45 protein-coding genes and 11 pseudogenes (1 of these 56 running past the window's edge) are annotated in these 57671 nt (G+C 56.8%); 23 read left to right on the forward strand and 33 right to left on the reverse strand.

Going from position 1 to position 57671, the window contains the following annotated elements; translation table 11 throughout:
* A partial coding sequence (locus ACP7BS_RS25105; protein WP_426240273.1) for a BID domain-containing protein occupies window positions 1-1110 on the forward strand: 1110 nt, incomplete at its 5' end.
* A gap of 263 nt (window positions 1111-1373) precedes the next feature.
* Here ACP7BS_RS25105 and ACP7BS_RS25110 read toward each other — a convergent pair.
* Window positions 1374-2288, reverse strand: a complete 915-nt coding sequence (locus ACP7BS_RS25110) for a LysR family transcriptional regulator (protein WP_426240274.1) — start codon at window positions 2286-2288, stop codon at window positions 1374-1376.
* Window positions 2289-2484: 196 nt separating this feature from the next.
* Between ACP7BS_RS25110 and ACP7BS_RS25115 the strand changes: the two genes are divergently transcribed.
* Window positions 2485-2703, forward strand: a complete 219-nt coding sequence (locus ACP7BS_RS25115) for a helix-turn-helix domain-containing protein (RefSeq protein ID WP_426233607.1) — start codon at window positions 2485-2487, stop codon at window positions 2701-2703.
* A gap of 279 nt (window positions 2704-2982) precedes the next feature.
* Here ACP7BS_RS25115 and ACP7BS_RS25120 read toward each other — a convergent pair whose 3' ends face one another.
* Entirely contained in the window at window positions 2983-4302 is a 1320-nt protein-coding gene (locus tag ACP7BS_RS25120) for an alpha/beta hydrolase (RefSeq protein ID WP_426240275.1), read from the reverse strand.
* 343 nt (window positions 4303-4645) lie between these two features.
* Between ACP7BS_RS25120 and ACP7BS_RS25125 the strand changes: the two genes are divergently transcribed.
* The 8 genes and pseudogenes from ACP7BS_RS25125 to ACP7BS_RS25160 form a co-directional block, all read left to right on the forward strand.
* Window positions 4646-5029, forward strand: coding sequence for a hypothetical protein (locus ACP7BS_RS25125; protein ID WP_426240276.1), 384 nt, complete (start codon window positions 4646-4648; stop codon window positions 5027-5029).
* Window positions 5030-5059: 30 nt separating this feature from the next.
* On the forward strand, window positions 5060-5452 hold the full coding sequence (locus ACP7BS_RS25130; RefSeq protein WP_426240277.1) for a hypothetical protein: 393 nt from the start codon (window positions 5060-5062) through the stop codon (window positions 5450-5452).
* Between the two features lie 119 nt (window positions 5453-5571).
* Window positions 5572-7542: a DUF3604 domain-containing protein gene (locus tag ACP7BS_RS25135; RefSeq protein WP_426233576.1), complete on the forward strand. Its 1971-nt coding sequence runs from the start codon at window positions 5572-5574 to the stop codon at window positions 7540-7542.
* 50 nt (window positions 7543-7592) lie between these two features.
* Entirely contained in the window at window positions 7593-8480 is an 888-nt protein-coding gene (locus ACP7BS_RS25140; protein WP_426240278.1) for a peptidyl-prolyl cis-trans isomerase, read from the forward strand.
* On the forward strand, window positions 8477-9457 hold the full coding sequence (locus ACP7BS_RS25145) for a HupE/UreJ family protein (RefSeq protein ID WP_426240280.1): 981 nt from the start codon (window positions 8477-8479) through the stop codon (window positions 9455-9457). The genes ACP7BS_RS25140 and ACP7BS_RS25145 overlap by 4 nt, the downstream gene beginning before the upstream one ends.
* Before the next feature lie 21 nt (window positions 9458-9478).
* Complete coding sequence (locus tag ACP7BS_RS25150; protein WP_426240281.1) at window positions 9479-9964, forward strand: hypothetical protein; 486 nt, start codon at window positions 9479-9481, stop codon at window positions 9962-9964.
* Window positions 9965-10220: 256 nt separating this feature from the next.
* A pseudogene (locus tag ACP7BS_RS25155) lies at window positions 10221-10345 on the forward strand (LysR family transcriptional regulator); the annotation flags it as partial.
* 103 nt (window positions 10346-10448) lie between these two features.
* A pseudogene (locus tag ACP7BS_RS25160) lies at window positions 10449-10955 on the forward strand (sugar phosphate isomerase/epimerase family protein); the annotation flags it as partial.
* 166 nt (window positions 10956-11121) lie between these two features.
* On the opposite strand, the gene ACP7BS_RS25165 reads toward ACP7BS_RS25160, so the two are convergent.
* The 3 genes and pseudogenes from ACP7BS_RS25165 to ACP7BS_RS25175 form a co-directional block, all read right to left on the reverse strand.
* Window positions 11122-12036, reverse strand: a complete 915-nt coding sequence (locus ACP7BS_RS25165; RefSeq protein WP_426240282.1) for a sugar ABC transporter substrate-binding protein — start codon at window positions 12034-12036, stop codon at window positions 11122-11124.
* Between the two features lie 73 nt (window positions 12037-12109).
* A complete protein-coding gene (locus ACP7BS_RS25170) occupies window positions 12110-12862 on the reverse strand; it encodes an ATP-binding cassette domain-containing protein (protein ID WP_426233585.1) in 753 nt (250 codons plus the stop codon).
* A pseudogene (locus ACP7BS_RS25175) lies at window positions 12859-13254 on the reverse strand (ABC transporter permease); the annotation flags it as partial. The pseudogene ACP7BS_RS25175 and the gene ACP7BS_RS25170, both read right to left, overlap by 4 nt.
* A gap of 16 nt (window positions 13255-13270) precedes the next feature.
* On the opposite strand from ACP7BS_RS25175, the gene ACP7BS_RS25180 reads away from it, so the two are divergent.
* Together ACP7BS_RS25180 and ACP7BS_RS25185 are read left to right on the forward strand one after the other, a co-directional pair.
* A complete protein-coding gene (locus ACP7BS_RS25180; protein ID WP_426240283.1) occupies window positions 13271-14107 on the forward strand; it encodes a transporter substrate-binding domain-containing protein in 837 nt (278 codons plus the stop codon).
* Window positions 14108-14149: 42 nt separating this feature from the next.
* Window positions 14150-15217 (forward strand): ornithine cyclodeaminase, encoded by a 1068-nt coding sequence (locus ACP7BS_RS25185; RefSeq protein ID WP_426240284.1) that lies wholly within the window; start codon window positions 14150-14152, stop codon window positions 15215-15217.
* On the opposite strand, the gene ACP7BS_RS25190 is transcribed toward ACP7BS_RS25185, so the two are convergent.
* Window positions 15207-15578, reverse strand: coding sequence for a hypothetical protein (locus ACP7BS_RS25190; RefSeq protein WP_426240286.1), 372 nt, complete (start codon window positions 15576-15578; stop codon window positions 15207-15209). The genes ACP7BS_RS25185 and ACP7BS_RS25190 overlap by 11 nt on opposite strands.
* Window positions 15579-15837: 259 nt before the next feature.
* On the opposite strand from ACP7BS_RS25190, the gene ACP7BS_RS25195 reads away from it, so the two are divergent.
* Both ACP7BS_RS25195 and ACP7BS_RS25200 read left to right on the forward strand, forming a co-directional pair.
* On the forward strand, window positions 15838-16071 hold the full coding sequence (locus tag ACP7BS_RS25195) for a DUF6894 family protein (RefSeq protein ID WP_426240287.1): 234 nt from the start codon (window positions 15838-15840) through the stop codon (window positions 16069-16071).
* A gap of 82 nt (window positions 16072-16153) precedes the next feature.
* Window positions 16154-16387 (forward strand): DUF6894 family protein, encoded by a 234-nt coding sequence (locus tag ACP7BS_RS25200; RefSeq protein WP_426240288.1) that lies wholly within the window; start codon window positions 16154-16156, stop codon window positions 16385-16387.
* Here ACP7BS_RS25200 and ACP7BS_RS25205 read toward each other — a convergent pair.
* The 5 genes from ACP7BS_RS25205 to ACP7BS_RS25225 form a co-directional block, all read right to left on the reverse strand.
* Window positions 16364-16768 carry a response regulator gene (locus ACP7BS_RS25205; RefSeq protein ID WP_426240289.1) on the reverse strand — a complete coding sequence of 135 codons (405 nt, stop codon included), beginning with the start codon at window positions 16766-16768 and terminating at the stop codon, window positions 16364-16366. The genes ACP7BS_RS25200 and ACP7BS_RS25205 overlap by 24 nt on opposite strands.
* A 586-nt stretch (window positions 16769-17354) precedes the next feature.
* On the reverse strand, window positions 17355-17720 hold the full coding sequence (locus ACP7BS_RS25210) for a response regulator (RefSeq protein WP_426240290.1): 366 nt from the start codon (window positions 17718-17720) through the stop codon (window positions 17355-17357).
* A 29-nt stretch (window positions 17721-17749) separates the two neighbouring features.
* Window positions 17750-18733: a chemotaxis protein CheB gene (locus ACP7BS_RS25215; RefSeq protein WP_426240291.1), complete on the reverse strand. Its 984-nt coding sequence runs from the start codon at window positions 18731-18733 to the stop codon at window positions 17750-17752.
* Between the two features lie 29 nt (window positions 18734-18762).
* Window positions 18763-19146, reverse strand: a complete 384-nt coding sequence (locus ACP7BS_RS25220; protein ID WP_426233653.1) for a response regulator — start codon at window positions 19144-19146, stop codon at window positions 18763-18765.
* Window positions 19143-22658, reverse strand: coding sequence for a chemotaxis protein CheB (locus tag ACP7BS_RS25225; protein WP_426240292.1), 3516 nt, complete (start codon window positions 22656-22658; stop codon window positions 19143-19145). Before ACP7BS_RS25225 ends, ACP7BS_RS25220 begins: the two co-directional genes overlap by 4 nt.
* Window positions 22659-23121: 463 nt before the next feature.
* Between ACP7BS_RS25225 and ACP7BS_RS25230 the strand changes: the two are divergent.
* Window positions 23122-23372: pseudogene (locus ACP7BS_RS25230) on the forward strand (ferritin-like domain-containing protein); the annotation flags it as partial.
* Here the strand turns inward: ACP7BS_RS25230 and ACP7BS_RS25235 are convergent.
* Window positions 23373-24259 (reverse strand): annotated as a pseudogene (locus ACP7BS_RS25235) (IS110 family transposase); the annotation flags it as partial. It abuts the pseudogene before it with no gap.
* Window positions 24260-24322: 63 nt separating this feature from the next.
* Here ACP7BS_RS25235 and ACP7BS_RS25240 point away from each other — a divergent pair.
* Window positions 24323-24586: a hypothetical protein gene (locus tag ACP7BS_RS25240; protein WP_426240356.1), complete on the forward strand. Its 264-nt coding sequence runs from the start codon at window positions 24323-24325 to the stop codon at window positions 24584-24586.
* 148 nt (window positions 24587-24734) lie between these two features.
* Here the strand turns inward: ACP7BS_RS25240 and ACP7BS_RS25245 are convergent, their stop codons facing one another.
* Window positions 24735-25664, reverse strand: coding sequence for an NAD(P)/FAD-dependent oxidoreductase (locus tag ACP7BS_RS25245; RefSeq protein WP_426232137.1), 930 nt, complete (start codon window positions 25662-25664; stop codon window positions 24735-24737).
* A 733-nt stretch (window positions 25665-26397) separates the two neighbouring features.
* On the opposite strand from ACP7BS_RS25245, the pseudogene ACP7BS_RS25250 reads away from it, so the two are divergent.
* Together ACP7BS_RS25250 and ACP7BS_RS25255 are read left to right on the forward strand one after the other, a co-directional pair.
* A pseudogene (locus ACP7BS_RS25250) lies at window positions 26398-27281 on the forward strand (MBL fold metallo-hydrolase).
* A gap of 175 nt (window positions 27282-27456) precedes the next feature.
* Window positions 27457-27691, forward strand: a pseudogene (locus tag ACP7BS_RS25255) (IS21 family transposase); the annotation flags it as partial.
* A gap of 1153 nt (window positions 27692-28844) precedes the next feature.
* Here ACP7BS_RS25255 and ACP7BS_RS25260 read toward each other — a convergent pair.
* A pseudogene (locus tag ACP7BS_RS25260) lies at window positions 28845-29323 on the reverse strand (DNA ligase D); the annotation flags it as partial.
* Window positions 29324-29333: 10 nt separating this feature from the next.
* Between ACP7BS_RS25260 and ACP7BS_RS25265 the strand changes: the two are divergent.
* Together ACP7BS_RS25265 and ACP7BS_RS25270 are read left to right on the forward strand one after the other, a co-directional pair.
* A pseudogene (locus ACP7BS_RS25265) lies at window positions 29334-29584 on the forward strand (Ku protein); the annotation flags it as partial.
* A gap of 547 nt (window positions 29585-30131) precedes the next feature.
* Window positions 30132-30311 (forward strand): hypothetical protein, encoded by a 180-nt coding sequence (locus tag ACP7BS_RS25270; RefSeq protein WP_426240293.1) that lies wholly within the window; start codon window positions 30132-30134, stop codon window positions 30309-30311.
* 11 nt (window positions 30312-30322) lie between these two features.
* Here ACP7BS_RS25270 and ACP7BS_RS25275 read toward each other — a convergent pair whose 3' ends face one another.
* From ACP7BS_RS25275 to ACP7BS_RS25345, 15 genes and pseudogenes are all read right to left on the reverse strand, one after another.
* A complete protein-coding gene (locus tag ACP7BS_RS25275) occupies window positions 30323-31651 on the reverse strand; it encodes an NAD(P)/FAD-dependent oxidoreductase (RefSeq protein WP_426240294.1) in 1329 nt (442 codons plus the stop codon).
* 203 nt (window positions 31652-31854) lie between these two features.
* Window positions 31855-32337: a DUF2243 domain-containing protein gene (locus ACP7BS_RS25280; protein WP_426232142.1), complete on the reverse strand. Its 483-nt coding sequence runs from the start codon at window positions 32335-32337 to the stop codon at window positions 31855-31857.
* Window positions 32334-32594 carry a DUF982 domain-containing protein gene (locus ACP7BS_RS25285; protein WP_426232143.1) on the reverse strand — a complete coding sequence of 87 codons (261 nt, stop codon included), beginning with the start codon at window positions 32592-32594 and terminating at the stop codon, window positions 32334-32336. The genes ACP7BS_RS25280 and ACP7BS_RS25285 overlap by 4 nt, the downstream gene beginning before the upstream one ends.
* Window positions 32595-34428: 1834 nt before the next feature.
* Complete coding sequence (locus ACP7BS_RS25290) at window positions 34429-36471, reverse strand: S9 family peptidase (protein ID WP_426240295.1); 2043 nt, start codon at window positions 36469-36471, stop codon at window positions 34429-34431.
* Window positions 36472-36490: 19 nt separating this feature from the next.
* Window positions 36491-36667: a hypothetical protein gene (locus tag ACP7BS_RS25295; protein WP_426240296.1), complete on the reverse strand. Its 177-nt coding sequence runs from the start codon at window positions 36665-36667 to the stop codon at window positions 36491-36493.
* 872 nt (window positions 36668-37539) lie between these two features.
* Window positions 37540-37737 (reverse strand): hypothetical protein, encoded by a 198-nt coding sequence (locus ACP7BS_RS25300; protein WP_426232256.1) that lies wholly within the window; start codon window positions 37735-37737, stop codon window positions 37540-37542.
* Entirely contained in the window at window positions 37647-37988 is a 342-nt protein-coding gene (locus ACP7BS_RS25305) for a chemotaxis protein CheB (protein ID WP_426240350.1), read from the reverse strand. Before ACP7BS_RS25305 ends, ACP7BS_RS25300 begins: the two co-directional genes overlap by 91 nt.
* Window positions 37989-38030: 42 nt before the next feature.
* Entirely contained in the window at window positions 38031-38606 is a 576-nt protein-coding gene (locus tag ACP7BS_RS25310; RefSeq protein WP_426240297.1) for a cysteine hydrolase family protein, read from the reverse strand.
* Window positions 38607-38758: 152 nt separating this feature from the next.
* Window positions 38759-39487: pseudogene (gene nadE, locus ACP7BS_RS25315) on the reverse strand (ammonia-dependent NAD(+) synthetase); the annotation flags it as partial.
* A gap of 245 nt (window positions 39488-39732) precedes the next feature.
* A complete protein-coding gene (locus ACP7BS_RS25320; RefSeq protein WP_426232147.1) occupies window positions 39733-40248 on the reverse strand; it encodes a ferritin-like domain-containing protein in 516 nt (171 codons plus the stop codon).
* Window positions 40249-40793: 545 nt separating this feature from the next.
* Window positions 40794-41756: a manganese catalase family protein gene (locus ACP7BS_RS25325; RefSeq protein ID WP_426232148.1), complete on the reverse strand. Its 963-nt coding sequence runs from the start codon at window positions 41754-41756 to the stop codon at window positions 40794-40796.
* Between the two features lie 1775 nt (window positions 41757-43531).
* Complete coding sequence (locus tag ACP7BS_RS25330) at window positions 43532-43825, reverse strand: DUF3175 domain-containing protein (RefSeq protein ID WP_426232258.1); 294 nt, start codon at window positions 43823-43825, stop codon at window positions 43532-43534.
* Between the two features lie 815 nt (window positions 43826-44640).
* Window positions 44641-44820 (reverse strand): annotated as a pseudogene (locus ACP7BS_RS25335) (IS66 family transposase); the annotation flags it as partial.
* Window positions 44821-44882: 62 nt separating this feature from the next.
* Complete coding sequence (gene tnpB / locus ACP7BS_RS25340) at window positions 44883-45131, reverse strand: IS66 family insertion sequence element accessory protein TnpB (protein ID WP_426240351.1); 249 nt, start codon at window positions 45129-45131, stop codon at window positions 44883-44885.
* A 208-nt stretch (window positions 45132-45339) separates the two neighbouring features.
* A complete protein-coding gene (locus ACP7BS_RS25345) occupies window positions 45340-45603 on the reverse strand; it encodes a hypothetical protein (protein WP_426232149.1) in 264 nt (87 codons plus the stop codon).
* Window positions 45604-46101: 498 nt separating this feature from the next.
* Between ACP7BS_RS25345 and ACP7BS_RS25350 the strand changes: the two genes are divergently transcribed.
* The gene (locus ACP7BS_RS25350) at window positions 46102-46404 is read left to right on the forward strand and encodes a DUF2934 domain-containing protein (protein WP_426240298.1); all 303 of its coding nucleotides are present in this window, start codon (window positions 46102-46104) and stop codon (window positions 46402-46404) included.
* Window positions 46405-46575: 171 nt separating this feature from the next.
* Here ACP7BS_RS25350 and ACP7BS_RS25355 read toward each other — a convergent pair whose 3' ends face one another.
* Together ACP7BS_RS25355 and ACP7BS_RS25360 are read right to left on the reverse strand one after the other, a co-directional pair.
* Complete coding sequence (locus tag ACP7BS_RS25355) at window positions 46576-47175, reverse strand: hypothetical protein (RefSeq protein WP_426240299.1); 600 nt, start codon at window positions 47173-47175, stop codon at window positions 46576-46578.
* Window positions 47176-47546: 371 nt separating this feature from the next.
* Complete coding sequence (locus ACP7BS_RS25360; RefSeq protein ID WP_426240352.1) at window positions 47547-51548, reverse strand: chemotaxis protein CheB; 4002 nt, start codon at window positions 51546-51548, stop codon at window positions 47547-47549.
* A gap of 1033 nt (window positions 51549-52581) precedes the next feature.
* On the opposite strand from ACP7BS_RS25360, the gene ACP7BS_RS25365 reads away from it, so the two are divergent.
* Complete coding sequence (locus ACP7BS_RS25365) at window positions 52582-53664, forward strand: helix-turn-helix domain-containing protein (RefSeq protein WP_426240300.1); 1083 nt, start codon at window positions 52582-52584, stop codon at window positions 53662-53664.
* A gap of 485 nt (window positions 53665-54149) precedes the next feature.
* Here ACP7BS_RS25365 and ACP7BS_RS25370 read toward each other — a convergent pair whose 3' ends face one another.
* Window positions 54150-56816 (reverse strand): PAS domain S-box protein, encoded by a 2667-nt coding sequence (locus tag ACP7BS_RS25370; protein WP_426240301.1) that lies wholly within the window; start codon window positions 56814-56816, stop codon window positions 54150-54152.
* A gap of 20 nt (window positions 56817-56836) precedes the next feature.
* Window positions 56837-57238, reverse strand: coding sequence for a response regulator (locus ACP7BS_RS25375; RefSeq protein ID WP_426240302.1), 402 nt, complete (start codon window positions 57236-57238; stop codon window positions 56837-56839).
* A 203-nt stretch (window positions 57239-57441) separates the two neighbouring features.
* On the opposite strand from ACP7BS_RS25375, the gene ACP7BS_RS25380 reads away from it, so the two are divergent.
* A protein-coding gene (locus ACP7BS_RS25380; RefSeq protein WP_426240303.1) for a hypothetical protein crosses the window boundary here: on the forward strand, window positions 57442-57671 show its 5' portion. 118 nt of this gene lie beyond the right edge of the window; 230 of the gene's 348 nt are visible here — the first part of the coding sequence; the start codon lies at window positions 57442-57444; the stop codon falls past the right edge of the window.

The following is a 57671-nucleotide window of genomic DNA, read 5'->3' on the forward strand; positions in this document are numbered from 1 at the left end:
CGGCTGCCGGGTGGTCAAACAGCCGAGCGTCATTCATGGCTGGTCAGAATGGGTGACGAGCTTGCCGTTCAACGTCTTGGCCAACGCCTTAGCCGGGACGGCACGAAAGAAACGACGCTTGACTACACCAGCGACTTTGCCGCCCGGCGCGGTATTGCCGCCCGGGTTGCCGTCGCGAGTGAGATCGCTCTCGGGCGTAACGTAAACCAAAGGCAGGATTATCGTCTCGCTGCTGGGGATCCAGCAGGCGACATTCAGGGCGAGGTATGGGGCGAGCACGGCGGTGCTGGTGCCCTGATTGGCTCTGATCGCGCCGGCGAAGATGGCCGAGATGGTCAGCGGTCGGCCCTCGAGAAGCCCGCACCGCTCGTGCCTGCTGTCAGGGATTATGCTTGCAGCATCGAGGACGTTTCCCGCGCCAACGCCATGCCGGCGTTCGACAGGCATTGGCAGTCGGTACAGTCCGTTGCCGAGCTCGTTTTTACCAATCCTGGCGGGGTCACAGACCGGCTGCGCATCGCGATCATCGAACAGAACGGCGACGGCAGGGCACTCGGCAAAGCGCTTGTCGAGCGACCCCAGCAGTTTGGAGATCTGCGCGGCAAGACCGGACTGTTCGGTGACAACAAAGACCGCAAGCAGGCGCACCGGTTTGCGCAATCGGTGGCTGCACATGTCGCGGCATCGGCAGGCACATGGCATCGGCGCCTGGAGGAAGAACGCAGCGCCGAGACGTGGGTCAGAGAAAAGCGCGATACGGTCGAGGTGCCGGGTCTGACACGCAAAAGCGCCCAGCTTCTTTCCCAGATCGATACTGTCGCGTTCACGCAGCGCAATCGCTGGATCGATCACCTGCGATCAACAGCGGATGGCAAGCAGGCACTGGATGAGGCAAAGATCGTCAATGATGCCTTGCGCCAGCGGTTCGGACATTCCGATCCACGCAACTTTGCACCAGAGCTCAGCCGCAATGCCGAGCTGATGAAACAGGCCGACAAAATCATCAATGTTGCGCGCATCGTCGAGCGCGCCCGGATGGCCGAACTCTCTCGAGACCATACCCTCAAACAGGAGCTGTCACGCTCGAAAGGGTTGGGATTGAGCAGATGACAAACTGGCTCATTCATTGAACGCAAAGCCACGCGCTGAATAGCCACTGCCTGTATCTACCGTTTCTCAGATCACATATGTATGGGTCGGACGATGGCTGGCAACCTGCTGTACAATCCCGGCGCCGGCGGTCAAAAGGTCCGGCAGGGAGCCAAGAGAAAACCTAAGTGGAGCGGCTAGGTTCGGAGCCCGCGGACATCATCGTCCCCCCGCCTGAAGCGTCGGTGATCGTCGAAGGTTACCCGGCGCTTTACATCAACGTATCAATATGAAAGTTCCGCTGCGAGGCGTCTCTGCGGCCTTACCAGCGAGCGGGCAATGTCGATGATATCGTCGCGCGAGGACGTCGGATCCTCCATGTTCCAGGCAACCCCCATCCCAATCCTGAAATCCACTCCCCTCACCTTTCGGAGCTCGAAATTACGGTTGGGGAAATCTCTCGTCCATTGCGGCGCAAAGCCAATGCCGAGACCGGCCGATACCAGCGAAATTAACGCAAATGTGTCGTCGCAACTATACGCGATGTTGCGGGCTAGATCATGCTCGGCAAACATCTCCGCGAAATAGCGTTCGGTATACGAAAGGTTCTGCCGCGAAAATGAGATGATCTTTTGATCCCGCAGGTCCTCGATGCCGATCTCGGCCATTGCGGCAAGCCGGCTGTCCTTGGCGACCGCAAGCAGATATTCGTCATTGGCCATCGAGAAGAACCGCAAGCTACCAATATTCTCCACCGGCCGGATGAAGCCGAGGTTGATCTGGCCAGATTCCAGACCACGGATGATGTCGCTGGTTGAGCCGCTCTGGATCTGCAGCTGGATGTCGGGATATTTTTTAGCGATCTTCGACAGGAAGGCCGGCAGCACGCCGATGGTGGCCGGATAGATGGTGCCGATTTTAATCTTGCGCACGGTCTTGCCGGCAGCCGAGCGCGTCGCCTGCGCGCTCATGTCGATATCGCTCAAGATCCGCACGGACCGGTCATAGAAGGTCTGACCTGCTACCGTCAGCTCGACACGCCGTGTGGAACGGATAAAGAGCTGCACGCCCAACTCCCGCTCCAGCGCCTGGATCTGGGTGGACAACGCCGGCTGGGCAATATGCACCCGAGCCGCTGCCCTGCCGAAATGCAGCTCCTCAGCGACCGCAACGAAGTATGTGAGTTGGCGTAGTTCCATGATGCCAACTTCCTAGAAGTTAGTGTGGGTGGAAGTATGATACGCGCAGCGGCTCGCACTCCCGGGTGGGAGCGATTATGATCATGACGAATCGTTTCAGCACAATTGCAGGCTGAACCGAACCTACAGCGCATTAATCGCCCTGTAAAGGCGAAAACGACATTTGGTGGCGATTTTGGTTTCAGCTCAATGCAGAATGGCACGTGTCGCGCTGGGATGGACGGTCAAGCAACTTGCTGAAACAGCAAACGTGTCTACGAACACTGTGGTCCGGCTCGAACGCGGCGAGGAGCTCAAGACACGCACGATCACAGACATTCGTCACGCGTTTGAAGGGGCGGGAGTTATCTTCATCGACGGGCACTATTCAGGATATGGCGGGCCAGGTGTCAGGTTGCGGAGCGTCGGTTCTTAAGAAACTGTCCTGTCAAAGCCGTTCAAGATATGATCCTTTCAGGACGCCAATCTGCTAAGCACATTTGAATATGCTTGTCTTGATGGGAACCGAACCATCGACACGCGCCTTAGATTCCCTAAGCGATTGAAACATTGAGAAATTCAGAACAGCGGAATGTCCACCGCGGCACAAGCATATTTATGGAACTTCGACGAAACAAGGATCCCCACCATTAGAAAAAGCGAGGCGAGTATCATACGGGCGAGCCCGGAAAATCGACGGTTGTGACCATTTTCATTACTTCTTGCAATTCACCGATTGAGAAGTTCGGCATGCCTGAACAGGTCGCGACCGCGACACACTTAACGGCCCCAGCGCCTCTACCTGGCTCGAGAAGTTTTCACGCGTGTCGGCATCGACGATGGTGACAGGCGCGGCCAGGATAAGCCCCGCTGCGTTCCCGGCCGCTGCGGCGGTGCCTGTTGTCGCTGCCAGAATCGTATCTCCGAGACCGACGCGATTGTCTGTGAGCGTCTGGCCGTCGGAGATGCGCGCACCGATGAGCCGCACGATCTCAGGGGACTCAGCGAATTTCCCGTGGTTGAGGCTGTCGCCCGCCTTCACCTTCGTAAGGTCTATGACGGTAATTTTGTTGTCGGCGAGTTCCTGCTTGTAGGGTTCCGTTTCGGGATCGATCGAGCCGAGGCGAGCGACATCGCCCCAGACACGGCGTGAGACGGCGAGCGCCTTGTCATCTCGCGATACAAACAATGTGAACTGCGGATGCGGGTCGCCCATGTCAACAATCTGTGAGCGGAAGACATCGACGTCGACGTCGGGGGCCGCGAGCATGACGTTCTTGAATTTGGTCGGAAGCCCACCGTTGCGGATCGCCATTTGCCGGAGCCCTTCGAGCGTCAACCAATTGCCCATCGAATGCGCCAGGATCGAGACTTCCTTCACTTCCGGGTCCTTGGCAAGATACTGGAACAGGTTCTCCAGGGCATTGCGTGTATAGTTGGTGCTTTCGCGGTCGTAACCGTATGCGAGCAGGCTGCCACGCGACGGCCACGTCACGAGAATCGGCGCACTGTGGACGCCAGAATCGCGGACGATCTGGGCAAAGCGGTAAACGCTGTCCTCGAATTTGGTGTTGAAGCCATGGATGAACACCAGGGCGCTACCATCCGGCGTTTTCTTGACCGACGTGCTGAGCCACGCCTTGGCGGCGTCGATATCGATCATGTCGGTCTTTAGCGTCGCGAAGTCGGTTGCAGGGTTTGGAGGCAACTTCTTAGGCCAGGCAACCTCCCCGACTTTACGCGCACTGTCCGGAGGAACCGAGACTGTGATATCAGCAAAGTTCGGCGCACGCGCTCGCTCGCCTGTGAACATCTCGCCTTGGACCGTCGACTGGCTACGGGTCGTCGCGATCAGCATATCGACCTTGTGAGACTGCGGAGCGGTATCAGCAACGGGCGTCAGCACATTCTTCGGATGGCCCCCGCATCCTGCCAAAGCCGAAACCAGGACACACGCCAAAAGGTTTCGGCCGCGATATGACTGACCAATTTTGTCGCATCGATTGCTGTGGTCCACTGAAAATCCCCATTCCATCCTCGGCCATCTGCGCCCCCGCCCTGATGTTTCAAAGTGTTGTAGCTTTGAATAAGCGAACCCGCGAGTCTGTTTTTTTAGATAGTCAAATGTTGCGACACCTCGGGTCGCCTATCAAAGACGTAGACAAAGCTATGCGCAGTTCGCTACGTTCACTTCAACGACCAATTTATTATATTTTTTCTTCTTTTATGGTCCGCTAGTACTGCTATTCTCCATCAAATTTCTCGAAGCCCAAAGTTTTTGGCCATGTAACGTACAGTAACACAATCCCCAGAGGCTGCATGAACCCCATAACAACGGCGGCCGGCGAGCGTACTGCATACCAACCCCTTCTGACAGGATGGAAAACAATGAACCCGGTGAAACACTTAAAAACGCGGTGACCGTTACTGCCCTTCTCATGATGGTGGCGACGCTTATCCTGCCCGCATCGCCTGCCGAAGCCCGACGTGTCGCCGCAGGATGCGGAACACGGGGTTGCGCCGCAGTGGGACGCAAGGGTGCTGTCGCGGTGCGTCGTGCCCCGGTCGCCCGTCGTGTTGTGGTCGTCAATCCTCATCGCTATTGGCGTACGGGCGGTGCGATCGCGGCGGGAGCCGCTGTCGGTTTTGTGGCGGGGGCGGCAGCGGTGTCACTGGCTGGAACACCTCCGAAGCCGGGTTACGGCTGGTATTACACGTCTGCGAACAAGACAACGGGCTTCTGGGATATCTGCCCTAAGTAGACAAACGCGCGCACCGAGGAGGATAGGCATTTGATCTATAGAGGACTTCTCTCGGTGACGGGTGTGGTCGAAGCGGTAACGGGGGTGCTATTGCTGGCTGTTCCCGCAATTGTGGTCCAATTGCTTCTGGGTGATGCGTCGTTGAACCGAGGCGGCGCGGTCGCCTGCCGCATCGCCGGGGCGGCCTTGATTGCATTGGGAATTGCTTGCTGGCGCGCCGAAGCGGGTGGAGCACGCAGGGCCGATCGGGGCGTGGTAGGTGCAATCCTCTTTTACAACATCGCGGTGATCTGCATTCTCATTGCTGCCTGGATAGCTTCGGGCATTGCCGGCATTGGATTTTGGCCCGTTATCCTAACCCATGCGGTATTGGGCGGTTGGTGTGTGATTGCCCTATTGAAAGCCGTTCAAGGATTAACGTGAAGCCAGTAATATCAGCTATTTTTTTGAATGCAGGTCCTGTTGCCGCAATCGGTCGGGTGTGCTGAATTGCATTAACCGTCGGCGGCAGGGCAATAAACCAATACAACAGGGAGGGTCAGATGCGCAAAGTAGCGGTGCAGTTTGGTGGAGTGCTCGGAATCGTAGCCGCCGGAGGCCTGGTTGTTCTGGTTAGCCCCAGTCGGGCGTTGGCGCAGGAGCCTGTCCGCACCGACGTCGGCGACATAGACGCTACCACTGGCATAGACGTGTTTCCCAAGAAACGTCCCTACTCCCCATGGGCAGGTCGGAACTTTCCGATGCGACCGCTGTTCGGCGACACACACCTGCACACGGCGCTGTCGTTCGACGCCGGAGCCGGAGGCGCAAGGATTGGGCCGCGCGAAGCCTATCGATTCGCCAAGGGAGAGGAGATCACCGCCTCGAGCGGCCAGCCTGTCAAACTATCGCGTCCGCTGGACTTCCTCGTTATCGCCGACCACTCCGACAACCTCGGGTTCTTCTCCGATTTCCTCGCAGGCAAACCGGAAATCCTCCAGAACAAGCAAGCCAAGGCCTGGTACGAAAAGATACAGAACGGCCAGGGAGCCGAAGCTGCCTACGACATCGTCATGTCGTTCTCACAAGGGAAGTTTCCGAAGGACATCTATTACGGTCCAGGTTTGCCTGCATACAGATCAACTTGGCAGAGCATCATCGACGCTGCCGAGGAGGCGGACGAGCCGCGCCGCTTTACCGCCCTCATCGGGTATGAGTGGACTTCGCTTGCCAAGGGCAACAATCTTCATCGCAACGTAATCCTCAGGGACAACGGCGACAAAGCCGCGATGATCGAACCGTATACGACGCAGCCCCCTCTCGGCAGCAATGACCCACGCGATCTGTGGAAGTGGCTGGCGAACTACGAGGACAAGACGGGTGGCCAGGCGCTCGCGATCGCCCACAACGGCAACCTCAGCAATGGCACGATGTTCCCCATCGTCGAGTCTTTCACCGGAAAGCCGATTGACCGCGAATATGCAGAGCAGCGTGCCCGTTGGGAAGTTCTGTATGAAACGACCCAGATGAAGGGCGACGGGGAGACGCACCCACTGCTCTCGCCGAACGACGAGTTCGCTAGTTTTGAGCGTTGGGACAAGGGAAACCTCGACCTCAGCGAAAAGAAGACGCCGGACATGCTCCAGTACGAGTACACGCGGTCCGCTTTGCAGACCGGCCTGCAGCTCGAAACCGCGCTGGGGGTTAACCCATACAAGTTCGGGCTTGTCGGCAGCACGGACTCGCATACGGGTCTCTCGACCGCCGACGACGACAATTTTTGGGGCAAGATAACCGCCAACGAACCGAACCCAACGCGGGCGGAACATCCTTTCATGCAAAACAAGGCGCTCGGCCTCGCCATCACGGGCTGGGAACAAACGGCCTCTGGGTATGCCGCTGTTTGGGCGCAGGAAAATACTCGTGCCTCGATCTTCGACGCGATGAAGCGCCGCGAGACCTATGCCACAACAGGGCCACGCATGGCAGTCCGCTTCTTTGGCGGGTTCGACTTCGAAGAAGCTGACGTGAAGGGCCGCAGTCCGGCTATCGCTGGATATACCAAGGGTGTGCCGATGGGCGGCGACATCGGTCCGGCAACGGACGGCAAGACCCCGACATTCCTTGTTGCCGCACTCAAGGACCCCATTGGGGCTAACCTTGACCGCTACCAGATCATCAAGGGGTGGATAGATGCTCAGGGAGCAGTGCACGAGAAGGTTTATGACGTCGCCTGGTCGGATGATCGTAAACCAGGGACCGACGGCAAGCTTCCTTCGGTCGGCAATACCGTCGATGTCGCCAATGCGACCTGGACAAACACGATCGGCGCATCCGAGCTGATCGGTTACTGGAAGGACCCCGAGTTCGATCCGGCGCAGAAGGCGTTTTATTACGGGCGTGTCATCGAGATACCAACCCCCCGTTGGACTGCCTACGACGCCAAGTATTTTGGCGTGAAGATGGCACCGGAAGTACGCATGGAGACGACCGAGCGGGCCTATACGTCGCCTATTTGGTACAATCCTTCATGAGCAACGGCGGCTAAAGCTGTTGTCAAATGCCGAAAGTGCAGGAGGTCGAAATGACTGTCGTCCGCAGGATCGTCGGCGAACCGCTCGTACATTTTTTGTTGGCGGGTGGCGTAATCTTCGCTTCTTACGCGCTGATCAACCAGTCGCCTGTCGCTCAGGACAAACGGTCAATCGAGGTCGGGCAAGGACAGTTCTCTCAATTGTTCGAGACGTTCTCGCGCACATGGCAGCGTCCGCCGACCAGGTCGGAGCTCCAGGGTCTTGTCGATGGTTATGTCAAGGAAGAGGTCTTTTACCGGGAGGGGCAGGACATGGGCCTCGATCTAGATGACACGATCTTTCGCCGCCGGATGCAGCAGAAGCTGGAGTTTCTGCTGGAACCCAGCGCGGAGGAAATGACGCCCACCGACGGCGTGCTCGAAGCGTATTTCCATGAACACGCAGGAAGATACGAGCAACCGACGAAGCTGGCATTCCAACAGATATTTTTCAAAAGTTCCCGCCCCGGCGACGAAGGCGAATTAGCGGCAAAAGCGTTACTGGCAAGACTTAGTGCTGGCTCGGTCGATATTGATGCGGAGACTTTGGGAGACGCTTCGATGCTTCCGTCTGGCATGGGCCTGACCGACGGAAAGGATGTCGAGGCGGTGTTCGGCCGTGAATTCCTCGTCGGCGCGCAGTCGGGGACGGTAGGAAAGTGGTCAGGACCGTTCCGGTCATCCTACGGGGCTCACCTGGTTTTCCTTAACCAGAGTGTTGCGGCGGGGGGCACCACGCTCGCGGTGGCGCTGGACAAGGTTCGGCTTGACTGGGAGAGTGACCGGCGGAGGGAAATCACAGACAAACGATACGCCGAAATGAGGGCTAAGTACGATGTCAAAGTCCTCTGGCCTGCCGAGCAAGCATCGTCCCTCGTCAGCAGTTCCGGTGTCGAATGATCAGGCTCGTTCTATTCGCGCTCGCGTGCCTTGCTTGGGCGGTTACAGCGCAAGCTCATGAATTGCGGCCCGCGTTCCTCCAGATCGATGAAACGGCTCGCGGGCAATATGCGGTCACCTGGAAGGTGCCCGCTCGCGGTGAACTGAAGATGGCCCTCTACCCCCGTTTTCCGAGTATTTGCCATCAGCTTTCGGAACCCGTTGGAGGTTTTGTCGAGACAGCCTATGTCACACGCTGGCGCATGGAATGCGACGGTGGACTGGCAAAACAATCGATCTTTGTAGATGGGCTATCGTCTACATACACCGATGCTCTTGTCAGGATCGTCAACCTCGACGGAAGTGTCCAGACAAGCCGCGTCACGCCGCAATCCCCCGAGATGATCGTAGCCGCCCAGCCGGGGGCTCTCGAAACGGCCCAAACCTATTTTGTTCTCGGGGTTGAACACATCATAACGGGCTTTGACCACCTGCTCTTTGTTCTCGCCCTTCTCCTTCTTATCCGAAACACGCGGTCATTGCTTTTGACGATCACCGCGTTCACGGCTGCTCATTCGGTAACGTTGGCATTTTCCGCGCTTGGCATCGCATCGGCTTCGCAGCCGCCTATCGAGGCTTTAATTGCCCTTAGCATCATGTTCGTCGCCGCCGAAATCCTGCGTGACAACCAAGTCAATCTTTCCAGCCAATATCCATGGATCGTCAGCTTCCTGTTCGGGCTGCTCCATGGCTTTGGATTCGGCGGTGCGCTCCGCGACATCGGGTTGCCACAGAAAGATGTACCGCTGGCGTTACTGACATTCAATTTAGGCGTCGAGGCAGGCCAACTCGTCTTCGTCGGGGTTGTCCTCGCAGTCATGGCCAGCCTGCGGGCGGCGCTGGCGCTCGACGTTTCGCGACTGCGTCCGTGGCTTGCCTATTTCATCGGCACGGTCTCGGCGTTCTGGTTTGTCCAGCGTCTGGCGGGGTTCAGTTAAGCTGGCGAGGAGGACGAGGGAATGCGCTGGAGGTCAAGCGGATGGGCGTATGCGACGCTACTTGCCGGACAAACCGCGGCAGCCGCTGCTCTGTTTGTAATCGTTTTTCCGTTGTTCCGGCAAATCGTGACGCATCTGGGAGAGCGGCAGGAACTAAGCCTTTCTCAGCAGGCCCTCATCATGACCATCGCGGCCGTGCTTCACGTATTATACTGGGCACGCCTCAAGTGGGTAGCCGTCGTCGCGCCGTTTCACAACGTTTTCGCCGCGCACCTGTGCTCGTTTGCGAGCCGTGTAAGCTTCTTTTTTGGAGGCGCACTGTTCTCAGCCCTCTTTTTCAGGCACCTTCCGGAGATAGACGCCCTATTGCCCGTTGGCCAGACCTTGATCAGAACGGTGTACGTGCTGGTGGTGCTGTTCGGGCTGTTCTGTTATTCGCAGGAACTCGACCGCCTCGCCAAGGCGTTGGAGGACCCGGCGTCAGAAATCAAACAACAGGACCTTTAAAGGGTCATTCGTTCTATTGCTGACCATGATCCCATCACGGTGATATTGCCTAGAAGCAGAAGATTGCGATGAAGAACTGTGCATCCACGGACTCGCCGTAGATTCTCACCAAACAGCACTTGGGAGCGGTACGATCTCCTGCGCCTCGCCGGATCGCTAAAGGTTCGCATCATGAGAGCCGCAGGTCTGAAATGGATGATCCAGATCAACAATGGCCCCGCCACGGCTTGCAGGTCTCTTCAGGAACTCAGCCGTGGGGCCGATATCGATCCACTACGCCTGGAGGGCGTCCCCTCGAAAACAAGGGTGTTCGTAGACTTCTTCGTCGAGCTGTTCCAGCGGGAGCGGTATCCGGAACGGTTTGCGGGAAGCCTCGGGTAGCGGAAGCTAAGTATTCTCGCCTTGAACGGATACGAACCGGCGGCCATCATTTTAGGTGGGGTGTATTGAAACGCTACCTACGTTGGCAGACGCCACGACGCTGAGCGGGCCGAGCGCGGCGGAACTCAAGCGATCGGTCTCCTCACGGCACGTGTTCGGTGAACATGTGCAGCAAAGCGCGGCGTCACGATCGGGCTTGAGGCGCTGAACCGCTTTGAATGTTACTGTTTAATACGATGGAAGCTTGCGGCCCATATCGACGCAGTCGAGCATCCGGATATCCGCGCCATGTGCGACACGTTCCACAGCAATATCGAAGTGGCCGATCCCATCGGCGCTTTCACGCGAAACAGCGACTGCATCGTCGATGTCCACATTTCGGAGAACGACCGTGGCGTACGGGGGCGTGGCAACATTCCCTGGGCGGAGACGTTCAGGGCGCTGCGCACGAGCGGCTACGACGGCTGGCTGACGATCGAGGCCTCGGCCGGGCGCTGAGGGACCTTGCAGCCGCGACAAAGGTCTGGCGCGACTTTTCTCCGAGACGCCGGAAGCGGTCTATCGCGAAGGCTACCGCCTCATCCGCGCTGGATGGCACGCGGCGGCATAACCGCGCTGAAATCGTTCGCACATTCGCTGATCCTCCATCGCATCAGCAAAAATGTCTCTCAAACAGCAGCAAGCATAAGTCGGAGCCCAAAAACGATCCAGTTATGAGGGATCAGACCCTGACGGAGGGGCCTCTGCCGTGACAGCGGCCCCTCGAATTGGCATTCCTACTTGAATTCGGAAATGTTTTTGAGAGTGACAAGAGCGGCACCCGAGTCGATTAATGACGGTACTTTTCCCCCCGCAATGGAGCGGACGAGCGCGTCGACGCCCAGTTCAGCCATCTTGGCGGGGAATTGGGCGACAGTGGCGTCCTCGATACCGGCGGTCAGCGCCTCTTCTTCGCCGCAGCAAAAGTCGAAGCCCACCAGGACGATCTTGTCGGAGGCGATGCCGGCATTCTTGATGGCGCGCGCAGCGCCGGCCGCCGGAGGACCGCAGGCCGCATAGATCGCCTTGAGGTCGGGATTGGCCGTCAGCAGATCTTCCGCCACCGAGATGCCGAGTTCTTCGGTGCAATTGGTGCCATTACGGCCGACGACGTTCACGGCAAGACCGTCCAGACCCTCCAGCATTCCCTTGACACGATCATCGAGCGCCGGAACGCCCGGTACCCCCTCCAGGATGCCGAGCGTATCGCCGGCGGAAAGCACCGACTTCAGATAGGCTCCGGCAATCTTACCGGCATTATAGTTGTCTGTGGTCGCCAGTGCCGCGGCATTCTCCCAGCCGGGAATGGAGTTATCCATGAGCACCACTTTCACGCCGCTGGCGATGGCCTTGTCGAGTGCTGACGTGACCGTCGGGTCCACGGGGGTGATAGCGATGCCTTGGACCCCCTGGGTGATCATCGATTCGATCAGGGCAATCTGCCCTTCGATGTCGGTGGCCGAAGCGCCCTGACCATAGATGATTTCCACACCCGGATTGGCCTTGGCATAGGCCTTGGCTGCATTCTCCATCGTGGCGAAGAACGGCACTGGAAACTTGGTGATGAAGCCCAGTTTCACATCTGCCGCGATTGCCGGAAAGGCGATGGCGCTTCCCAGCGCCAGCCATCCCAATAGACGTACGAGTTTCATGGTAGTCCTCCCGTTGATGAATGCCTCTTTCAGGCAACCGCTCCGCCACCGGAGGCCCGGCAGGCGAACCTCCTCATTCAGCCCCGACGATCATCGCCACCAGATCCTGCTGGTTGGACCGGTTGGGCTTTTCGATTTCGCCGACCTTGTGCCCCTGCCGCAGCACCACGGCGCGGTCGGCCAGTTCAACGACATGCTCCATATTGTGGGTGATCAGGATCACCGCGTTCCCCTCGTCTCTCAGGTGGGCGATGAGATTGAGAACCTTGCGGCTTTCGCGCAGGCCGAGGGCAGCCGTGGGCTCATCGAGAATGACGACCTTGCGGGCGAACACAGCCGCGCGTGCAACGGCGATGGCCTGCCGTTGCCCGCCCGACATCAGAGCCACCTGGGCGTCGAATTTGGGCAACTTGACCTTGAGCCTGTCGATGACGGCCGCAGCCTCCCGGTCCATCTGCCGGGTGGCCAGGAACCGGGCGCCGCGTGGCAGCCAGCGCGGGAACGACAGCTCCCGCCCGCAGTAAAAATTCTCGGCCGGCGTCAGATTGTCAAAAAGCGCCAGATCCTGATAGACCGTTTCGATCCCCGCACCGCGCGCGGCTGCGGGAGTGCGGATGGCGACTTTTTCACCGTCGATCAGGATATCGCCTTCGTCGAGCCCATGCACACCGCTGACGCATTTGATCAGCGTGGATTTGCCTGCACCATTGTCTCCCAGCAGGGCAAGAACCTCACCCCGACAGGCCACGAAGCCGACGCCCTTGAGAGCATGGACTGCACCGAAACGCTTGTGCGCGCTACGCACTTCCAGAACGGGTTTGCTCATCCCAGAGCTCCCGCCTGTTTGACCCGCATGCGGGATTCGAGGTGATTGCGCAGCACGTCCGACTCGACCGCCAGCACAATGATCACGCCGATGGCGATGAGCTGGAAATAGAGGTTGACGTTGAGCAGGTTGAGGGCATTACGGATGACGCCGATCATCACCGCGCCTACCAGCGCATGTCCGAGATGGCCGCGACCACCGAGAAAACTGGCACCGCCGATAATCACGGCTGCGATGGTGTCAAGTTCGAGCAGGTTGCCATACAGCGGCGAACCCGCCTCGGTGCGTCCGGATAGAAGGATCGCGCCAACCCCGCAGCAGAGACCGGAGATCAGGTAGGTGGAGACGATGACCTGATTGACCGGAATTCCCATGCGACGGGCGGCGTCGGGCTGGGGAGAAAATTAAATGAATACTGTGAAAACGCTGCTCATTCTTATATCGGCTGTTTCGATTTCCAGCCAGGCGAATACGGAAGATCGTAGTATCAAAATTGCGACTGAGGGCGCATTTCCCCCTTGGAACTCAGTTAACACGGCCGGTAGTCCAGTCGGCTTCGACATTGATGTCGGCATGGCGCTCTGTGAACGCGCGAAACTCAGATGCGAGTTCGTAACGCAGGCATGGGACGGAATTATTCCGGCCCTGACGGTGGGAAAATATGATGCGATCATGGCCGGCATGTCGATCACTGAAAAGAGAAAGCAGGTCATTTCGTTCTCAAATCCTTACGCCCTAACGTCAAACTTCTTCGTAGTCGCCAAGTCCCTTAACCTTCCGACCATGAGAAGCAGTGTCAAGATCAACCTGACGTCGGATACAGAGGCAGACCGAACCTCCCTGGAAGATTTGAAGCAAAATTTGGCGGGGAAAGTGATTGGGGTGCAGGCGAGTACAAACGCCGAGGCATTCGTTCGAGAATACTTTGGCGATACGGTCGATGTGCGAACTTACGACAAGCAGGACAATTTGAATCTTGATCTGGTATCCGGTCGTATTGATGGCGGGCTGGCAGACTATTCAGTCTGGAGAGAGTTTCTACAATCGAAAGACGGCGCTGCAACAGCGCTGTACGGGCCCCGGATTTCGGGCGGTCTATTCGGTCCTGGCGTAGGCATCGGCTTGCGGAAGGAAAACAAGGATCTTGTTAGCAAACTGAATGATGCAATAAGCGAAATCTCGAGTGACGGAACGCTGAAAAAAATCAGCGTTAAGTGGTTTGGTGCTGATTTGGTGTCGGAATAAAATCGACAGCGCGAATTGCAGTTCTAAAAAAGGCTACGAGAGATGACACTCAATACTGTGACGTTCGTCAGTGTAGAGAACATGATGGATTTGGTGGTTAGCACGGGCATTGAGCACCTCTTGTGCCAACTATCCCAGTACATCGAGCAAGATTTTCGCCGCTGGGATAGTTTCGATAAGATTTCTCGTGTTGCATCGCACTCGAGAAACGGTGTGATAGAGCTCATGCCAACGAGCGATGGCTCGCTTTACGCCTTCAAATATGTGAATGGGCACCCAAATAACATCAAAGCAGGTCTTCAGACGGTCACCGCCTTCGGGAGTTTGTCTGTTGTCGATAGTGGATATTCGGTGCTTTTGTCTGAGATGACAATTCTGACGGCTTTGCGCACCGCGGCCACGTCCGCACTGGCAGCGAGATACCTGGCTCGCAAGGGGGCTCGTACAATGGCCATGATTGGCAATGGTGCGCAATGCGAATTCCAGGCTATAGCTTTCAAGGCGCTGCTGGGCGTTGACAACCTTCGTCTGTATGACATTGATCCAGACGCAACGGCCCGCTGTAATCGTAACCTCCAAAGGTTCGGGTTCAAAATTACCACATGCGCATCGGCGGAGCAGGCGGTTGAGGGAGCCGACATAATCACGACCGCGACCGCAGACAAGAAAAACGCAACGATTTTAAGCGACAACATGATTGGCCCCGGTGTGCATATTAACGCTGTAGGAGGGGATTGCCCTGGAAAGACGGAAGTCCACCGTGATATCCTGCTGCGTTCGGATATTTTCGTAGAATTCCCGCCGCAGACCCGAATTGAAGGCGAAATACAACAACTTCTCCCAGACCATCCGGTAACTGAACTTTGGCGGGTCATCACCGCCCAGGAGGCCGGTCGGATAGAGGAAAAGCAGATCACGCTGTTCGACAGCGTCGGCTTTGCGATTGAGGATTTCTCGGCGCTCCGGTATGTGCGGGATCGGTTAGGGTCTGCAAACCGTCGCGCTCAACTGGACCTTATAGCTGACCCTGACGAACCCAAGGATCTTTTCGGAATGTTGTTGCGGCGTGAAGCGCAGCTGCAACAAATGTCTGCCTCGTCTAGGGAGTGATTTCATAGTCGAAGGACGGTGAGATGAGCTCGCAGTTATCTGGCAGAAGGCAGGTGAGGTCGCTCGCGCAATAGGGATACGAAAAGGTATGTAATAACATAACGAATGGATAAGATAACTTATGGAACTTTGTTAAGTCGGCCACCCGGAACTGCGGCATAACCGCGACGGCAGCCAAAGCAATGGCTACCAAAAGCTCGGCACCAAGCCTGGCAGGAGGACGGATTTTACCAATGATATTCTGAACCGTCGAGCCGCTATCAGCGCACTCGGCATCGGAATGATGCAGACGATGTTCCCAGCCCGCGGCCCCTTTTCCTGGAAACTTTCTAATCGAGGCCGCTGTGAACGCCGTCGACAAAAGGTGCGGCTCTTTGCGCCGATTAACCTCCGGTGAGGGGCCGATGGAATTGGTGCTGCGAAGCTTAGCCCGATGCTACTTTGGAAAGGCCTTGCAGCACATTGCGCTATAATCCCCTCTAAAGTATATTAGGCAATAGAAATGTATCGCAGAGTGTGATACAGCGTTCCACAATTAATCGTGTTCGCAGCGCCATATGGGGGCTGTCGGAACAACGCTCAGTTGCCCGCGTTTCGCGTTAAACAGCGGGGAGCGGCGCATGCCAAGGTTTTATTTTCATTTACGCGACGGCGACACTTTCCAAGAAGACACTGATGGCGTCGAACTGCCCGATGTGGACAGTGCACGAAGTGAGGCAATTATTGCTGCCCGAGAAATCCTAGCTGAACAGATTTCCTTCGGCCTACAAGCCGGTGACCAAACTTTCGAAGTTACAGACGAAGAAGGCTTTATGTTCTTTAGACTGGCATTCCGGGATCTATTGCACAGCTGAGACCAGCTACTTTCGATCAGGCTTGGCACCCCATGGAACAATCCAATCCTCGCACAGTTCGCTGGCAACGGAGGAGCGTCACATGCCTATATTTTACTACAATCTCAGATGCGGAAATCACCTGGCGGAAGGCACGGTAGGTGTCCATTCGCTCGATCAAGAGTCGGCTCGGTTACAAGCCAAGGACGCTGCGCGGTATATGCTATCTCAGAGATCGTCGATGCGCGTCTCCCTAGACGGGCAAATCTTCGAAGTGTGCGACGAGGATGGGTACGCGCTTTTCAGCATTAGTCTAAAAGACGTGCTGCACAGCTGATGTGACGGGCGGAGTTGATCCGCTGGCATTCACAACCAAAGCCTTATTGATTGCATCCAGCGCATCGTCCGGTGTCCAAGGCTTGGCGAGCCATGGGCGTCCCTTGAACACCTCTCCAGCTTCAGACCGCGCACTGCCGGTACATACGATGAAGGGCACATTGCGGAACGCCAAAACGTGTGCGACTTCAGTACAGTCTCCATCGTTTAGATAAAGGTCAAGGAGGGCCAAGGAAGGGGTGCGGCGTTCAAGATATTCGAAGCAGTCTGCACAGGAAGTGACTACCGTGACGTCATGGAAACCTGCATCCTTAATGGTGGCTTCCAAGTCGAGGGCTATCAGAGCCTCGTTTTCCAAGATGAGAATTGAATGTGTAGCCATGGATCATTTCCGATCATTACAGATGCAACCGCGTTCCGGGGCAGGATCATAGGCAGTCAACGAGTGAGCAGTGAGGTGCTTTTTGCAATGTCGACCAATCTTCGATCATTGACACGGAGTGGTTGGCACTCCTTCACGCGATAAGCGTAGTGCCCTTAGTGCCTCAGATTTGCGACGATCCGCAGTACGCTTCGCGGTGATGACTGCCTCGGCTAACCGCTTCGATTCCAAAAATTGCCTCGGGCTCAGAACCCTCGCTTGCGCTTCTTTTTCTGACAATCTCTTCCATAATCCTACCTCCGCTCGCCACTAATCGAGACGGCGATGCTGCAATCAGAAATCAGTCTAGTTCTAAAAGGTTGCAAATCCAGTCGTTAGTTGGGATTGTACGGAATCGAACATTTAGCCAATACGGGTCAGCGCGGCGGCTGAGACGTTCGCAAGAAGAACAGGCCGAACACGTTGTCGGGCTTTTATGGGTCAACCGGGAGGAATGGACGGGGTTCGCCTACGTGAAACTCGGTAAGCTTGCCGGCCATCCCGCACATCCCACCATGTTGGCACGCATAGCGATTAGCGGATCGCCTTAACGCCGGAACAATGCATCCTGCAGATCTCGGTGTTCGACTGGCTTTGAAAGACGCGGCACAGATTCGTATCGGGCTGGAATATCCTTATCGTCATAGCCCGTCGCGAAGACGAACGGAACGCCTCGGGAGAAGAGTAGGTCCGCCACGGGAAACGCCATGTCACCGTTCAGATTGATGTCAAGTATGGCGGCGTCGATGTGTGTATCACCGGAGGCGAATGCCAAAGCCCGGTCTAAGTTAGGGGCCGGGCCGACGATTATCGCACCGGTTCGTTCGAGCCGGTCTACCAGCTGCTGAGCGATGAAATAGTCGTCTTCCACAACAAGAATGCGCTTCCCTGGGTATAAATTTTCTTCGCCCATGTTCGTTCTTCCTCCGCAGCAGGTTGTCACTAGCTGCCTGCCGACAAGCTCTTGAGTGCGGCATCCATAAGGACGTCGGCGGAACGCTTATACTCCTGAGCACGTTCCTCGAACGTCGCAGCGGCGGCGGTTCTGCCGGCTTGCAACGCCTCTCGTATCATCTTTTCCATCAGAACGATGCGCTCGCCCATCACCCTAAGAGCGATGCGCACTGCCTCGTCAACTGAACCTTCCTGTTCGTGGGCGAGTGCCTCGGCGGTATATCCGTGCCCCACCTGACAGCGGAATCGCAGCGGCGTGCGCCTGATCTGCGATAATGTCCCCCCGCATCCGGGACAACTCAAAGAGACGGGATCGGCGATTTCTGCGATCGTTGGAGAGTTAGACGGCCGCCCCATGGCGATCGCCACCTCAAGCGCAACGCTGGACGGTGCCGCAACTTTCGGGCCCGCGCCTTCCAGCACGAGGCGGATCAAAAGCGCAGCCAGATCCTTGGCGGGAGCACGGTAGTCAACGTCACTCGCCAGCAACGCCGTTTGTGGCATCTCGCTCTCTACGGCGTCGCGGGGGTTTTGAACAACGGTTAATCCGCCACAACGTTTCAGGTCCGCCAACCCGGAAGCCCCGTCGTTGAGCATGCCGGAAAGCAGAACTCCAATGGCTTCGGGTCCGGCGCTAATCCCTGCGGATCGGAACAGCGGATCGATCGCGGGCCGCGCCATGTTCTCGCGCGGTCCGCGGCCCAGGCGAAGAACCCCCCCGTCCATCACAAGATGGTGGTCTGCGGGCGCCACGTAGATATGCCCTTCGTCTATGGGCTCACCGTCGACCGCAGTGGATGCCGGAAGTGTGCCTCCACTGTCCAGTATCGCGGCGAGCAGGTCCCGATTGCCCGCTCCGACATGGACTGCGATCAAGACCGACGCCTGCAGGTTCTGCGGCAACTCCTTGCATATCTGCCGGATCACCTGGATCGATCCTGCTGACCCGCCGATTGCAATGATTTTTCCCATGGCCCGTTCACCTCGTGCGGTTCAATGCTCTAGCCGGTGGCCGACGAATTCAATAACTGCAGCAACTGCGCTTTGAGTTCGTTCGAACTGTAGGGCTTCGTCAGACGCGGCCGATCGCGATGCCGTTCTTCAATCGCCCAGTCACTGTAGCCACTGCAGAGGAGAAACGGGATATCGCGGCTAGCGAGGATGTCTGCAACTTCGTACGAGTTGCCGCCCCGGATGTTGACGTCGAGGATCGCTGCATCGATCGGCGCCTCCCTCGCCAACCGAATGGCCGTGTCAAGGCGAGATGCAGGTCCGACCACCTGTGCACCCATGCCCAGCAGGGCGTCTTCTATTACCAGCACGATGGTCATTTCATCTTCGACGACCAGCACCTGGCGGCCTTCTGCTCTGTCCTGGCTAATCATCGGCGTCCTCCTAAGGCCACGGGACGAAGTTCTCCAACTTCGGCGGTGAACGGAAGTTCGATGATGCAAACGACGCCGCTCTCTTCGAAGGTGCGTGTTACCTCGCCGTCGAATTCATAACTCAGGGAGCGATCGATCACGGTTGTGCCGAACCCGCGTCGCGAGGGCGGCCCAGTGACAACCGGTCCATGGGTTTCCGCCCAGTGCAACCGCAGCCGGCGATCGGAACCGTCCGTCACTGCCCAGGACACCGAAAGCTGACCTTTGGGTACGGACAACGAGCCATACTTTGCTGCATTGCTGGCTAGCTCATGAAGGGCCATCGCCAGCGACAATCCGGCCTTTGGAGTCAGCGCGACGTCAGGGCCTTCGATCTGCAGCTCCCAATCCCCATAAGGTTTAAGTTCGGTCTCTACGAGCTCGCGCAACGTGCCGCTTCCGCCTCCCTGGTGACTGGTCAAGAGACTATGAGCACGCGTGATTGCCGTGATGCGGCCGGTAATCGTCTCCGCGAACGCTTCCGGCGATGAACTCGCCTGCAAGGTCTGGCCGACGATCGAGGACACGATTGCCAGAATGTTCTTTACGCGGTGGTCGAGTTCACCCAGAAGCAACGCTGCATGTTCTTCGGCACGTTTACGGTCTTCAATCTCCAGGGTCACCGAGATGATGCTGGTGGCGGCCCCGTCGCTATCCCCCAGCACGGATATGGTATCGTGCACCCACACCGACGTTCCGTCGGAACGCTGCAGGCGGTACTCAAGCGCTATCGGGTTTCTGTCGCGGGTCGCCTGCTCAAAACACGCACTGGCTGCTTCGATGTCCTCGGCATTGATTATGTCGTGGCGGCGGAGTTGCCGCAGATCTTGAGCCGACCGACCGGCCATCGTCTCAAACGCCTTATTGGTAAGCAGGAAGTGCCCCTCGAGGTCCGTTTCGGCAACGCCCACCGCTGCTTGATTGACGATGGCAGTAAAGCGTCGCTCGCTGACATCTTTCGCCCGCTCAGCTTCTCGTCGCGCGGTCACGTCGACGAATGTGATGACGACACCGTCGATGACTCTCTCGATGCTGCGGTACGGCCGGATGCGCATCACGAACGTCGCGCCACGGTCGTGCAGTTGAAGCTCGCGTTCCGTAACCGTGAGGTCGCGCAAAACCTTGGCCACGTCTCGCCGGAGATCGTCATAGGCGAGCAGGCTGACGATGTCGGTCAGCGGCCGGCCTCTGTCACTGTCGCGAAGGCTAAAAATGTCCGCCATGCCAGGCGTAAAGTTCCTGATACGGAGGTTTTCTTCAAGAAAGATCGTCGCAATCTGGGTGCTGTCGAGCAGATTCTGCAGATCGCTGTTGAGGTTCGAAAGAAGGTCGTTCTTTGCCATAAGCTCGGCATTGACGGTCTGCAGCTCCTCGTTGATCGACTGCATTTCTTCTTTCGAGGTCTGCAACTCCTCATTTGTCGACTGCAGTTCCTCGTTGACCGACTGGTACTCTTCCGCCGAGGATTTCATCTCCTCGTTTGCGGTCTCAAGATCGCCGATCGTTGCCTGCAACTGCGCACGAGTGGTACGAAGTTCTTGCTCCGCGGCCACAGCCTCTGGACTCCGGGGACTTCCATCCGCCGACATCAGCGGCTCCGTCGCCACGCTACGCATTTCCTGAAACGCGACAACATACAGCCCTTCACCGCCCGTATCCTGCACCGGCTCGACGATGACGCTCAGAGCGCGCTGTTGGCCCTCAAGAAAGACTGAGACGTTATCGGCGACAACGGCCTCTCCTGTTTTTAAGACCGACTGCAGCGCCGTGCGAACGGTGATCCGCAGCGTCTTCCTTAGATTGGAATGGATGCTCAGGCTTGCCGCACCGGCAGAAGGTTCGAGATAGCGGCCAATCTCGCCGCCCGAATAACGCACGATGTTGCTCTGACGATCCACGACAATAAAGGAGGGCGAGTGCTTCGCCAAGGCGGTGCGCACCGCCCGATCGACGCGGTCACCCCCTCCCCGGCTAAGCTCACCGGCCGCACGATTGGCGGCAGGCGTTTGCGGTGGCATCGGAAGGGCCGGGAATGCCGCATCCCCATCCGACCGCTGGAAGATGTGGGCCGCCTTATCCCGGACCGCGAAGAGATTTGAATGGCGGCTTACGCCTTCCGAAAGACCGAGGAACAGCAGGCCGTCGGGGTTGAGCGCGTAGTGGAATGTCCGCAAGATGCGGTCTTGCAGATCATTGTCCATATAGATCATCAGGTTGCGGCACGAGATGAGGTCAAGCCTCGAAAACGGCGGGTCTTTCGTCACGTTGTGGACCGAGAACACACACATCCCGCGTATCTGCCGGTTCGGGCAGAAGGCCCCGTCTTCCTCAAAAAACCATCGCTGAAGGCGTTCCGGAGAAATGCCTGTCACACGCTGATAACGGCCTGCCCTGGCGAACTCGATCGCACGGTCGTCGATGTCAGTTGCGAATATCTGGACCTCGAGGTTCGCGTTGCGCGCCTCAAGTATCTCGCGGATTGTAATCGCAAGGCTGTAGGCCTCTTCGCCGGTCGAACAGGCCGCCACCCAGACCCTCAGTGATTGCGGGCGGTCGCTGCGTTCGAGGATCCCGTCAATTGCCGCCGACAACCCCTGGAAGGCGTCGGTATCACGGAAGAATTCTGTCACGCCGATGAGCAGATCTCGGAATAGCATTTCCGGCTCGGCGGGATCGTCGCGCAGATGCTTGACGTAAGAAGGCACAGTGTCGGCCTGCAGAACCTGCATGCGACGCTGGATACGGCGCGTAACGGTCTTGCTCTTGTACTTCGAGAAATCGTGCCCTGTCTTCGAGCGGAGAATGGCAATGACTGTCCCCAAGTGTTCGGCGGCGTCCTTGCGCGTGCCGTCGCCATCCTTGCGGTCAGCCACTAGCGCCAGGTGATCACGATACTCGATCAGCTTTGCGGGCATGTCCTCGACTTGCAGCACGTAATCAACCAAACCAGTAGCCGCAGCGCTTTGCGGCATGCCTGCCATGGCATGGTGGTCAAATTCCGCCTGCGCAATCGTCAGCCCACCATTCTCCTTCACGGCCACAAGCCCGACCGATCCGTCGCTGCCGACGCCCGACAGCACGATTGACACGGCGTTGTCGCTTTGGTCTTTCGCCAGCGAGACGAAGAAGGTATCAATTGGTCTGCGGTCTTCCCGCGGAGGCGCTGGTTGGACGACGACGAGGTGCCCGTCCTTTATGGTCAAGGTAGCGTCGGGCGGGATCACATGGACGCAGTTGGGTTCGACGCGCATGCCGTCGAGAGCTTCAACGACGGGGATCGGCGATTCTCGCGCGAGGATTTCGGTCAGCATGCTTTTATGATTCGGTGAAAGGTGCTGCACGAGCACAAATGCCATTCCGCTATCAGGCGGCAAATTTTCGAAAAACGCCTTGAACGCTTCAAGGCCACCTGCGGAAGCGCCGATGCCGACAATCAGGCCGCAGTGCTTAGAATCGTTATGTTCTTCCCTCATGCGCATTAACCGTCCGTCCCCGTTCTATGTTCCCGTCGCCGAAGATCCTACCACATGACTGCGCGAACCCAGACGAAACATCAACAGTTGCAGAAGACAAAAGCTCTGAGGCGTGGAGGAGTGGCACCGGTTGCATCTCGAGAGCACGATACTATGGTTGGAATCCCGTTAGATCTCCAGGCCATAAAGGAAGCAGGTCTAGCTCACCGGCTTGAGAAAGCGCGGACGCAGGTGTGATGCCTAGGATTGAGTTATCGTCATAGCCGGTCGCAACTACGAACGGCACGCCGCCGGACATCAGTTTGCTCGCCCAGGAGCCCCAACCTAATTTCTGTACGACAGATTCCTGTCGCTGTGTGGCGCCGGTGAGAGGGCCAAAGGCTACGACGGTTCGTTCGGTGAGTGTGGAAACGACCGGGTATTGAGGGACAGCCTCTCCGCGAGCGACCGTTGGCGGAGGGCTCTGGCGCGGACCTTTTTACTTGATACGCTCAAGGATTACGCCGAAAACAGACCCTCAAGGCACTGCCGAAAGTGGCGCGCGCCGCCCTGTCGGAAGAAGGCGAGGCCGGCTTCCAAGCATTGCCATGAAACGCGAGGCCAGATCGAACGCCTTGACCAGGTCTTCGAACTTCTCGGCAAGGCTGCCCGGGGGAAGACCTGCGAAGCCATCCAGGCAGCCTTGCCGAAGGCCAAGAGATCAGGGAGGAATACAATGATGGCGACGAGGGCGACTTTGCCCGGCTTTCCCTTGGCCTTGAGGCGTTCGAAGAATGCCTTCATATCGGGATCGAAGCGGATGCCGGAAGGTCAGCGATGTGGAGTGCGTCCCGCACGGGCTTTCGTCCACCGGCGATCAGCCTTTTGCCGCGCATCAGACCGCTGTCGCGGTTGAGCGGCGCGACGCCGACCAGTTTGGCGATCTGTCCCTTGTCCATCAGCCCCAGTTCCGGCAGGGCGGCGATTAGGAAACATGCGGTGCGCAGGCCTATACCTTTGAGCGACATCAATAGGTCAGCCTTGCCCGACAGGTCCGCATCCAACTTGAGGCAGGCCGTCATTTCGTCCACTACCGCCTGACGCTGGTCGAGCAGAAACCGCAATGTTGCCTCAATCCAAGCTCTCGTCATGTCGTTGGCTTTACCGGCCAGCTTCCCGACGGTTCTTCTCTTGCACGATCATGTGCGACAACTGCCTGTAGCGTGAGACCCAAATCGACCAGGCTTTCCTGTTCTACCGTGGCGGCAATGAGTACTTTCGTGTCAATGCGCCGGGCATAGTCGGCCAGGACGAAGCCATCGATCCCGGTCGGTCTTGGAGAGCTGACCGCCCGCTCTTGCGAACTGTCTAATCTGTTTGGCGTTGACCTTGGCGACGGGAAGCCCGGCCGCCTGCAGGGCCGAAACGACGAGACGCTCGTAACCGTCTGACGGCTCAAGGATAACCCGCTCGATCCCCTCGACTGGGGCCAGGAAGGCGAGGAAGGCAGCGATGCCTTGCGCGGTATTGGCAGAGGCCACGGACTGCTGCTCGAGAAGAATGCAGATATCGAAGGAGGATTTGGATATGTCGATGCCGACAAAATGGCTAGTATAGGACATGAGGCGCTAGTCTCCCTTATACGCGAGGGCGAAGCTCTATCAACGGTTCGAAGAAGCCTCGAAATGCGCAAAGGGTTCTGCTTTTTTCCGAACGGAAGTTCAGGCCGGGCAGAAATCAACCGCTTGTGCATCGCCATTGCGGTGTTGCAACCACCCAATGACAAACGAGGCGGGAACATCATATCCGATGTCCCGGCCTCCCAATGTAAAGCCGGGATTGCCAATGATCTCGACGAAGGTGTTATGGCCTTCCCTGGAGAGGAGGGCGTGTCAGCCTTCGTCCCGGAACTCGGCAAGCTGGTGTTTCGAGCCGCGAGCCGTCGGTGAAGCTCGGTAGGCTTCTCCAATCAAGTAGTCTTCGATGGGGCGGGGTTCTCCGCGCCCTTCTGGATCCTGCTGGTACGCCTGGCATGTCCGGCATCCGTCATCAATCGATGCAGGTTTCGAGAGCGGCATCGTGTAGACCGCGCCTCCTTCAGCGAACCAACGCTTCGATTTCATACAGATCGTTGCGAATAGCTGTCGAAGCGACCCCGGCTTGCCCCATCGCGTGGCTAATCTGGTCGAGACCCATTACGACGTCGCCAGCGGCATAAAGGCCTGGGACGCTCGTTCTCTGATGAGCGTCGACGTCAATAAAGCCCTCATCCGAGACGCGAGCTCCGAGTGCTTCTGCCAGGCGGGAACGAATGTCCGAGCCAAGGGCCGGGTAGAGTGAAGCGAACGCGTAGGCAGTCGCGTCTGTTGTCACGGTAATCATGCCGGCACCCGGTTCGATTGATATCACCGGTCCCTCCTCGACTTTGACGCCGAGACCTTCCAGGCCTCTTCGCTCGTCGTCAGCAAGGCTGTGCTCGCCATCAGGCGCGACCAGCGTGACATCCCGGGTGTAGCTTCGCAAGAACTTCGCCTCCTTAAATCCCTTGGCGCCAGTACCAAGGACGCCAACGGACCTGTCGGAGACTTCGAACCCGTCGCAAACAGGGCAATAACGCAGGAGTCCGTGAGCAACCGCCTCGTCGTGCGCGGCTGACACCATCGGTGGCCGGCGGTTGAGCACACCTGTCGCCATAAGCACGGTCCGGGCAAATGCTGTGTCGCCGTCAACCTCCAACTCAAAAAAATCACTGCCCTTTTTAACGGCCGTGACCTTCCGGCGCTGGTTCAAAGCGCCGTATCTCTGAGCTTGCGCACGCATTCTGCCCAGAAGTTCCGGGCCACTGATCCCGTCTGGAAATCCAGCATGGTTATGCGATATCGGGATCATCGCCGCCCGGCTGGTATTATCGTCGAATACCGTCACCGAGAGATGGAAGCGAGCCAAATAAATCGCTGCCGTCAAGCCAGCCGGGCCGCCACCGATGATGGCACAGTCCCAGATCGTCTTTTCCAAGTGGTCGGTCATGAACGTCTTTCATCTGCCCCCAGCCTTTTGTCTCGAGAGCCCAGATACCATACAACCAGCGGCTTGAGCCTTCCCCCGGCACGTAGTTCAATCCAAAGCAGGCACCAGCCTTCCCCGTTTGTCGGGTCTTTGTAATATCCCTGGCCGTCAGACTGCATTAGTCGAGTGCGCTCGATAATCGGTTTTGACGGCTGTGCATCAGGGAGCCCTGACGCGTTCAAATAAGCTTCCCGCTCATCTAACATGCCGATTTTCTCATGGGGCGGCCGCGCGGGCTATCATTTTCCAAGCGTAAAGCGACAATGTTGAAACCACTCATATTGAACTAGACCTCGCACGATGGTGCACTCGCCTTTGGGGCTGTATTAGGTAGCGACCCTCATTTATGGTCGCCAGCTATTGATTTCCTGCTGGCAGTACCCTTGGAGAGAACTACGTCACCACACCGTCTGATCAACCTCGTTGAGTTAATATCGATGCGAGCTAACTGGTTCCCCACAAACAAGTTCCCAAATGAATTGGCGGCAGGAGTGGCTTGATCGGCCAGTCTTGTCAGTCCTGATGAAGCGAGTAACTCGGTTTCCCCACCCTATGCGGCCTGCTTTATTGAGACTGCCCGATTGACGGCTTCTCCCAATCATCCTGAGGTCGCGCCGTCCAGAATTCAGATGTAAGAAGCTGGGAACTTTAGCCCTCCCAGCTAGTTTGCTTTCCTCCGTGGTAGGAGACACGTATGGCTGTTCAGCTTTCGCTCGAAGAAACTGATGTTGCACCAACGACCGAAACCGGTTCAGGTGTCCTCGCATTTGCACGCGATCTTGCCTACTTGCGCCTGTCGATCGTCAATGTGATTTTCTATGGAGATCCGACGATCGGAAATGGTTGGGTCCTGATCGATACGGCCTGCCGACTTCCAAGCAAAGCATCATTGCTGCTGCGGAACATCGTTTTGGCCGGAATACCCGACCGTCGGCGATCATCATGACGCATGGCCATTTTGATCACGCAGGATCGCTTGAAGCATTGGCACGCCACTGGGACGTGCCGGTTTACGCCCATCCTCTCGAATTTCCTTATCTCAACGGACAGGCCTCCTATCCGCCAGCAGATCCCCTGGTCGGGGGTGGCCTGATGGCGTTGCTATGGCCGCTTTTTCCACGATCTCCGGTCAATGTCGAGCCGTGGCTGACGACGCTTCTGGCAGACCAAACGGTGCCTCACATGCCGGAATGGAGATGGCTACACACGCCGGGACACGCGCCCGGCCACGTCTCCCTGTGGCGCGAAGCTGACCGCACACTGATTTCTGGTGATGCAATTGTAACCACTGGCCAGGAGTCGGTCTACGACGCGATCATGCAGACGCCCGAAATGCACGGACCGCCGCGTTACTTCACTCCGGATTGGGACGAGGCCGAACAATCTGTCAAGCTGCTCGCTGCGCTGGAGCCAGAGTTGGTGATCAGCGGCCACGGCCAGCCAGTCAGCGGGCCGAGTATGAGAAACCGGCTCCACGAACTAGCAATGAATTTTCGAAACATCGCTGTTCCTGAAGGTCGCCCATACACTAGCGATCCGGCTAAGCCGGGCAAACGCGGTAATGACGTCTATCGATAGAGATCAGTCGCGCCGCTCGATCTTCCGCAACTGGCTGTGGTGGAGCCCGCAAGCGGAGCTTACAGCAGACTGGGCAAACGATGCCGTCTTTCTCGTATCCGCCGCAATTACGAGTAAACTCATTTCGTATCGCGTGGGGCTCAAGCTTTCGTGGCTCAAATTGTTACGAACGACACGCCTCCGGATGAAAAGCCTGGAGGAGCTGAATGTCTGGCTGCTCGACAAATGTATCGTTTACGCCAAGGCGCACCGCCATCCAGAGCAGACCGAGCGAATGATCTGGCGGGGTGTTCGAGGAGGAACGCGGTAGCCTCGTGTATTACGTCGGGCCGTTCGACGGCTTCCAAAGCGTCCCGGTCTCGATGTCGAAGACCTGCACGGTTCGTTTTGATAAGAACAAATACTCCGTAGTGGTTACGTCCGTTGCGTATAGGCCTATGGCATTAGGGCGCCGATATCTTTGACGAGATGGCTATTTGCGAGGCTTAAGAAGCGATCGCGCACATAAGCGGAGGGCTCGAGAGGATTCATTTAACATCTTTCGATCTGACGGACGGCGCCGAATGCACATTTTTCTATTTGTTGGAACGACGATCACATTGAGACGGCCAACGAGAAAACGGGTTGGTCTCGAGACTTTGAAACTGGACTGCATCCACCGGACAAGCTCCTATAATCGTCTTCATTGCCCAACGAACGCATCGTTGATCTCGCGATAGCTGCGAAACCTTGGGTACTTACGAAGTTCGTTCGCTCAAGTCATCTGCCGAAACTCGCTGTCCTGAACGGAACAACACCGGCTCCAAATGGTAAGAGCGTGGGCCGTTCATTCTGACGGCATCGGAACGCGGACGCGGGAGGCAAGGCAATGGGCGGAATTGAGTTAAAGGGGAATACCTTAGCCACGGCAACAACCGGCTTGTTACATACGGCCATCGTGTTCTTGAACGAACTCGCGAACGACCGCGGAGATGGGCCATGGATAAGCGATCTCCATGACACGATAAGCCACCACCTGAAAAACATCAGTCTTGATGACTTGCCTCCGCTCGAGGAGTTGGAGCAGATTGATGCAGCTCTGCTGGCACTAGACGCTGTCTTTTCGACAGTCGATCCCCGGTACAGAGGCCCACGGCGTGTATAAATTGGTGGATTCTCGGTGCTAAGTTGCTCCCACGCTGTGTGAACGGCGCACCTTGGCCACTGCATTGGCTTACGGCCGCTTTGCTTATTGGAAGCCGACCGCGTATCGCGCCGAAGAGAAGTTGAGTACAGGGATGGATAGCCTGCGATTTCTTCGCGATTATGGACAAGGTCGAGGTTTCCGGTAAAATGCAGAAACGTCAGGCAGAGTATGTTGCATACGCCAACTTCCCAGCTGGCGGTTCGCCAGTTCCCGCTCCATGACCGTTGCCATGTGCCGAACCGAGGAGATCGGCATTTTGGGCAAAGTCCTATTTTTTGCTGGCTCGAGCATTGCCTGCCCGACCGAGGCGTCGGTCTTATCGACATTGCCATTTTGATGCAGCATCGGCGCAAGGCCGAAATAACTTGCCAACTGCTTTCGGTTTCTGGCGGACGCGTAAGCGTTTCACAAAGGTGCGGAGCGACAAAATCCGGCATCAAGGATTTCACGCTTTTAGAGACCGTTGCCTTCTTCGCTGACTTGGCCGCCATCTGCGTCTTCCCTGCCTTGCGCTCTTCGGCGGTGAGACCGGTACTGCTGTCCCACACCGCATCCGCTTCGAGCGCGTCGCCCTGCGTCATGAACGGCGTCGGCTTGCTGCCCGTGCCGGACGCAATAGCCTCCATTTTCCTGTCGGATGCCACTGAGGTATAGTTCTCCTCAAGGCCGGCCGCGCCGTTTTCCTCGGCGGAAAAGCCGTCATGATGCTGTTCAGCAGCTAATTGGTCCGTTTCCCGCCGTCGCGACCGTGGCGCCTGCGCACGAGTACGAAGCTCCCGTGCAGTCGCTCTCCATCTAATGTGAACTTGAAATCCCGCTTGGCGAGCGCCTCCTCCGCGTCTTTTTTCCTTCCGGGCGATTACATCATGATCGATCCCGATGAAGTTGCGGCGGTCGTGCCGACTCTGACAAGATGCTAGAGGCCAAAGCCTTCATCCCGTGCGGCAAGATCGACGACGTTTATTTCGAAAAACCTTATTTTGTTGTACCAGTAGAAGATGAGGATCATGACGCTTTCATCAGCAGCCAAGATGCTGTGATCAAGGCACGCGCCACTGCGATTGCGCGGACCGTGGTCTTCCGCCGGATGAGAATTGTCCTGATCAGAGCCAACGGTAACGCTCCTTAAAACGCTTTCATTCACAATGTCGCGGGCCCCGTCAGGTCACACAGTTGCTATCCCGTTAGAGCCGCACCGAGCAGACCGGCCGCAGCGCTAAAGGCTCAGGACCTATTAAATCACTTGCGGTGGATTTCTGTTTGATTCACTAGGATCGAAGGGAAACGATGTTATCAGTGATTCGTTGCTTCTGTCGGAGGCGCAGATGCGCCGGCAAGATAACCGCCTGCATTCCTTCAAGGGCAAACTGCACGGTCGCGATCCCGTATGATCCCGCGCTATGAACAGGTGGTAACTTTCCGCCTAGCTTCAGGTTCGTGCCGCAGTTCAAAGAAGGGAAAGCCATGAACCGTCGCACCGTACTGACAACCGCAGCTTTTGCCACTTCCGGCGCTCCTTTTATCAAGGGCCTTCGCGCAGTCTGCCGCCATCCCGGCGAAGCGGAGAAGCGGAGAAGCGGAGAAGAAACATGCCACCGGGACAAAAAGGTTGGCTCTTTTTCGTTAGCAACCAGCCGGGTGGCCCTTGAGAAATTCTTCGACCGATGGCAAATGAATTCGCCAAGTGGGAGGTCGCCGAACAGGAAACGATTGCCGACATCCTGATGGAAATGGGAAATAAGGCTAAGGGCGCGCTCAAGCCTCCGACCGACTCCGAAGTCGAAGCAATGCTTGACGCCGAAGGCAATGCTTCGCTCCAGCCATATTGCAAAGCTTATAGGTGATTGTCGCCAGACTACGGTCGGCCGGTAGCGCTGTCGATGGCAGCTGGGTGATTTTCATGCCCGGCTCCCTCGGCCGTCTCGTCAATTATTCGTGCACCGCGTTGTCGCGTTAGATACCGCCCAACCCACTGGATGGAGACGAGAAGGCGCTTCTCGAAATTGATGAGAAGATAGACGTGAACGAGCGCCCAAAGAAGCCAGGCTGCCCTGCCTTTCATCGTCCATTTTCCAAAGTCGAATACAGCGGCGTTCCGGCCAATGACCGCAGTGTTACCGCGATTTTTGAATTTGAAGCCTGAAACGGCATTGCCCCTTCGCAGGCTTTTCCCGAGGTATATCCCTTGTTGTTTGGCGACCTGTGCTAGGCCCGGCAAAAACTTCCCGTCTGACCCCACCAGCGCAGATGTGTCTCCCACGGCATAGATGTCGTCCAACCCCTGGACACGAAGACAATCGTCGACAGGTATCCGGCCGCCCGCGACACCGGAAATTCCGAGCCATGAATGGGCGGGGGAAGCCTTGACGCCGGCGCCCCATATGATCGATCCGGCGGGGACGAATTCGCCGTCGATCTCGGCCCCATCCTCCCGGATGTCCATCACCTTCCTACCTGTACGGACCTCGACACCGATCTTTTCGAGGTAGGTCCTGGCGTAGGCGGAGAGGTGTTCCGGGAAGGCCGCCAGTATTCGTGGTCCCGCTTCCACGAGGAGCACTCTCAGATGGTCGGGTTGCAGGTTTCGAAAGTCGCGGCTAATCATAAATCGGCCTAGTTCAGAAATCGCGCCAGCCATTTCGACGCCGGTCGGTCCCCCGCCAATGACAATGCTGGTGAGCAACGCATGCTTCTCCGGCTCGCTTCTCGCCCGCTCCGCCCGCTCGAAGGCTAGAAGCAGGCGATGGCGGATCTGCCGCGCTTCATGAATGCTTTTAAGGCCGGGTGCGAACATCCGCCAGTTGTCGTGCCCGAAATAGTTGTAATCTGAGCCGGTGGCGATGACGAGGTGATCGTAGGGAACCAGTTCACCATCAGACAAAGACACCGTGCGGGACGACGGGTCGATGCCGACTACCTCTGCCATGATCATGTCGATGTTACTGAAATGGGCGAGCGTTTTGCGAATCGGTTCGGCGATGTCCGCCGGTGACAGGGCGGCGGTGGCTACCTGATACAGCAGGGGCTGGAAGAGATTGTGGTTGCGGCGGTCCACGACCGTGACGTCAATATCGGGGGCGTTGCCGAGTTCGATTGCACATGCCAAGCCGCCGAAACCGCCTCCAATGATGACGACATGGCGGGAGGCGGGATGTTCGGCGTCGAGCTCAGGTCGGTCTGTCATGGTACGCTCCGTCGATTGCTTCTCGGATATCGCCTGTCTGATCGATGCGTCATGTCGTGAGGCCGAAGCAGCGCAGTGAAAGCAGGTCTTCAAGAGTAAGGTTTCGGCTGAACAGAAGAAACGACCACACCGGTCGCGTCGCGAAGACAAGACCAAGACCGAAAGCAGCCCATGTTAACGCAGTGCGCATTTCACGCAGAATCTCAACCATGACGCCGCCTTATGATCAGTACGCCAACGGCGGCCATTGCCCCACCCCAGGCAAGAAAACCGACATCCCAGAAGAGCCACTGCCCGCGCGGGACCATTTCGTTGACGTGGTGCAAGCCAAGAACGTGGTGGTCAACAATGCCTTCGATCAGGTTGAACGATCCAAAGCCGGTGAGCATCGTCGCAATGAGGTCGCCTGTCGACCACCGGAAATGGCTGAGGCGGCCCGACCGCCACAGGATGAAGAGACCAGCGAGCACGAAGACATAGGTACCGGAGTGAAAGACGCCGTCCCAGAACGTGTTCAGTTCAAGGTTCTCGATTGTGGTGATCGGGTACCAAGAACTGAGCATATGATGCCATTGCAGAAGCTGGTGGAGTACGATGCCGTCAAAAAAGCCTCCGAACCCCAGACCAAGCAGCAGCCCTGCGGATAGCGGGAAGGTTCGTATGATGCGCCGACGCGAGCCGGTCATGCGAGCACCTTGGCCGCCACCGCAGCTTCTACGAACGCGTTGCGGGCAAGTTCGGGACTGCGGTGCCTTGCGATAGCGTCGACGCAGCGGCGCTTGGCGACGGCATATTCCGATTGACTGCTCGACGGCCAGCGATGGAGAAGCGCTGCTAATGCCGAGTCCGGCCCGCCAATGCGTTCCCGCATCCCGTTGCCAATCCGGACAAAGACGGGCGCTTGCCACGTTACCCGGAAATCAACATCGATGACCTTGTCCATGAAGGACTCCATTCGTTTCGTCACGTCAAACCTTCGCATGGGATACAAGTTCCCAAGGCTCCGACTTAAGTGTGCAACGGCGGCCATCTCCGCGATGACAAGTTCCCTGCGTTGCGAAGCTTGTCGACCGGGCCTGCCCACGGGGCTCCGCACAGCAGCCCTGAAGCAACGTGCTTCGAGAATCGACGGACGCCAGCATGGTAGGTTCTCTCCCATGGTTGAGCTTTCGGGTCCTGATGGGAAGAAAAATCGACCCGTTATTGTCCCCAGCAATTTACCTCGCAGCTGTCGGTCAGAGTCAGTCAGTCCTATGCCGAAGTGAACGGCGGCCAACGAGGATAACCTGCAGTGTCTTCGCGGCAGCTGCTATCTCATCGTTCTCGCCTCTCGGAGGAAAGCGACCAGCGTCCTTTCGATAACGGTAGGTCGTCGCGTAGACGGTGAGGAAGGTGATCGGTGACAGTTTCACCTTGAACGTATTCTCGTGAGGCAAGACGTCGCGAAGGAAGTCAGGCCGATGGTAGTCTCTACGCTCCGCCTTGGTATTTTCCAAACTGAGGAGCGCCAGAAGAATCATCGGCAGCCTGCCGAGATGATAGACATCGTTTCGCCCCATGCTTGGCATTATCGCGATATATAGCCGCTCTCGGCGGATTTCTGAACACCCAGCTAGCCATAACCCACTTGAATCAAATTGAACCTTGTCAAAGATCTCGCTAGTTTGGTAAATGGTCCCGTGGTGAAATTTGTAATCCTGAACGCCCTGAAGGGATCCAAACTTTTTTTACCCAGCTTCAATTAGCGTTCATCCCACCGCTCGAACAATGAAATATGAGCACGCTAACATGATTTCTGGTTCTCGATGGTCTAGGCTGGGCGCCCTCCCTCGCGATCGCTCGTGCTACGAGTGGAGATCGAACACCCGTCAGGTGCGCGCGCGGAGTTGGGCTCCGCGATCCCTCTAACCGCGGATAGACGAGCCTTAAGACGACCGCTGTCCGACTGTTGCTGTTAATCGGGTGCGAACACTACAACGCAAGAGTACTGTCGCAAGATTTTCGGCGAGCTTCATGCACAGCCGAGGAAAGGAAGGCGAAGTCCCACGTTGCAATTAAACTAGTCCGATAGTCGAGATATTATGGAACGAAAAATCGTCCCGCCCGTTTTTGCTGAGCAAAACGGAGGGACCTAGCCTCACGAACCTGGCACGACCATTGTATGACGTGTTATTGCAAAGCGTGGCGTGGCCGATTTTCTCCCATCGGGGGACCTGCCGCGCTCAAGGGCGCGGGCAAGTGAGAAGGGTAACTTCAGCCTTCGCGCTGTTCGTCACACGGGCCGTTATTGAGGAACACCTATGACTACAAGCGCCAAACTTGCTGTCGTTCTTCCGATCTTGATTGCTGTAGCGCTCGTTCTCAAAGTCCTGTTTGGTTTCTATTCTGTCACTAAGCGTGCCCCAACCGATGGAGATGGCTCTGAGGTCATGTGGGAATCTGGGGGCACAATTAACTCGGCATGAAGAGGGGCTGAATGTTTCGGCGTGGAATGATACAGGCCCCGTCACACGACGCTCGTGTATTTCAGTGAGAGCCACGCTCAAAAGGAAGCGAACAAATCCTCGTCCGCATGCATCAAGAGCACCACGACGTTAGATATCCCTCGGCCTGTTCGAGAACGCTGTTCGGCAATTCGTCGTAGGCTATCGAGATAGAGACATTTACCCCTTTTCTAAGGCCAATTCTTCCCCGTCCTTCCCCGGTATCATGATGTCATCACAACGTTGGCTTCCGCTCGGCAGTTAAGGAATTCGAGCTTGATCGGGGTTTACAGGTCAGTCATTTTCCTTTTGTCGTTCAGCTTCACCAACCTCACCGGCCGCGCTGTCCATCGGCTCATTTGGATCAGTGTCGCGGTCATCAGACGCACGGTTTGTCCAACGCTCTACCCACTCGACCACCCTTGTAATGTAATCAATGCGAAAGCTGGGCTGGCCCTCCTCAAGCAGGTGGTGACTGCCCCCTGGATAGAGGACCATTTCAGAAGCGGTATCGCTGCTGCGCATCAATGTCGCAAAAATTTCTTCCGATTGCCCAATCGGGCAACGTTGGTCATCCATCCCCTGAAGCAAAAGCGTGGGGGTCCGCGCCTCGTTCATGTGCACGAGCGGTGAGAGCTCTCGAGAAGGTTCGGGATTGACGAACGGTTCTCCAAGCATGGCAAACGGGGTCACATAGTACCCGCTGTCAGAGGTGCCAAAGTGGGATTCGATGTTGCTGACCGGAGCCGAAATTACGGCTGACTTAAACATGTCCGTCTGCGTTATTGCCCATGCAGCTTGAAAGCCGCCATAGGACTTACCTGCGATCGCAATCCGATCGTCAACGAGATTTTCTTCTTGGAGCTTCCGGATCGCCGCAATGTGCTGTTTGAGGTCAAGATCGCCCCACCGGCCCCGTAGCCGCTCTGCAAACTCCCTGCCGTAGCTTGAAGACCCCACCGGGTTTAGTGAAAGCACCGCCCAGCCGCGACTACACAACACATGACGATAGACCTGCTTACCAAACTCCAGATATGCAATTGCATGCGGCCCGCCATGGACGTCCACAAGGAGGGGAAACGGGCCCTGACTGTCGCCCGGCGGCAACATGAGCCACCCATCGATGGTTTCGGTCGCATTGTCTTCATTGGGCACGTCAAACGTGCGCAGCATTGTTCGCGGCTTTTCCCTATCGCTCCACCAAGCGTTGAAGTTGGTCAGCTTAGTCTCATCTTCACCCTTCCAACCGCAAGAATATAGCTCGGCCGGCTCGGTCAGGCTTGCGGCGGCAAAGATGATACGGTTTGGCATGGCCGCCAGCCCAATCACATGCCTTTCGCCGGTGACGATGACGTCGAGGCGGCCGTTCTCGATCGCGACGGTAGCTATTTCCTGAACACTTCGCCGTGCGAGGATGAAAACTACCCTTTTGGAGTCCTCGGACCAAAAAAAAGAACTTCCGCTTTCGACCTCAATGGACTCGTCGCCAAGCGGCGAGACGCTCTTTGCGTCGGGGTCGGCGATCCACGGGCGCTGCCTTGATGCGCCCTCTTCCTCGGAGCCGGCAAACACAATCGATTGGCTGTCTGGCGACCAGCACGGCGAACTTGCCGACGCAACATTGAACGAGATTTGCTCGGCATGGCTTCCGTCCACGTTCATGATCCAAAGGTCGGTGCCATGGGCTTCCCGCCCAGTTCTGGTGCGTGTGAACGCAATGCGGGAACCGTCAGGAGAACAGTCCATTCCTCGAATGTCAAATGGGCCATCGGTTAGCTGGCGCGCATCACCGCTTTCCAAATCTATCGAGAATAGGTGGATCTCCCGATCCAGTATGTAGCCTATTCCGTCGGTCTTGTATGGTAAACGCCACACGACTTGCGGGCGCTGACCCTCCGCTGGCTTACCGCGATTGCCTCGGCATTCCGGGTCGACCGCGACTTTGGCGGTCGCGAAGAGCTTGAGCCCATTGGGCGCCCATTTAAGGGAAAGTGGCCCGTTATCCATCTGGGTGAGTGCACGGCTCTCGCCGCCATTTCTGTTAATGAGATGAATCTGGAGTGTGCCTGTACGGCTAGTGACGAACGCGATTGTCGTCCCGTCTGGCGACCACGCCGCACCGGTGTCGCCCCCCTCACCGCTGGTAAACTGTTCGGCCTCTCTTCCGTCGAGTGGGACGAGCCAGAAGGAGGTGGCGTTTGCGTCCTGAGCGCTATCGGGAACAGAGACTTCGCAAAGCGCGAAATCTGCATCTCTGTGACAGGAGAGTGCTTGGATCGACTGGTAGAGTAGAACATCCTCAGGGCGGAAACGCCCCGACAGGCCTTGCTTTGTCATGTCGGGGCGCTCCTTATGGTCAGCGACGATCCTGCTTATTTTCCTGCTGGTTCTGCTTGTTTTCCTGCTGATCCTGCTTGTTTTCCTGTTGGTTCTGCTTGTTTTCCTGCTGGTTCTGCTTATTTTCCTGCTGGTTTTGCTGGTTTTGCTGATTTTCCTGGTTGCGGTTGTTCTGATCGTTCTGTTGGTTAGTCATGTCGTTTCCCTTTCGATGCCCGCACCATGCGAGTAAGGTCTAACCTCAGTGTTAGTTGATCGTTCCACCCGAAAATGCGTTTTTCTTGATTTGCGACAAATAGGGTGGATGAGTGAAATCACAGCACAAACAACTCGCCGTAATTGGCCCGCGGGTGGGTTCGAATCCGACTGCTAGTAAGAAATTATTCGTTCGCTGGCCGCTGCCGATGAGGCGAAACAGGAAGTACAGAGCAGCCGCTCGGAAACGACTTCGTACTAAGCGTTTCGTAGTGATATTTCTCAATTCTAATGAGCTACCGGTCGAGCGAATGCCATAACAAACGAGATCGCAGCACGTTCCAATAGGAGGTGCGCATCGCTTTCGGACTGGCTTGGCAAGCGCGCAGCGTTGGCTCGCGAGAGCTGCACAGTTGGGATAGGTGAAATTTCTGACTGAGTTCGGCTAGATACGGGAGCAGGTGAGATCATCGGGAGATGACGGCGCCGGAACCACACCCCGGCTTTCAAGATCGCTGGGGAGTTCACAGGGGCCAACGCTCGCAAGTGAGGCTTCCACAACGCAGCCAAAGTAGGAGATGCCGTCGTGGAAGCTGACACTTCGCATTTGCAAACGCCGGCCGCGGTGGATTTTCCGAACCGCGCGGCACGCTGGAGGCGACCGGAACGATCGACGGATCATATCCTGTGGTTAACACGAACGGTACGTGCAGGTGTTCGGGTTTCTCAGCCACCGGGCACAAACCTGCCTTAGAGGTTGAAATCGAGGATAGCCGCATTAATCTTGGCCAAGTTTCCTCCCAGCTCCAGTGCCATCTATGCTTCAGCAGCAACACACGAGCGCGCCTGTATCTGTCAAGCATGTTGCGCAGCTCATGGCGCGTATGTACCCGTCTTCGACGACCAGAATTCTGTATCTGCCAGTGCAAGGTCATTCATCACCAGCCCGGCAGACCACATGCGACGGACGACGCGCCGCTTTACCGTGGCGCGCTTATAAGCAGAGAAATCATGGCACGTACGCGCCCGTAGCAGCGGGATGCGGCGGAGATCATTAGCTGAGCCCAACATATCCAATGAGCGGACCGACTCCCTGCTACGAGCCACTTCGGCCGGACGCTCCGCCAATCTCGCAATAGGAGCCACAACTCGGCGGCCCCAGTTGCAATCGCGCTTTGTGGCATGAAGTTGACACCCGCCTCGGCTGGGTCCGGGACCATGATGAAGCCTCCCGCTTTCTTCACTCCCGTCACCCCGGGTGCGCCGTCAGGGCCCGCCCCGGAAAGGACTATGGCCACGCCGGCTACCCGCGCTGCGGCCACGGAGCGAAAGAACAATTAGATCGGCGGGCCGCGGCCTCTCGGTCACGCGCGACTCAGGAAGTCTTCGGTCGACGAGATTTCCAATTGCACTGAAAACCTATCCCCTAACAATTCAAGGGAAGCGTCATGGGTATCATCCGCGCCACTGCAGACGGCGTCCTTCAAAAGAATGACACGATAGCCTAGGTCGATGGCGCCGAGGGCGGCGGCCAGGACACAAACGTCCGTTTCGCCCCCCGAAATCGCGAGCGTCTCCACCGCCTCCCCCGCCAACACGTGATGAAGCTCCCCGGTGATCCATGGCGAATAGGTCATTTTGTCAAAGACCCTCGCCGGCGGGACCAGGGCCTTTAGCGGCGGAACTAGGTCGACCATCTGCGGTTCAAGCCGCTCGAGTGTCATCGTGTCCCACTTCTCATAGTAACTTCGCCACAAGCCGGCCATATCCGCTGCACGCTTTGGCGGTACGAAGCGCGTAAAGATCGTCCGCTGCGGATGATGCTTTGCGATTTCCTGGACCTGAGGCGACACCTGCTGCATCCATGGGACATGCCAAGGCGTGTCTTCGGCGAACATTCGTTGCATATCGATGCACAAGTGTACCCAGTTATATTCCATAGCTTCCTCCGTGCGGCGCAAACCTTGGAACGAGGTGCTGGTTCCATGGTCGACGCCGATTAGTCACCAGAGATATCTTCGCGGCAGGACCGCGGGCTCGCTCGTTTTGGGCGATAAACGCCGGACTTGGATACCGCCTGAAGAAGAAGCACTCAGAAGGACGGCGCCACATGCAGGCTCCGCTTGTGCGCGCTCGCACGATAGGCCTTCAGGATTCGCAGCCGCGCTCTCCACGACCGGATTCCCTTCAAGAAAATCATCTATTTGCTCATAGGTAACGCCATAGACTTCTTCGTCGAGACGAAGAGGCGCGTCAGACTCGAGATCGGCTGTCGGCACTTTGAACGCCAGTTCGGACGGAGCACCCATGTGTTCGGCAACGGCCCTCACCCGTCGTTTCGTCAGGCCTGCTAGTGGCAAGATATCGGCCGCCCCATCGCCTAACTTAGTGAAAAAACCCATCAGGGCTTCAGCGGTTAGTCGGTTCCGATCACCAATCCGCCAGTTGCACCAGCCCATGCAGACTGCGCGATCATCCGCTGACGCGCCTTCCTGTTGCCGAGTTGAAAGTCCTTTCGAGCCGGCTCGACACCATCCGCTTCCGCCAGCATGAGGGCAGCGAGCAAGGTGTCGCCCGCGGGTTTGATATCAATAGTGATGACACGATCCGAGCGGATAACGGCTAGGGATTTTTGCACGTCCGACTCGTCGGCATGGACCCCATAGGGCAACCGGATTGCGACGAAACCTGCTGGGTAGCCTTCAGCGCCGAGTTTTGAAACTGCTGCTTGGGCCAACAGGCCGGCGGCTAACGAGTAAACGCCGCCGCTTACTCCAAGAACATAGGTTCGGCAAAATGACTGACGCAGATAGCCACCCAGAACTGGACGCGCTGAGCACCTCTTGTGCTGCATCGAATCAACAGCAGATACCGTCTGGTCCGGTCGAGGTCTTGGCCTTCGCTTCGGTACTAGCAGGCGATTGACATCACTGTTTACGCGAATCCGGGAAGGAGCGTCGCCTGACTGGGCCGAACCAAAGTAGTAGCAGACCTGCCATAATGGGAACCGCGCCGCACACCAAAAACAAGACATCAGCTACTGTCATCGCTATCAGACCTTTGCTGTCAGATCTTTGCGGTTTCACCCGCTGCTTTCAAGGAAAGGAACCTGAGCGTGACGTCGGACAGGTGTTGCTCAAGCCAGCCGGCCATAGCTAGCTCTTCATCGAGGTTAGCTTTAAGCGCAGCGGTGGAGGCCGAAAATCCTCCTTGCTCGGCGACGGTGAGAAGCGACTTATAGGCGGCGATCTCGAAATGCTCGAATGCGAAATTCGCGAACGAGTTTTTCAAGATTTCATCGCCGGCTACGGTGTGTCCCATTGCGGCCATCGCGCCAGTAAATGAGAGTGCCATATCCTTCAAGGTCGATCGATCTTCAGCAAAGTCGCTGAGTAGTCCGTCAATCCGCACAATCTGATTTTCGGTCTCACGAATGTGCTGATCGAGCTTGGCTGCCACGTCCGGATAGTTTTCAATCCTGCTGACCTGCGGCTTCATAATCGAGAGCGCTTGATTTTCCATGGCATGAGCATTCTTGAGGCCGGTAACGAAAATCGAACGCGCTGTATTTTCGGTTGTCATGATAGATCCTCTGTTTCTGGATCCCTCTAACCGCCGCAAGCGCGTCAAGTTCCCAGAGGGGTCAAACAATCTAAGACTGCTCGAGCAATTTCAGAAGCTGAGGCGCGGGCAGCCACCGATGACTAGACAGTCGTCCCCTCATGAGGATCGTGAAGCGTGGCTTCGTTCCTGTTGGGACTCCGCAACACTGCGGACTGCGCAATCCTTGCCAACAATCAAGACAGACGAACGGCGACTGCTTGATCTCAATCGAGCCGATCGAATGCGACTGACCCTCTTGGACCTCAAGGATCGTAGGTTCGACCGGGCGGAGGATGTAAATGTCGGGTGCCCATGTAGCTTTCTGGTACGATCGTGGATCTGAAGGCATTCATTCAAAAATGCCACTATGGTTACGATGCGTCCGGTTCTTCGGAAAACTTTAATGGTCTAGATTTCCGAAAGATCGTCGAAGCTCTGCAGTGTCGGAGTACAGGGTTATCAACGCGAAGCGACCGCCTCTAAGGGCGAAGGGCCGCCTTGGAGTGGCCCTTCAAGTCAAGCATTTACCTTTTGGTTTTGGCAGCCCCCGGACTCATGGCCTTGGCCTCAACGACATTAGCAGCGCCGCCCATATCCGCGTTTTTGGTACGCCCTGCACCAGCACCCGCCCCAAGGTCGGCGCCAGTAGTGGGGTCAGATACCGGGTCAGACATAGTACGCGCAGCCGCTGCGGTTGCTACCTTCTTGTCCAACGCCGAAAGCTTCACGCTTGCAGAGCCGTCACCGTCATCGACCGGCATCACCTGCTCCAGATCGTCGATGCGATCCCAGTCGTCGCCGGAATTCCACGGCCCGGTGGTATCGCCTTCTCCTTGCGAAGTGTTAACGTACATGCTGGCGTATTGTTCGATACCCGGCAGCTTGCCCGAGGGAAAATTGTTTTCGATAGCGTACAAGGCCTTCTCGAATGATTTCTGATGCGCGATTTCTCGGGTCATAAGGAAGGCAAGAGCGTCCTTGATGCCTGGGTCGTCGGTAATGTTGATGAGGCGCTCATATACAATCTTGGCACGGGCTTCAGCTGCAATGTTCGAGCGAAGATCTACTGTAGGCTCACCGCGAGAGTCGACATATGCTGCGGTCCAGGGGACCCCAGCAGAATCGCATAGAGCAGGCGCGCCGCCGAACAAGATCGATTCCTTCACCGAAGTACCGCTCGACCCGATCATCATATATAGATCAGCCTCCTTAAGCTGGCCCTCGGCGAGTTGCGCCTTTAGGCCTTTATTCAGCATCGTAATGATCGATCCAACAACTTCAAGGTGGCTGAGTTCCTCCGTCGCAATGTCCAACAGCATGTCTCTGCGGCCAAGATCATCTTCCGCTAGCCCTTGCGTGAAGTATCGCATTGCCGCCGCAAGCTCGCCATCCGCTCCACCGAATTGCTCCATGATCATGCAGGCAAGACGAGGGTTCGGCTCTGAAACTCGAACGGTATATTGTAATCTTTTGTTATGCATGAACATTGAACTGATCCTTTGGGTGAGATGTTCAAGCCGAACCGAGCCTTATGGAAAAGGTTCCCGCACCACCGCAAAAATAGTCTGAATCAGCCGAGGCGGATCTGACACGGTATGCCGAGCCGGACAGTTGAGGAAACCCTTATGACGTACCATACGTGGAGGGCGCACGGGTTGCGGCGGCCAAGGAGAGGAGAAAACTTCGCAGGCCGCCTTGCGGACAAATGAGTTGTTGTGACAAAAGCTCAGCGTCTTCTGGTTGATATCGTTCCCGAGCACGAGCGTCACTTCGCGGTGTACAGTTGATGATCAAATTGAACTACGAACGATTTGGGAAGTTCCACGCCGCACACTCTTCTGCGATTTCAGTACCGGTCATCGGAAACAGACCCCGATTTCGTAAGATTCCCGACCTTGGGCGGGAGGCGCCCCTCGCAGATGCCGCAGCCGTCCTCGTCAAGCTCTTGGTCCATTTTACTGCGACCCGTGCCGCGAAAGAGGCGGCTCGCTCCTGCCTGAAAAATTAATTAGGTTCCAGATACCGGGTACCTGGCTTTCACGGCGTTATTCGAGGAGTGAGCTATCCAGCGAGCCGCGCCTCAACTTCGTGATGCATGTTTTGGGATCAGGGTCGGCCTAAGATATCACGTTTTGAACAGGGCAAACCAGCGTATCGCCCTATGGCGCCAGAATGACTGGGGTTGAAGTAGAAGACGATAGAACAGGCACCCTCCTTACGGATGAAACGTCGCGCTTCCACCATGACTAACTTATAACAGGAAGGCGGCTTTTTGGCCGCCGTTTTCATACCGGCCATTCGTGTCACCGGTCTGATGGCCCAGTGCTGCTAATGCGTAAGGCTTAGGTCGAAGGGAGGAGAGGGTACGTACAGCTACCGATCGCGGCGAAGGCGGTGGAACCGGTCCCAACTACCGAGAAGGAGCCATCAACCGCCCGGGCAGGGCGCAAGCTTTCGATCCTCGCGGTTGACGACAACGCGCTGGTCTTGGACGGGAGCGGAACTGGCGAAATTGACACAAAAAAATATCCGCATTGAGGTAATCGTTGCTGATAGGCCGAATTGCGGACGACGCGGGGGAGACCGTCAGGAGACTTCAGACGCAGTTCTCGCAACGGCAGCTGAATGATGCGCTTAATTCGACCTTGGACCATTGGAAGCCCGGGACCTGCTCCTTTGCCGACCCTTTTCGTTGTGTAGAAGGGTGGACAAGTAATAGGTCGGCTTGCAATATTTCTGCTCTTGAACTTTTCAACCGGCATAAGCATGTAAAGGGTACGATTGCGAAGCTACGGCTTCCTGCGGCTAAATCGTAGCCAGTTTGAACACCCTCAAAAGCGCTTGATAATAGGTGTATCGTTAATCAACTTTTTCAAATGCCCTCTGCTCTTGGCTACGACGCCGGGGAGCGACGGTGTGTTTTGGAACCATGACCCTTCAATTTCCGAAACTCACCCCATTCCAAGCCGAACTTCAGCAGGCGCACAAGCTCCGCCAGACCAAGTTTTCGTCCGCCGCAGGACTTCGGGCGGCGAGAAACAAGCTCGTCGAGATTAACAGCCGAACGCCGGTGTGGAAAACGTCCAGCAGCTGGTTTGACGCACATGTTCGTGCTTATCAGTTCCACCTTGCCAACAGGCTGGTTCGGCCTGCCTCGTGCCATGGCGCCCATAGCCGTGGTGACGAGGGTCGGGCCAAGCGTTTTTCGAAGGGTTCACCGCTTTCCCGCCAAGCCATCGTTCGCCCGTCAATGGCGGAAAACTCAGCGTTTCGGCCGTTTGTTGAAATCTTTCCTGAGTTCGTCCTTAGCTCGATCAAGCGTCGCCAGCCGCGATTTTGACAGCCCCTTGCCGGCGCGGTTGATGAAGAATGTCAGCATCGACATGGCGGATTGGAACGGGCTCGCCTTCCGGCGTTCGCTCTGCTCTGCGGCCTGTTTCAAGGAGTCGGCAATTTTCTTGGGACTGCGCTCTTTGAAGACACCATCTTTAAGGTCCATTGCATCGCTATTCTCAGTCACGTCCTGCGACCATTTCTTTTTCGATTTCTTTGCCATATTCGTGCTCCAGACGTTCCCTATTTTAAGCAAGCCATCAGGCGGCAGTGCTCCGCGTAGCTTTCGTTGCGTTCGCATGTGGCAGGGGCTCTTTTCAGCAAAGCCGAGCGCTCGTCCCTTGTACGAGATGCGGACGCAGGGCCCCCATCGCGCCCGCTTTTCGATCGGACTTTCGGCCTCCCCCTGCCCGTCCCTGACTTCTTGCCGCCAGTTCTTTTCTTGTCGACCGTGGCGCAGGCTCGACGCTCCAGCCAGCTCTTGTCGAAGGCAACGATCAATCGGCATCGTATTGCTCCGCTGCGCGCTCTGCCTGTCCGTGTAGGCGAATTGTCACCGCGTGGATGATCTTCCCGGTATAGTCGACTCCCAAACCGCTTCCGCTTTCAAATGTTCCAAGGCGGCTGTTCAGCGCGAGTGCCCCGCTTATGCAATCTCGTAGAGGTAGTGAGAAAACTCCGCAATGGGACTGGACCGCCCAAAGCGGCAATCCCGTTAAGCCCAGTGAGTGGCTGGTAACGGGAAGCGCACGACGATAAAATAGATGTCCTTTGAATCCGAGAAAGAGCGCTTTTTCACCCCGCCAATCCTTAGCAATGTTCCGCGACTTTGATGGAAAAGTTCGCTGCAAGCTCTTGCTATTCTGAATGACAAAAACCACTGAGAGACGGGCTTAGAAGCCCTCTGTTGGCTGAACTAGCGAAATCGATCCTTTAACGTATTCGACATCTCTTGCCGTAAGCGTCCGCTGCGTTTGATCTTTCAGGAATCGACTTCTCAACCCCGGAACGCGTCATTGTCACTTGCAGATACGTGGCCTTTGTGATCTGGGCCCTGATTGGCGCAATGCCAGCCTCGATTTCTTCGAAGACAAAGGCATGCTGCTCGTCATCGACCCCTGATGCTGCAAGCTTCTCCGAGCGTCGTCCAAAGCGGGCTCTATCAAAGGCCTTCAGAATCTGGGTCAGCCGCTCGATGCGCTCGTCGGCCTCCGCGTTCAAGAATCGGGTGGCGTCATGGGTCTGATTAGAGCATATTTTGCTGCAATCCGCCCGTGGTTTCAGCCACCTGATTCGCTGCGCCGCAGCGGGTTACCCATCATTTTGGGACGTTTCACTGGCGTGAAACGAACCCGCGTCCAGTCCATTCCATCGACCAAAGCGAGAGCTGCGCATGGTGACGTCGGCCCGGCTGTGGCCGATAGTTGCCAACAAAACTGCACTTTCTCCAACCGCTTGGCATAGAGGAAAAGCCCGGAACCATCCCACCACACGATCTTGATCCGGTCCGCTTTGCCCCGCAGACACAGCGCGCGCCGTTGTACGGGTCACTGCCCGCATCGCGAACCAGTGACAGCAAACCGTTAGGCCACTTGTGGAAGTCGATGGAATGGCTCGCAAGAAAGACTTTCACGCCCGAAGGGATCACGCCGATCGGATCGCCTGAATACTCGCCGTAGGTGTGCTTCACCGTTATCAGCGCCCATCCCGCGCTTTGAGATGATCCCGCGCAGAAAATCATGTTTTTTCGTGCCCGCCGCGCCCGTGAATAAAGGCATGGCCTTCGTTACCGTCTTTCGGATCCTCACTTGGATGGCGATGGTTTGTGTACACGATGCGGAGGTTTTTCAGCACCTCTTCCATGGCACTGATGGTCTCAAACGTTCCCCAGCCGTGGGTCGTCGCTCTGTTCAGTATGTCTTGTAGTGATCCGTCGACCTCTTCCTGACAAAGCAGGTGACGATCCTTATCAGATACTGGCAATTTGGGCGTATTTGTCATCACGGCTCCTCCTTAGCGGGGTAAACCAGACTTTTTCGGCTTTGTTCCAGAGATTTGCTCAGCACCTTCGCGCGGAAGCCCTGTCATGGAACATCATGACGGTTCGTTGGCTTGGCGCCTCAACCGGATGCTCAACCACGCGGCACAGCATTTCTTTTGAGGAGTAGGTTCACCATTCATCGATGGTGCGTGGTAGGTGATGATATTTTCGGGCGACGATACTTGAGACAGCTTGCGAGTTAGATAAAATTATTTTCCGCATGGGAACAAGCTGCGGCGCTCCCGGTTTGAGCCAGTCGAACCCGCCCCTCAGGGTTCGATGATGGCGCGCCCTCCCACGCGTCTCCGGCACTTGCCCCTCTGGGCGCCGGCTTGGAAGCGAGGTGCTTTGAGAGGTCCTCGCTTCCAAGGGAGCTAAAAAGACTAGCCAGGAGATCTACCGCTGCGGTGGAACTGTGGCACACTGCCTATGTTAGAAGCCATGTGAAGGAGATAGGTGTGATAAACCGCGAGCAACTTATCAAAGAACACGCCTTTTCATTATGGGAAACCGAGGGCAATCCTGATGGCCGCCATGAAGACAACTGGGTGCAGGCCGAACGAGAGATCGATGGCGCCGATACCGGTTCCCATGCAGTAAACTCGCAACGCCCTCCAGAAATGGATTTAGAGGCAATTCCCCCGCCCGATCGAGCCAGCTCGGGTGTACCGCCGGCTTTTTCTAACCCGAAGAATCTCGTGGTAGGCGCCGGCCCTGACAATCCGATTCATCACGTCGGCCAGCAGAGGGTGATTAGTTAGTGAAGTGAAGTTTGGTGGGGTCCCACCTCGCCGCCGTGCCTGCCGAAAACTTTGCCCGCGTCGCTGGTCGCGTCTTAGGTCCGTCGTTATCGTTATAGATAAACACGTACTTCAGAACATAGACACTGATCCAATTCTTGCTCCTGCGAGGCGCCAAAGGGTTTGCCGATATCAGGCAGAGGGCAACTGCGATCGGCAGAGCACTTGCAAAGCCACGCTTGCCCAGTCCGTCGGCTTTGGAACCACGTGCGACGATCGAAACGCCGCCGGGAAAACCCCTTCGTCATATCCGGTCACGAACGCGAACGGCACGCCGTGCATCTTGAGGAATCCCGCTACCGGATAGACCATTTGTCCGTTGAGGTTTACGTCGAGCAGAGCACCGTCCAACTCCATGTCGTTGCCCGCGACATTCATCGCTTCCGCAAGGTTTGCAATCGGGCCGACAACTGTCGCACCGAGCGCACTTAACGTCTCGGCTGCTTCCCTAGCTGTATAATAGTCGTCCTCCACAATCAGTATGCGCTGCCCCTTAAGAAGGGCGTTCGGTGCGAAATAATGTTTCTGGGCGGCGAGGGTGCAAAAGGATTGCAGCTTTTCCGGCCAAACCAATCCCCGCGCATACATCCGCAGGACGTACCGTGCAAAATCGGACCTGTGCGACAGTTGCTTCGAAAACCAGAGCTCCGAGGTGATACGATCGAATACACCTTGGACCAAATCCAGCTCCTCAGGGCTGAGAACGCACGGCGCTACATGGTTGTGAGTCACGGCAGCTCTCCAAAAAATTCTAGCACTCACGCGACCATGTCACCGCACCAACGGCTTTGCAATCCCAGACAGCCTGTGTACGGTACCCGACCAACGCCTCTTCCGACCTTAAGGCAGAGTTCTATAATGGCATCCGCTGGAGGAGATTGTGCCTGTTGTGAACAGGAACGGCACGTTCTCGTCCTCGAGTTTCCCGGCAATAGGGAGTACCATCTCGCCCTGGAGGTTGGCGTCAAGAATCGACACATCAATGTTCGAAACCTCCCGCAAGGCCAAGGCTTCTTCTATCGTGCCGCCGGGCCTATCAGGAGCGCGCCCAGATCCAAAAGATAGTCGCGAAGTTCGAGGGAGCATGTACTCGTCTTCGACCACTAAAGCGTGTCGCGTTTAATCTGCCTCGTATCCTGCGGCTTGGAAGTAGTTTCTGCATTCTGTGACCGAGAAGAGGTTGCAGATTTCGGAGAGGGGGATCTGGTTGACGAGACCGGTATCGAGATTGCACATTGCACACCCTCCGGTCCCAACTTATAGCTGGTCTTTGCGCCAAGCTGGTACGGCAGAGCCTGTTCGATCAGCTCCCGCCCCTGCCCTTTACCGCTCGGCCCGGATCCCTCGGTCGGCATCGTGACGCCGCTTTCCTGCCAGTCGATGTGAAGCCACGGTTGCCCCCCCGGACCGTTTTCCTCGAGCGACCAGGTGATGGACAGCTTGCCGGTGGCTTGCCCTAGGGCGCCGTATTTGATCGCGTTGGTCGCAAGCTCATGAAGGGCAATAGCGAGTGTCTGCACCATGGAAGAGCGAAGGCGGACGCCCCGGGGGCCGTCAAGGCTGACCCTGTCAACATTACCATCCATCGCCGATAGTTCGCTCTCGATCACCTCGTTGAATGTGACCCGGTCGTGACCATTTAGGCGCGAAAGGAGGCCTTGGACCCGTGCCAGGGCATCTAGGCGATCTCGGAATTTATCCCGGAAATCGTCCATGTCGGTGCTGGCGCGGCCTGTCTTATCAGCCATGGAGCGAATGACAGCGATCAGGTTCCTTGTTCGATGCTGCAGCTCGGCAACCAGCACCTCCTGACGGGTCTGCATTCCGCGCAAATCATCAACGTCAGTCGAGGTGCCGAGCCATTCTGCAATCGCGTCGGACGCGTCGCGAACGGGCGTCGCGCGAGTATGGAACCAGCGGTAGATGTTGGTGTCGGCCTGGCGGATACGGTATTCGACTTCCATCCCACCGGATTCGATGGCGTTGCCCCAATTCATCTGCGCCAGTTCGCGATCGTCGGGGTGGACCGGTTCCAGCCACCCCTCTCCATGACTTTCTGCCTCAGCCTGGCCGGTGTAGTTGGTCCATTGCAGGCTGGACCAGGTCCATTTACCCCCATCGATGGCACGCCAGACCAATTGCGGTATACCTTCTACAAGGGCACGCTGACGTCGCTCGGCAGCAGCAAGGGCTTCCTCCGTATTCTTCAAATCGGTGACGTCGTGGCTGATGCCACCTATATGAGCAACGTGGCCCTTTTCATTTTTAATCGGGAAGTCCGTATCCCTTAACCACCGAATACCGCCATCAGCGGGTCGCTGGATGCGGTATTCGAATGTTACCCATTCACCTTGCCCAACACGCCGCAGGCTTTCTGCTGCGTGTTCACGGTCCTCCGGCACAATTAACTCGAGCCAGCCGACCATGTTGTCGCCCCGTAGAGCGGCCTCGCGATCAAGGCCGTAGACCGTTTCAAACGCCGGTGTAAGATACGACCACTGGAACGTCTCCGCGTCCCGGATCCAGAGAATGTCCTGGGTCGCCTCTCCGAACTGGCGCAGGCGATCCTCGCTTACGCGTAGAGCCTGCTCGGCGCGTGCCCGGTCCGATATATCCACGAAAGTTACAACTGTGCCGTCGATCCGGTCCTCGACGGTCCTATAAGGTCGTAGGCGCATCGTGAATTGGCGGCCCCTGTGACTGACAACTTCGCGCTCAATCGGGATAAGATCTCTCAGGACCTGTCGTGCATCATTGTCAATATCGTTGTAATCGAGACGATGTGTAAAATCGGTAATGGTACGACCGATATCATGCCGCGTAATGTTGAAGAGTTCAGCAACGGGCGCTGTAAACATCTTGATGCGAAGATCAGGATCGAGAAATAATGTACCTATTTCCGTGGCAGCAGAAAGATTCTGAAGATCGCTATGTGCGGCCGAGATGCTTTCCAGCTTACTTTTTAATTCGGCGTTGACGGTGTGCAGCTCCTCGTTGACGGACTGCAGTTCCTCTTTCGAGGTTTCGAGCTGTTCGGCCGTCAAACGATATTCCTCGTTCATTGACTGCAGTTCTTCGTTTGCAGCACGAAGCTCCTGAACGACGGACCCATGCCCAGACCGGCTGACCATCAACGCTTCCTGCGATGCTTTAAGCTCGGCATAGACCCGTCGCACTTCGTCTGGCCGTGCGTCCCCGACCGGTTCGAGTTGTTCGCTTTCAAAAACAAGCCCGCCGTCAAGGAAGAAGACTAGCGCCTGGGCAGCTTTTCGTGCCTGGCTAGCGATGGGCGTAACCTGCATAGCAATTCGCCGCCTCCCCTGATCGAAAGCGACGGCGGTCGGCAAGGTGACCGTTGGTTCACCCTTTTCAAGGGCTCGCGACAGTGCGATCCCTAAGTCCAGCCGAAGCTCCGGCCTTACGACCGCCGGCAGCGTTTTTGATACCGGACCGGCGGAGTGAAGGATGAAGCGCCCTGCGTTTGAGGACAAATGAAGGATGTTTTGTCCGTCGTCGACGAGTACGCTTGCCGGCGCGCTGTGTTCCAGTGCTGCTACGTGGAGGGCAGTGGGGAGCGCAATTCGCTCCGCACCGCTCGTCGGCGGTCTGTCGCTGATCGAGAATTGCTCTGGCGCAGCAAACTTTGGAAGGATTGGTAGAAGGTTACCTCCATGCGGGCGCCCGCTGTAGAATCGCGCCTGTCTATCAACCGGTGCGAAGAGGTCGGCAGCCACATCGACGGTCTCGGCCGAACCAAGGAACAGGTATCGGCCAGGACGCAAACCATAATGAAAAGTCGAGCAGACCTGGGCCTGCAGAGCGCGCTCCAGGTAGATGAGCAGGTTGCGGCAGGTGATGAGGTCAAGCCGCATGAAGGGGGGCTCTTTCAGGACGCTGTGCTTTGCAAACAGCACGCTCTCCCTCAGTTCCTTGCGAACACGGAAATGCGTTCCCTCGTCTATGAAAAACCGAGCCAGCCGTTCTTCAGTAACGTCAGCTTCGATCGTTTTAGGATAGCGCCCTTCTCTTGCTGTAGCCAGTGCACCTTCATCAAGATCGGTGGCGAAAACCTGCACGGGAATTTTTACGTTTTGGCGGGCCATCTCTTCGCGCAGAAGGATGGCGACACTATAAGCTTCCTCGCCCGTGGCGCAGCCGATGACCCAGACCCGAATGCTTTCATCACTCTCCTGATCATACGCATCGAACAGCGGCTTTACAGCCTGGCCCGCCAAAGCCTCGAAAGCTTGCTCGTCACGAAAAAACATCGTGACCGAGATAAGCAGATCGGAAAACAGGTTGTGTGCCTCGTCTGGCGTGGTGAGCAGGTAATCCGCGTAGGCGGGGAGCGTGTCTGTTCGGCAGACCTGCATCCGCCGAACGACCCGGCGCATCACCGTGGCGCGCTTGTAGGCGGAAAAATCGTGACCGGTTCGCGCTCGCAACAAAGCTATGATGCGACGGAGATCATTACCGGAGCCTGACATATCAAGAGATCGTACGGCTTCCTTACTGTGGGCGACTTCAGCCAGACGCTCCGCCAATCTTGCGATGGGAGCGACGAAGTCCGCAGCGCCAGTCGCGATCGCGCTCTGTGGCATGGAGTTGAAACCCGCCTCGGCTGGGTCCTGAACCATGATGACGCCACCCGCCTCCTTGACGGCAGTAACGCCGAGTGCTCCGTCTGCGCCTGCCCCGGACAAGACAATGGCAACGCCGTCACCTCTCGCAGCAGCTACTGAACGAAAAAACATATCGATCGGCGCGCGACGGCCTCTCGGCTCGCTAAACGGCCGCGCCTCGATATTGTCCCCATCGATGACAAGCTCCCGATCCGGTGGAATGACGTAAACACAATTCGCCTTCAACGTCGGGCTGTCGTTTATCTGAAGCACCGGCATTTGCGTACACGCTGCGAGAATTTCACTGAGCGAACTTGGTTCATCCGGGGAAAGATGAACAATGACGACATAGGCAAGGCCGAGGTCAGGGGGTACCTGTCGAAAAAGACTTTGCAATGCAGGCACGCCGCCTGCAGATGCCCCGATCGCGCAGACAGATATGAATGTCTGTTTAGCCTGTGCCTTTAGCTCCTCGTCTGCCATCTTCATATCATGCACCTTCAAACACTTAGTAACTCAGGGTTGTGCGGACTGTGAATCCCTGTTCTAAGCCTGCAAGAAAAGAATATTCGTGAATAGCCGCAGCCGCCCAACTTTCATAGACCTGGGGGCGGTACAGTATGTTGAAAAGGAGCACTCGTGCCTCCGCACGTAAGGGCCCGGCTTGAAAATACTGTGTGCCCCCATGTCCGAGATTAATATGTCAATCTGGCACGTCGCTCCTTTGGTGCGGGCATGTTTGCGACCCGGAACGCCGACGTTGTACATTAAGTCTGGAACAGCCACGGTGGAATGATTGCTATTTTAAAGTCAAGCAGATTAGCGACGACCTTCTATGCGCGGCCCTGCAGGCCGTCGATAAGAAGATACAGGTAGCCAGAAAAAAAGCCCCTGGCCACCGCCCCATCGCTGACGATCGGGAGTTTATCGTCCTGGCGTCGAGTAAAAGTTCGGCAAAGATCAAAGCGAGCCCAACGGACTGCTGCCTCAAAAACAAAGTCTGACAATTCAGAAGCACAGTTTCAGACTGGGGCCACAGGCCCTACGTGTGCGGAACGTGCCGAACGGGATCCGGAGCTAATTGTCCACCATGGCGAAGCGTCATGTTGGCCTAATACCCGAGCCATATCGGGATATCGCCGCGCGTTGCGCCTTTAATCGGCGACTTCTACACTCATGGTCGGGACCGTCCGCTTTCAGACGAGCCGCATTACATTTAGCCCGGTAACGTACACTGCCGGCTATCCGGCTGCGGTTTGGTTCCACAGCGAGAGCGTGGCCTATGCTGAAGACACAATCCCGGGCCGCCGCCTCGGATGTACACAACAGCCGAAATCGGTCCTTGCCTCACATTTGGGGAACAATGACGTACCTTATGCATTCAGCCTCGGCAAACACCATGTTTTCCTAAAGGCTGCGCACAAAACGATGCGGGAAAGACTTGGAGTAATCAATGTTAGGGACTGGGAGCACTTCCAAAGCCAAACGTATCTTGGTCGTCGAGGACGATTATATGATGGCGGACGATCTTGCCGCTGACCTGATTTCGCTTGGATTAGAGGTGGTCGGGCCTGCCCCCTCAATTGAAACAGCTATGCAACTCTTGCAGGATTCAGAGAAAATCGATGGAGCCATTCTAGACATCAACCTAAATGGAGCGATGGTTTTCCCACTAGCAGATGAGCTTGATCGACTATCACTGCCGTTTTTTTTCGGGACTGGCTATGATCTGGATATCGTGCCTGCCAGACACGCCTTAAAGCAGTTCATCCGGAAACCTTTCGACATGCGCGAGATTGTTTCCGCGCTCCGGTCGATTTTACCATTGGACGCCGGTGGGCAGGTAGTTGCCCGAAAGAATAACGTTCTCGCAATGCTCCCGGGTGGTGAACTGAAAGCCCTTCTACCAGCTCTTTCGGTGATTGAGGTACCGCAAGGTGAGGAAATCCAACGTCAGCACCATGAGGTCGAGCAGGTATATTTCCCGACGGCATGCGTTGCTTCAATTATAGCGATCTCGCCAAAAGGGCAGCGAATTGAGGCCGGCCTCGTTGGCCTCGATGGTTTGACAGCCTTCGGCCTTGTTGCGGGTGACCGCAGAAGTCCGTATCAAGTCATTATCCAAGTTGGCGGGGAGGCTTTAAGGATGTCCGCGACCGACTTTGTAAAAGCCCTCGAACAGTTACCAACCCTTCGCAGCCTTGCCATTCGGTTTCTCCGGACGCTTAGCATTCAGGCCGGATATACGGCGCTTGCCAACGGACGCTACGGGGTCCCTCAACGCCTTGCTCGATGGCTGCTTATGCTTCATGACCGAACGGACGGCGATACTATTGTGATTACACATGAGTATCTCGCCATAATGCTTGGTGTGAGACGCCCAGGAGTTACTGACGCACTTCATCTTCTCGAGGGTGAAAGATTTATTCGGTCATTACGGGGGAGGATAACAATTAGAAACCGTACAGCACTTCTCGGTTTTGCGGATGATGCCTACGGCGTCCCGGAGACGGAATACCATCGTCTAATGGGTCCGCCGCAGCGCGCGGAAGTGGGCAGGGCCAGCGCGCAGCCTGACATCGAACACATTTTACCATGAGCGGGAAGGTCGGGGACCACTCTACTGAAAGGACGTCGGTGTTTCCACCGACGCCAATTTGGTTTTTAGGGATCTCCACGATGTCGCCAGCAAGCGGGTAGCACTGCAACCCCAATGTCGACGACATACCCGAACATCACTGCGCCTTCCTAGTTCCCACCGAAAGGCGTATTTTCCAATGGTCTGCCGGTTTCGGTAACAAGACTTAAGGGATTACCACTGCCGGTCGTGCGCTTACCGAGGTTAGCCAACGCGTAAAGTGCAGGCTCAGATGATTTCGGATGGGTGACTTGCGCTCGCGGTAACGCAGTTCGTCATAAGGCCTCACATTGCAATTGGGACGCGTGCCGTAAAGCGTTCGACCGAAGCGCCCGTTACCACGGCGTCGTTTGCCCTCAAGCCAGGTCATCATATCAAGGGCGATAGGTCGTCCTCGACGACCAGCAGCCGTTTGCCTGAGTACATGCTGCGCTGTGCCAACTCCATTACCCTGTTTTGCGCCACTTGATCGGCACGTCGATGGTGCACCGGAGCCGTGTCTCCGTAGTCTCGTAAGTCGTCGTGGCCGCCAGTGCGTAGGGAAGCGCCTTCTCTATCAGCTCACGGCCGTAACCGGTTCCTGTCACAGCAACCTCCACTGAACGTGGTTCGGAGATTTCCTCAAGCCATTCCACACGAAGGCGGTTCCCCTGATCCGATGCCTCATAATCCGATGTCTCATATGTAGACCACGATATCGTCAGCGCTCCATCGTCGCCCGAAAGCGCCCCGTACTTCCGGGCGTTTGTGGCGAGTTCGTGAATGGCCAGAGCGAATGTCTGTACCGTGCTGTTCTTGAGAAATACTTCTGGCCCGCAGAGAGACACGCGCTCGGCGACCAACTCCAGCGCCGAAATTTCCATCTCGAAGACCGTTCGAAGGGTAATAGGCTCGATTTCGGAGCGTGAGAGAAGGCCCTGCACTCGCGACAGCGCTGACATCCTGTCTGCAAACCGAGCCATGAAGTCCGCTGTAGGCCCGGTCTCGCTCATGGTCTGGCTGGCGATCGAGCGGACGACGGCGATCAGGTTACGGGTGCGGTGCTGCAGTTCCGCCACCAGGACGTTCTGGGTCTCCTCCCACTTCTTGCGCGCTGTCACGTCTTGCCCGATCTTGACTACGCCTTCCGGGCCCGTGTCGCCGCCACGAACCGGCCGAGCGAAACCCTCGATGAACACTCGGCTGCCATCCTTGCGCATGTGCCATCTTACGTTTTCAGCAAAGCCCTTGTGGAGGGCGTCGTGAAGCTCCTGCTGCGGGACGCCCGCCGCACGGTCTTCGGGCGTGTATGTGATTTTTAGATCCTGGCCGACGATTTCTTCTGGGCTCCATCCGAAAACCGATTGCGCGCCCGGCGGCCAGTCCTCTACCTTTCCCACCTGGTCGGTGGTAAATATCGCGTAGTCGAGCGCGCTCTCGACAATGAGACGGTAACGTTCCTCGCTGCGCTGCTGGGCCTGGTTAGCCTTGTGCTCGGCCTTGCGGGCCATGACACGTTCCGTGACATCCGCCGCCATGCCAAACCACTCGACGATTTCGCCGTCGTCGCCGAGGATGGGGACGGCTTTTGAGAAAGTCCACCCTTCCGACCCGTCGGTGCGGCGGACACGGTGTTCCAGCTCGAACGGCGCGCATCTTTCAATCGCCTCGTCGATAACGGCACGGATCGAAGCGTGGTCCTCAGGAAAGATGTAGTCGTCCATCCATCTTGCGGTTGGTCGCTCGGCATCGACGAGAAAGCCGCGGCCGTGAAGGTGGCGCATCTCTTCCCAGTCGGGGCTGACCCTGTAGACGACATCGGAGGTGGCTTCAACCAGTGCCCGCGAATGTGCGTCGCTCTTGCGGAGCGCCTCCTCGGCCAGTTTGCGGGGCTTGATGTCGTGGAACAGGATCGCGACGCGGCGGTCCTCTGGCTCGCCCACCCTGAACGCGTACACGTCGTACCAGCGCCCCAAGGCGTCCTCCCGGTGCTCAAATCGCTCAGCTTGGCCGGTTGTCGCTATCCTGCCGAAGGTCTCGAACCAGAACTGCTCATGCTTGGGAATGAGGGAACGAGCCGCCCTGCCGACGGCGTCGATGATTCCTGTCTGTCGGGCGAACGCTGGATTGACTTCCAAGAAACGATAATCCGTAGGGCGGCCGTGCTCATCGAATTCCATTTCGATAGTGCAGAACCCCTCAACAATGGATTCGAACAGGATGCGGTACCGGTCTTCGCTCTGCCGCAACGCCGCTTTGGCTACTTCGGCACGTAGGCGAAGCAGCTCGGCCTGGGCTCCTTTCTCTACCGATATGTTCCGGCTTGTGGTAGCGACTCCGTCGCCCAGCTTGACCACCGACTGCAGAAACCAGCCGTCGAGCTGCTGATGGGGATATTGACGTTCGGCCTGCTCAGGGACGCCTGTTTCGGTGACACGTTTGAAAGCGCCGAAGTCATCTTCTTGGATGAGGCCCCGAGTATGTTGAAGGGGGCTAGCTCGCCCGACGATGCCGTTTCTGCTTTCAGACGTGAAATTGTTCAGCGTCCATGCAAAATCGACTATCTCACCATGCTCATCGCGCACGGCATCAAAGACTTGGATCATGTCGGGCGAACTGTCAATAATCGCACGAAGGAAATCCCGGTTTGTGCGCAGCTCCGCAGCCCGCTCTTCGACCTGGCGCTCGAGATCCGCCAAATGTCGCTCGCGTTCTTCGTCAGCCTGCTTGCGGTGATGGATATCAACGTTCATGCCGATCCATTTCCGAATGCGGCCGTTCTCGTCCCGTAATGGCGTTGCAACGCTGTTGACCCAACGCCACCCATTCGCCATATGACTAATGCGAAACTCCGCATTGACGTCTCGACCCGTGAGCGCGGCTTCGCGCCACTGATGTTCCGCTTGAATCCGATCGTCGGGATGGACGGCCTTGAGCCATCCAAAGCCGAGCATCTCCTCTGCAAGTTGACCGGTGTAGGCGCACCAACTTTGACTTTTAGTGGTCACGCTGCCTGACGGGTCTGCTTCCCAAGTCACATCGGCGTACCTTGTTATCAGGGGATCAAACTCTCCGGCTTCGCCACTTGCCCGGTTCTCGGACATAGTCGATTTACTGACCGTTTCGTCTTGCATATTAGACATCCCGGGCTGTGTCATCGTGCCGGACGCTGGGTCGGATCGCATCGCCCGCTTACTATTGCAAGCGCAACGGCGGTCGGGACATCCTGTCCCACGAACGGTTTGAGATAGTGCGGAACGTTCCGAAGGCGAGTAGGAATGATCGCTCGTTCATAGCCTGTGAGAAATATGAATGGGACTTGTTCGCGCGATAAAAGGTCAGCTAGCGAAAACGAATTTGTCTTGCCCATCATGACGTCGAGGACAGCGGCATCGATTAGGCTGCGGCTGCAAAGGTGAACACATTCACTTGTGACCGCAAACGGACCGACGACTTTGGCCCCGTGCTGAAAAAGGGTCTCCGCTAAACCGCGGGCCTGATAATACTCATCTTCAACCACGAGGATATTCTTCCCTGAAAGACTGAACTGATACATTGGCCACGCTCCTTCCGCGTTCCAACTGCGACGGCACGACAAGGTTCCCCCAAGGATCGCGCGACGAGTACGATGGAGGTCGCGCCATCCTCGTTTGCCGTGGCAATGGAGCACCTACGGTTGGCTCGCCGATTCGACTGGTGCCTGATCACAACCCTACAGCGGGAGAGGAATATGATGTTTAGATCTCAGATGGGTAAAAGGTGGTAATCGAGGACGATTACCCGCAGGCTAATGATTTGACGCTCGCGCTGGAACTCCAGGGAAACGATGTTGTCGGTCCGTTTCCAGGCCCTGAAGGTGGCCTCAAGGCTCTTACCAGCAACGACGTCGAAGCCGCAGTTCTGGACATTCGGATAGGTGAAGACACAGTCTACGAAGTCGCAGATAGTTTGACCGGCAGCAGGGTGCCATTCATGTTCGTCACCGGCTC

Origin of the sequence: Pararhizobium sp. DWP1-1-3 (genome assembly GCF_049896125.1) — a bacterium.
GTDB lineage: Bacteria > Pseudomonadota > Alphaproteobacteria > Rhizobiales > Rhizobiaceae > Pararhizobium.

Bases quoted from the DNA above. Each gene is read 5' to 3' on its own strand.
- ACP7BS_RS25110 (WP_426240274.1), bottom strand. From the start codon at position 2,288: ATGGAACTACGCCAACTCACATACTTCGTTGCGGTCGCTGAGGAGCTG.
- ACP7BS_RS25115 (WP_426233607.1), top strand. From the start codon at position 2,485: ATGGCACGTGTCGCGCTGGGATGGACGGTCAAGCAACTTGCTGAAACA.
- ACP7BS_RS25120 (WP_426240275.1), bottom strand. From the start codon at position 4,302: ATGGAATGGGGATTTTCAGTGGACCACAGCAATCGATGCGACAAAATT.
- ACP7BS_RS25125 (WP_426240276.1), top strand. From the start codon at position 4,646: ATGGAAAACAATGAACCCGGTGAAACACTTAAAAACGCGGTGACCGTT.
- ACP7BS_RS25135 (WP_426233576.1), top strand. From the start codon at position 5,572: ATGCGCAAAGTAGCGGTGCAGTTTGGTGGAGTGCTCGGAATCGTAGCC.
- ACP7BS_RS25140 (WP_426240278.1), top strand. From the start codon at position 7,593: ATGACTGTCGTCCGCAGGATCGTCGGCGAACCGCTCGTACATTTTTTG.
- ACP7BS_RS25145 (WP_426240280.1), top strand. From the start codon at position 8,477: ATGATCAGGCTCGTTCTATTCGCGCTCGCGTGCCTTGCTTGGGCGGTT.
- ACP7BS_RS25150 (WP_426240281.1), top strand. From the start codon at position 9,479: ATGCGCTGGAGGTCAAGCGGATGGGCGTATGCGACGCTACTTGCCGGA.
- ACP7BS_RS25165 (WP_426240282.1), bottom strand. From the start codon at position 12,036: ATGAAACTCGTACGTCTATTGGGATGGCTGGCGCTGGGAAGCGCCATC.
- ACP7BS_RS25170 (WP_426233585.1), bottom strand. From the start codon at position 12,862: ATGAGCAAACCCGTTCTGGAAGTGCGTAGCGCGCACAAGCGTTTCGGT.
- ACP7BS_RS25180 (WP_426240283.1), top strand. From the start codon at position 13,271: ATGAATACTGTGAAAACGCTGCTCATTCTTATATCGGCTGTTTCGATT.
- ACP7BS_RS25185 (WP_426240284.1), top strand. From the start codon at position 14,150: ATGACACTCAATACTGTGACGTTCGTCAGTGTAGAGAACATGATGGAT.
- ACP7BS_RS25195 (WP_426240287.1), top strand. From the start codon at position 15,838: ATGCCAAGGTTTTATTTTCATTTACGCGACGGCGACACTTTCCAAGAA.
- ACP7BS_RS25200 (WP_426240288.1), top strand. From the start codon at position 16,154: ATGCCTATATTTTACTACAATCTCAGATGCGGAAATCACCTGGCGGAA.
- ACP7BS_RS25205 (WP_426240289.1), bottom strand. From the start codon at position 16,768: ATGGCTACACATTCAATTCTCATCTTGGAAAACGAGGCTCTGATAGCC.
- ACP7BS_RS25210 (WP_426240290.1), bottom strand. From the start codon at position 17,720: ATGGGCGAAGAAAATTTATACCCAGGGAAGCGCATTCTTGTTGTGGAA.
- ACP7BS_RS25215 (WP_426240291.1), bottom strand. From the start codon at position 18,733: ATGGGAAAAATCATTGCAATCGGCGGGTCAGCAGGATCGATCCAGGTG.
- ACP7BS_RS25220 (WP_426233653.1), bottom strand. From the start codon at position 19,146: ATGATTAGCCAGGACAGAGCAGAAGGCCGCCAGGTGCTGGTCGTCGAA.
- ACP7BS_RS25225 (WP_426240292.1), bottom strand. From the start codon at position 22,658: ATGAGGGAAGAACATAACGATTCTAAGCACTGCGGCCTGATTGTCGGC.
- ACP7BS_RS25240 (WP_426240356.1), top strand. From the start codon at position 24,323: ATGCGCAAAGGGTTCTGCTTTTTTCCGAACGGAAGTTCAGGCCGGGCA.
- ACP7BS_RS25245 (WP_426232137.1), bottom strand. From the start codon at position 25,664: ATGACCGACCACTTGGAAAAGACGATCTGGGACTGTGCCATCATCGGT.
- ACP7BS_RS25270 (WP_426240293.1), top strand. From the start codon at position 30,132: ATGGCAAATGAATTCGCCAAGTGGGAGGTCGCCGAACAGGAAACGATT.
- ACP7BS_RS25275 (WP_426240294.1), bottom strand. From the start codon at position 31,651: ATGACAGACCGACCTGAGCTCGACGCCGAACATCCCGCCTCCCGCCAT.
- ACP7BS_RS25280 (WP_426232142.1), bottom strand. From the start codon at position 32,337: ATGACCGGCTCGCGTCGGCGCATCATACGAACCTTCCCGCTATCCGCA.
- ACP7BS_RS25285 (WP_426232143.1), bottom strand. From the start codon at position 32,594: ATGGACAAGGTCATCGATGTTGATTTCCGGGTAACGTGGCAAGCGCCC.
- ACP7BS_RS25290 (WP_426240295.1), bottom strand. From the start codon at position 36,471: ATGACAAAGCAAGGCCTGTCGGGGCGTTTCCGCCCTGAGGATGTTCTA.
- ACP7BS_RS25295 (WP_426240296.1), bottom strand. From the start codon at position 36,667: ATGACTAACCAACAGAACGATCAGAACAACCGCAACCAGGAAAATCAG.
- ACP7BS_RS25300 (WP_426232256.1), bottom strand. From the start codon at position 37,737: ATGTTGGGCTCAGCTAATGATCTCCGCCGCATCCCGCTGCTACGGGCG.
- ACP7BS_RS25310 (WP_426240297.1), bottom strand. From the start codon at position 38,606: ATGGAATATAACTGGGTACACTTGTGCATCGATATGCAACGAATGTTC.
- ACP7BS_RS25320 (WP_426232147.1), bottom strand. From the start codon at position 40,248: ATGACAACCGAAAATACAGCGCGTTCGATTTTCGTTACCGGCCTCAAG.
- ACP7BS_RS25325 (WP_426232148.1), bottom strand. From the start codon at position 41,756: ATGTTCATGCATAACAAAAGATTACAATATACCGTTCGAGTTTCAGAG.
- ACP7BS_RS25330 (WP_426232258.1), bottom strand. From the start codon at position 43,825: ATGGCAAAGAAATCGAAAAAGAAATGGTCGCAGGACGTGACTGAGAAT.
- ACP7BS_RS25345 (WP_426232149.1), bottom strand. From the start codon at position 45,603: ATGACAAATACGCCCAAATTGCCAGTATCTGATAAGGATCGTCACCTG.
- ACP7BS_RS25360 (WP_426240352.1), bottom strand. From the start codon at position 51,548: ATGGCAGACGAGGAGCTAAAGGCACAGGCTAAACAGACATTCATATCT.
- ACP7BS_RS25365 (WP_426240300.1), top strand. From the start codon at position 52,582: ATGGCGGACGATCTTGCCGCTGACCTGATTTCGCTTGGATTAGAGGTG.
- ACP7BS_RS25370 (WP_426240301.1), bottom strand. From the start codon at position 56,816: ATGCAAGACGAAACGGTCAGTAAATCGACTATGTCCGAGAACCGGGCA.
- ACP7BS_RS25375 (WP_426240302.1), bottom strand. From the start codon at position 57,238: ATGTATCAGTTCAGTCTTTCAGGGAAGAATATCCTCGTGGTTGAAGAT.